The following is a 53,847-nucleotide window of genomic DNA, read 5'->3' on the forward strand; positions in this document are numbered from 1 at the left end:
GCCTGTGGCGCGACCCGGCCGCCATCATCCTGATCGTCTTCGCCTTCACCTTCGCGCTCTACAGCGTCTCCAAGGACATCAAGACCGAGGTCAACAACGCCCCGATCGGCGTGGTCGACAACGACCACTCGCCCCTGTCCCGGCGGCTGACCGACGCCCTGCAGCCGCCGCTGTTCCGCAAGCCCGTCGCCCTCACCGCCGAGACCGCCGACGCAGCGCTGGAGACGGGCGAGGTGATCTTCGTGCTGGAGATTCCGCCGGACTTCGAGGCCGACCTGCTGCGCGGACGCAAGCCCGGCCTGATGCTGCTGATCGACGCCACCGCCATGACCCAGGCCGGCCTGGGCGCCAGCTATATCGGCCAGATCGTCTCGAACGAGGCCGCACAGGCCCTGGGCTCGCCGGCCGCCGAGGCCTCGTTGCCCGTGCGCGTGGTCCCGCGCACCGCGTTCAATCCCAATCACCAGGCGGTGTGGTTCGTCTCGGTGATGCAGATCGTGCTGGACCTGACGATCCTGTCGATCCTGCTGGTGGGCGCGGCCTTCATGCGCGAGCGCGAGCGCGGCACCATCGAGCGGCTCTTGGTGATGCCGGTCACCCCGATCGAGGTGGCCCTGTCGAAGATCATCGCCAACGGCGTAGTGGTGGCCGGCGCGGCCTTCTTCTCGCTGGAGCTGATCGTCCGCGCGGGCCTCGGCGTGCCGGTCAACGGCTCCACCGCGCTCTTCATGGCCTGCGTCGCGCCCTACCTGTTCTCCACCGCCGCGATCGGCATCCTGCTGGCGACCTCGGCCGGCTCAATGCCCCAGTTCGCCCTGATGTCGATCCCGGTGTTCGTCATCCTCAACCTGCTGTCGGGCGCGGTCACCCCGATGGAGAGCATGCCGGCGGCGATGCGGGCGGTGATGGAGGCCTCGCCCACCACCCAGTTCGTCGCCCTGTCCAGCGCGATCCTGTTCCGCGGCGCCGGGCTGGCCGAGATCTGGCGCCCGCTCGCGGCCATCATCGCCATCGGCGCGATCGCGCTGACGGCTGCCCTGCTGCGCTTCCGCGCCCAGATGGCCAAGGCCGGCTAGGCCACGGCCACCAGCTTCGTCGGCCCCGCGCCCTCGCCCCAGAAGGCCACCGTTCCGCGGCCGCGGCTCTTGGCCTGGTAGAGGGCCGCGTCGGCCCGGGCGGCCAGCACGTCCAGGTCCTCGCCGTCCTGCGGCGCCAGCGCGATGCCGACGCTGACGCCGATGTGGATCTCCTGGCCCCGGACCATGTAGGGCGCGCTGATCACCCGCTGGATGCGGTAGGCCAGCAGGCGCGCCTCGTCCGCGTGCTTCACTCCGGACTGGACGACGACGAACTCGTCGCCGCCGAGCCTGGCCGCAGTGTCGCCGGTCCGCAGCATGCCCGCCAGCCGCCCGGCCACCGCCTGCAGCACCGCATCGCCCGTCGGGTGGCCGAAGGCGTCGTTGACCGGCTTGAAGCGGTCCAGGTCCAGGAAGTGCAGCGCCAGGAACGGCCCGCCGGGCTCGACGGCGGAGATCTCCTCCTCGAAGCGCTCGCGCAGCTCCACGCGGTTGGGCAGGCCCGTCAGCACGTCGTGCCGCGCCATGCTGGCCAGGTCGCGCCGGGTCATGAGCTGGCCGATCAGCTTGCGGTAGATGTGGCACATCGTCTCCAGCCCGCCGGCCGTGAAGGCCGCCGTCAGCAGCGTCAGGGCGGTGTAGGCCAGGCCCATGTGCACCTCGGCGCCGGGGATGTGCGCGGCCATGCCGACGGCGGTCGGCGCCACGGCGATGATCAGCGACGAGATCCCGATCATCGGGCGCACCACCAGCCGGGCGACCATGCCGGCCCCGTAGCCGAAGATCAGCGCGGCGATCAGCATGTGGTCGACGACGCCGCCCACGAGCATCACGTCCAGGCTCAGCACGCCCAGCAGCCCGGAGAAGATCAGGCTGCTCACCGCGTAGCGCCGCTCCCACAGCCGCGCCTCGGCGCGGGGCAGGCGCTCGGCGCCCTTGCGGCGGCGCCAATAGGCCAGAACGGTCGCGGTCCGCACGATCATGACCACGGCGGCCAAGCCGGTCAGCACGGCGAGCAGCGGGTCCTGCAGGCGGTGGGCGATCAACGCGCCCACGCCGGCCACGCTGACCCCCATGAGCACCACCGGGGTGATCGAGGCGTACATCAGGTCGACCAGCTCGGCGAACACCTCGTCGGGCAGGCGCCGTTCATGCGCTTTCAGGATTCGCACGCCAAACATCCGCTCGCGTTCCTCCCGCGGGATGGGCGGCCGGATTTTCGCTCCGGCCCACGCGGCGGACGATGCCGCATCAGGATTAAAAAGCGCTGTAGAGACGGGGGGTTGGCCTGCGACCGATCGTCCTGGGCGCCGCCCGTTCAGGCGTAGGCGGCCACGACCCGCGTGATCAGCCAGTAGGCCGAGGCGCAGCCGATCACATAGGCCGGCGCCAGCCTGGCCAGCGCCTGCGTGGGGAACGGCAGGCGCGCGCGCAGCGGCCGCAGCAGCGCCATCGCCGCCAGGGCCGCGCCGATGAACACGAGCTGGCCGATCTCCACGCCCACGTTGAACAGGAACAGCGCCTGGGGCGCGGCCTTGGGCGGCAGGCCCACCTGCGCCAGCGCCCCGGCGAAGGCCAGGCCGTGCAGCAGGCCGAAGGCGAAGGCGATCACCCACGGGTGCTGGCGCGTCAGCGTCGGCGGCGCGTCGGCCGGGACCAGCAGTTCGCGCGCGACGAACACGATGGACAGCGCCACCAGGGCCTCGATCGCCGCCGAGGGAAAGTGGATGTAGCCCAGCGCCGCCAGCCCGAGGGTCAGGCTGTGCGCCACGGTGAAGGCGCTCACCGCCTTCACGATCCGCCAGTTGGGACCGATCAGCAGCAGCAGGCCCAGCACGAACATCAGGTGGTCCGCGCCGGTCAGGATGTGCTCCACCCCCAGCGCCAGATAGGCCGGCACGGCCATGCCGCGCGGCGCGGCCAGGTGCAGGGTGAAGCTCGGCTCGGCCGGCCGCATCACCGCGCTCACCACCCGCCCGTCGGCGGCGGTCACCCGCAGCAGCACGTCCGTCACCGATTGCGACAGCCCCTCGATCTCCACGGTCTGGCCGTCCAGCGGCGCGCCGCCGGCCACGGTCCACACGCGGATCAGGAAGCCCGGCGCGCCGGACTGGCGGTCGGCCGGCCGGTCGATCGCCCCGCTGGACAGGTGCGGCGCCAGGTGCAGCGCCATGTCGCCCACCATCGGCTGCTTCCAGACCACCTCGTAGCGGCCGGGGGCGGATTCGGTGATCTGCAGCAGGGCCGGGCGCACCTCGTGGGCTTGGGCCGCCGGCCCGCACCCCAGCCAGGCCGCCAGCACCAGGGCCAGGCCGGCCAGCATGGCCGCCGCGAGACCGGATTCGAACCGCCGCCCCAAGTCCCGCCTCCCCGCCGGACATTCTTTGCTCTGCGGTTTTGACAGCGGCTCTGCCGCAGGGCAATGCTCCGGCGAGGTCCGCTCCGGACCAGCCGGCGTCGCAGAACCGCCGGGACCGGGGCGCGGGCGCTGGGAGGATGGACATGCAGGATCGGAAGCCGCCGCGCGGAGCGGCCGCGTTCAAGTCGCTCGCCGTGATCGGCGCGGCCGGGCTCACCGCCCTCTTGCTGAGCAGCGCCTCGCCGCTGGCCAGCCCGAAAGCCCCCGTCCAGCCCACGACCGCCGACGCCGCTCCGGCCCACGCCGCGCCCGCCTCGGCCGAGGCGCCGGCCGGCCATCTGCCCGGCTACAATCCGGACCGCAACGCCTACTTCGGCGACCTGCACGTCCACACCAAGCTGTCGTTCGACGCCTACATCTTCAACGTCCGCGGCACCCCCGACGACGCCTACCGCTTCGCCAAGGGCGAGGCGATCGGCCACGCCGCCGGCTTCGACATCCGCCTGGCCGGCCAGCCGCTGGACTTCGTCGCCGTCACCGACCACTCCGAGTACATCGGCGCCCTGGAGGAGGCGAACACGCCGGGCACGCCGATCTCCAAGCTCGACATCGTCAAGGGCCTGTTCAGCACCGACCCGGCGCAGATCCGCGCCGCCTTCACCCGCATGGTCGAGGGCTACGAGCACAACTCCCTGCCCGACGAGTTCAAGGACAAGAAGATCACCGACCGCGCTTGGCGCGAGGTCCAGGACGCGGCCGCCCGCAACAACGACCCGGGCCGCTTCACCACCCTGGTGGGCTACGAGTTCACCTCCGCCCCCGACGGGCGCAACCTGCACCGCAACGTCATCTTCAAGAGCGCCGACGTGCCGGCCCTGCCCTACACGGCGCTGGATTCGCGCGATCCGGAAGACCTGTGGCGCACCATGGACGGCTGGCGCGCCCGCGGCATCCAGGCGCTCGCCATCCCGCACAACTCCAACGGCAGCGACGGGCTGATGTTCCAGACCACGCGCCTGGACGGCCAGCCGATGGACAAGGCCTACGCCGACCTGCGCCGCCGCAACGAGCCGCTGGTGGAGATCACCCAGGTCAAGGGCACCTCCGACACCCATCCCTCGCTGTCGCCCAACGACGAGTGGGCCAACTTCGAGATCATGGACACCTACATCGGCTCCAACCGGCCGGTGACCAAGTTCAAGGGCGGCTACGTGCGCGAGGCCCTCAAGGACGGGATCCTCATGGAGGAGCAGAAGGGCTTCAATCCCTTCAAGTTCGGCTTCATCGGCTCCAGCGACACCCACAACGCCGCCCCCGGCTCGGTGGACGAGCGCAACTATTTCGGCAAGGTCGGCCGCGTCGACGGCAAGCCCGTGCAGCGCGGCTCGATCCCGCAGAACGGCGCCAAGGACTGGAGCGCGCCGGTCGACGATCCCGGCGGCAGCATCGCCCGCTTCCAGACCTGGAGCGCCTCGGGCCTGGCCGGCGTCTGGGCCGAGGAGAACTCGCGGCCGGCGATCTTCGCGGCCCTGCAGCGGCGCGAGACCTTCGCCACCTCCGGCCCGCGCATGCGCGTGCGCTTCTTCGCCAGCTTCGACTATCCGGACGACCTGGCCGGGCGCGCCGACCTCGTGCGCACCGCCTACGCCAGGGGCGTGCCGATGGGCGGCGACCTGTTGCCCGCCAAGGGCGCGCCGAAGTTCCTGATCTGGGCGATGCGCGATCCCAACGGCGGCTTCCTGCAGCGCGCCCAGATCGTGAAGGGCTGGATCGAGAACGGCCAGGCCAAGGAGCAGGTGTTCGACGTCGCCTGCTCGGACAACCTCAAGGTCGACCCGGCCGCCAACCGCTGTCCCGACAACGGCGCGAGCGTCGACCTGACCACCTGCGAGCCGTCCAGGTTCAAGGGCGCGTTGGAGCTGCGCACCCTGTGGACCGATCCCACCTTCGATCCCAAGCAGCGCGCCTTCTACTACGTGCGCGTGCTGGAGAACCCGTCGTGCCGCTGGTCCACCTGGGACGCCCTGCGCAACGGCGCCCCGCCCAACCCCAAGCTGCCCGTCACCATCAACGAGCGGGCCTGGTCCTCGCCCATCTGGTATGAGCCCCGCGCCTGACGCCGCCCCCGGCGGGCGGTTGCGTTCGATCCTCGCCCGCGTCGCGCGCGAGCCGCTGACGCATTTCCTGCTGGTCGGGGCGATCCTTTTCCTCGGCGCGACGGTGGGCAAGGCCGCCCACCGGCCGGTGATCCGCGTCGACACCCAGGAGCTGAACCAGCTCGCCGACTATTGGCAGTTGCAGATGCAGCGCCCGCCCACCAAGGCCGAGCTGGACGGGCTGATCCGCGAGCGGGTGGACGAGGAGATCCTGGCGCGCGAGGCCCGCCGCCTGGGGCTGGACCAGGACGACATCATCATCCGCCGGCGCCTGGCCCAGAAGATGGCCTTCGCCGGCGAGGACGCCGAGCCGATCGCCGAGCCCAGCGAGGCCGCGCTGCGCGCCTTCTACGAGCAGACCAAGGCCGACTACCGGGCCCCGGCCACCGTCGCCCTGCGCCACGTCTATTTCAGCGCCGACCGGCCCGGCCGAGACGCCGAGGCCGCCGCCCGCCGCGCCCTGGACGCCGCGAAGACCGGCGCGGCGCCGACGGGCGATCCCTTCGTCCTGCCGCTGTCCTACGCCGACGCGCGGATCGCCGACCTTGCCCGCGACTACGGGCCGGACTTCGCCAAGGCCGTCGCCGCCGCGCCGGTCGGCGTCTGGAGCGGGCCGGTGAAGTCGGCCTACGGCTGGCACCTGGTGCGCGTCGACCAGCGGACCGAGGCCGCCGTCGAGAGCTTCGAGCAGGCCCGCGGCGAGGTGCGCGACGCCTGGCTCGCCAAGGCCCGCCAGGCCGCCAACGCCGCGTTCCTGGGGCGCCTGCGCGCCCGCTACCGCGTGGTCGTGGCCGACGACGGCGGCGCCTGAGCGCCGCGCCTCAGCCCATCGGGTAGAGGATCTCCTTGGAGACCTTGTTGATCGCGTCCATCACGTCCTGGCCGAGGGTCAGCTCGCTGGCGGCGAGGATGTCGTCGAGCTGGTCCTCGTGGGTCGCGCCGACGATGGTCGAGGCCACGAAGTCGTGCTGCTTGCTCCAGGCCGTGGCCAGGGTCACCAGGCTCATGCCGGCCTCTTTGGCGATCTCGCCGAACTTCTCGGTGGCGGCCAGCGACTTGTCGTTGACGAAGCGCTTGGCCATCGCCGCCTGGCGCCCGCCCAGCTTCAGGTAGTTGGAGAAGCGCGCGCCCTCGGGCGTCGCCCCGCCGTTGTACTTGCCCGACAGCACCCCGCCGGCCAGCGGCGAATAGGGGATCAGGCTCACCCCCTCCTGGCGGCAGGCCTGGGCCAGCTCGTCCTCGAAGCGGCGGTTGTTCAGGCTGAAGTTGTTCTGGATCGTCTCGTAGCGGACCGTGCCCTCGCGCTCGGCCACGGCCACCGACTTGGTCAGGCCCCAGCAGGTCTCGTTGGAGCAGCCGATCACCCGCACCTTGCCCTCCTGCACCAGGTCGTCGAGGGCGCGCAGGGTCTCCTCGTAGCCCACGCCATGGTCCGGCCAGTGGGTCTGGTAGAGGTCGACGTAGTCGGTGCCCAGCCGCTTCAGGCTGGCCTCGATGGCGCGGGTGATGTTGTGCCGGTCCAGCGCCGTCATGCCGGCGCGCTGCGAGCTCTTGATCCAGCCGTGGCTGGGCCCGCTGACCTTGGTGGCCAGGATGATGGCGTCGCGGTCCTTGGTCTTCAGCCAGCGGCCGAAGATCTCCTCGGTGCGGCCCGCCCACTCCGGCCGGGGCGGCACCGGATAGTTCTCGGCCGTGTCGTAGAAGGTGATCCCGGCGTCGAACGAGCGGTCCAGGATGCGGAACGCCATGGCCTCGTCGGCCTGCGAGCCGAAGGTCATGGTGCCCATGCAGATGTCCGACACGACGATCGCGCTTCTTCCCAACCGCTTCTGGCCCATGTGATCCTCCGACTTTCCGCTGATTTGACGCGGGCGGCGGACCTCGTCCCCTCCCCGGCGCCGCTTTGGATAGCCGGGGAGGGCGGCGCTGGGAAGGGGCGCAGGCGAAAGCGCGGCTCTAGAAGCGCTTGGTCAGGGCGATTCCGTAGAGCCTGGGGTCGAGCAGGATGACGTTGCGCACCGCGCCCAGGTTCTCGTCGGCGATGTCGAAGCCGACGATGGTGTTCTTGTCCAACAGGTTCTTCACGAAGAGCTGGACGTTCAGCCCCTTGTCCGCCTGGTCGAAGATCAGCGAGGTGTTGATGTTCTCCCACGACTGGATGCGGTCGAAGGCGGCGTTGTTGTAGCGCATGTAGCTTTCGGACTGGCGGTAGTAGTCCCCGCGCAGCGTCGCGCTCCACCCGCCGGGCAGCAGCCACTTGTACTGGGCGCCGAGCGCCACGGTCCATTCGGGCGAGTTGGGCAGCTCGTTGCCCTTCAGGTCCTGGATCACCCCGTCGCCCGCCCCGTTCGACAGGCGCGAGACCTCAGGCCCGTAGTTGTAGGCGCCGGCCGCCAGCGCGGCGGCGTTGGCCGCCGTCTGCCCCGCAGCGATCAGGCTGGCGGTCAGCGTCGCCGTGCCCGAGCAGGCGCGGTTGGCCAGCACCGCCTGGCCGCCGGGCAGCGACAGGATCGCCGCCGTGCCCGTCACGTTCAGCACGCAGCCCCCGCTGGTGGAGTTGGCGTAGACGTAGCGGGAATCGCCCTGGGTGCGGTTGAACGAGTCGACCACCTGGCCTTCCTCGATCCGGGTCGACAGGTAGCCGATGTTGGCGTTGAATCGCAGGTTGTCGATCGGCTCCCAGACCGACTCCAGCTCCACCCCCTTGATCTTGGCGTCGATGTTCTCGTTGTAGACCGAGCGGTTCACGCTGCGGCCGATCTGATAGCCCTTGTAGTCGTAGTGGAAGGCCGTGAGGTTCAGCAGCAGCCGCCCGTCGAGCAGGGTGTTCTTCGTGCCGATCTCGATGGCGTTCACGAACTCCGGCGCGAATTCCTCGTTCAGCCCCAGGGCGACCACGCCGGGCGGGTTGAAGCCGCCGCCCTTGTAGCCCTTCGAATAGGATGCATAGACCAGCGTGCTGTCGGTGAACGCCAGGTCCGGCGACCAGTCCACGTTCAGCCGGCCGGTCGTCTCCTTGAACTCGACGGTCTGCGGCGTGGTGAAAATCGGCCCGCGCCCGGCGACGAACAGGGTCGAGCCGGACCCGCGCGTCCACTTCTTGTCGTCGGTGTAGCGCAGCCCCAGCGTGACCCGCAGGGTGTCCGTCGCCTGCCAGTAGGCTTCGCCGAACGCCGCGCGCGAGGTCAGCTCGTACTCGGTCAGGCTGATGAAGTAGTTGTGGCCGGTGAAGTCGGGGTCGCGCAGCGGGTCCACATAGGCCAGCGGATTGACCACCCGCACCGCCGCCGTGGCCGCGTTGGTCGCCACATAGACCAGGCTGTTGGACTTGTACTTCAGGTAGATGCCGCCGACGTTGAAGTTGAACCGCCCGTCGTAGGCCGACTGCAGCCGCACTTCCTGGGTCCACTGGGTGTTGTGGGCCGTCCCGCCGCTCTCGCTCATCAGCCGGTCGGTGGGGCCGAACTGCGGATCGTCGAGCACCCCGGTCGGGTTCAGCGGCGAGGCCGGGAACACCACCGAGGAATAGCCGCCCGTGGAGTCGCCCCGCGAGAAGCTTTCGTTCTCGTTGTAGCTGGTCAGCGACGTGAACATCAGCGCGTCGGTGACGTCCCAGTCGACGTTCAGCTCGTAGAGGTCGGTGCGCGGCCGATAGACCGGCGTGCCGTAGACCTCCACCTCGCGCAGATTGCGCGAGACCGTCTTGCCCAGGAAGGAATCCACCGGCTGCAGCCCCACCTGCCGGGCGATGATGCCCGAGAAGGTCGAGAGCTGGTTGGTCGTGCCGTAGACGTCGTCGCCGTAGACCGAGCGCGGCAGGCAGCCCTGGGTGAAGGCCACCTGGGCCGCGCCGGTCGCCACCCCGCCGATCGAGGTGAGGCCCACGTCCTTGGCGCATAGCTGCTTGCGCGCGCCGCGGTCGTCGTCCTCGGAAAAGCCGTCCCACATCAGATAGGCGCGCAGCCGGTCCGTCGGCTTGAAGCTCAGGGTCACGCGGCCGGCCCTGATGTCGCGCCCGTCGATGGACGCGCCGGTCAGGGTGTTGGTGCTGTAGCCGTCGCGCCGCAGCGAAAAGCCCGCCACGCGCAGCGCCAGGGCGTCGCCCAGCGGGATGTTGACGAAGCCCTGGAACTTCTGGCTGTCGTAGTTGCCGAACTCGGCCGTCAGCGAGGCGGCGAACTGGTCGCCCGGCTTGGCGGTGATCACGTTGACCACCCCGCCGGTGGCGTTGCGCCCGTAGAGCGTGCCCTGCGGGCCGCGCAGCACCTCCACCCGCTCCACGTCGTAGAACTCGGCGTCGGCGATGCGGTTGGACGTGAGCGGGGCGTTGTTCACGTGGATGCCGACGCCGTCGTCGCCGCTGGCGGAGATGAGCTGCGCGCCCACCCCGCGGATCTGGAAGTTCGTGCGCAGCGCCCGGCGCGTATAGGTCAGGTTCGGAATCGACTGGACGAGGTTGCCCGCCGTGTCGATCCCCTGGGCCTTCAACTGCTCGCCGCCGAAGGCCGAGACCGCGATCGGCACGTCCTGGATCGACTCCTCCCGTTTCTGGGCGGTGACGACCAGTTCCTCGATCACGGTGGTGGACGACGGGGGCTCTTGAGCCCATGCAGAACCAGCGCCGGCGCAAATAACCACCGACGCAGACAAGAGCAATCTTGCCCGCATTTCTTGATCCTCCCATGACGAAATGCGTCGGCTGTGCCTATGGGCCGCCGTTTTATTCATCTTCGTCAATTTTGACGCTAGGTGGCGAAATGGTGAATTGTCAATACCCGGGTTATTCGACGCGTTGAGGTCGGTGAAGGACTCGCGAACGCGATCCGAACATTGTTCAACTTGCGGCCCGAAGAAATCGCTTGCGAAACATTGTTCGGTTCGGCGTCATTTCCCCAACGACTATTGAGCGAGCCCGCGTCGCCTCCGGGCGGACGCGCGCCGCCGCGCCTGAAGGGAGGCGACACATGAGCGACGGAGCCATCGACATCCGGCACGAGGCCCACGCGCGGGCCTACGCCGAACCGCTGGAGACGTTCGACCCGGCGCGGCCGGACCTCTTCGCCCAGGACGCCATGTGGCCCTATTTCGAGCGCCTGCGCGCCGAGAGCCCGGTGCACTTCACGCCGGAAAGCGCCTATGGCCCGTTCTGGTCGGTCACCCGCTTCAACGACATCATGTCGGTGGACACCGACCACGAGGCCTTCTCCTCGGCCGACGGCATCACCCTGGTCAGCCTGGAGGCCAAGGCCGAGTCGGCCAACCGGCCCGCCCGCCCCAGCTTCATCTCCATGGACCCGCCCAAGCACGACGTGCAGCGCAAGACGGTCAGCCCCGTCGTCGCGCCGGCCAACCTGCACCGCATGGCCCCGGTGATCCGCGAGCGGGCGGCCAAGATCCTCGACAACCTGCCGGTCGGCGAGGAGTTCGATTGGGTCGACCTGGTGTCGAAGGAGCTGACGGCCATGACCCTGGCCACCCTCTTCGACTTCCCGCAGGAGGACCGCCGGCGCCTGACCCACTGGTCCGACGTCTTCACCAACGCCCCCGGCCACGGCCCGGTGACGAGCTGGGAGCAGAAGCGCCGCGAGATCTCCGAGTGCTTCACCGCCTTCACCGAGCTCTGGAACGCGCGGAGCAAGGCCGAGCCGGCCTTCGACCTGATCTCCATGCTGGCCCACGGCGCCGACACCCGCGACATGGACGAGCACGAGTTCCACGGCAACGTGGCGCTGCTGATCATCGGCGGCAACGACACCACCCGCAACACCATCTCCGGCTCGCTCTATGCGCTGAACCGCAATCCGGACCAGTACCAGAAGCTGCGCGACAATCCGGGCCTGATCACCTCGATGGTCTCCGAGACCATCCGCTGGCAGACCCCGCTGGCGCACATGGCCCGCACCGCCACCCGCGACGTCGAGCTGGGCGGCAAGACCATCAGGAAAGGCGACCGGGTGGCCATGTGGTACGTCTCGGGCAACCGCGACGAGAGCGTCATCGCCGACCCGGAAAGCTACATCATCGACCGCGAGCGGCCGCGCCAGCACCTGTCCTTCGGCTTCGGCGTGCACCGCTGCGTCGGCAACCGCCTGGCCGAGCTGCAGCTCACCATCATCTGGGAGGAGATCCTCAAGCGCTTCCCGGTGATCAACGTGGTGGCCGAGCCGCAGCGCACCTTCTCGGTGTTCGTGAAGGGCTACGAGACCCTGCCCGTGGTGATCCCCGAGCGCGTCGCCTGATCGCCTGGATCCCCTAGTAGGGAGCGGTCGTCTCCGGCGTGCGCAGGAGGTCGTCGATCGTCTGCTGCGGCGGCGCCGGCTCGGTCTGCGGCTGCGGCGGCGGTTCGACCACCGGCGGCGGCGGACCGGGCGGAATGGGCTTGGCGCCGGCCCGCTTCAGGGCCGAGCCCATGAAGGCCTTCCAGATGTCGGCCGGCGCCGAGCCGCCGGTCACCCCGCGCATGGCCGAGCCGTCGTCGCGCCCGGTCCAGACGACGGCGGTGAAGCCGCCGGTGTAGCCGGCGAACCATGCGTCCTTGTAGTCGCTGGTGGTGCCGGTCTTGCCGGCCAGGTCGTAGCCGGGAATGTTCGCCCGCGCCCCGGTGCCGAAGGCCACCACGCCCCGCAGCATCCCGTTGAGCTCGCTGAGCGGCGGATTGTCGATCACCTGCTGCGGCGCGCCCAGCCGGTGCTGATAGACGACCGCCCCGTTCGCGCCGCGGATGCGCTCGACGCCGAACGCCGACACCCGCTGCCCGCCGTTCGAGAACGCCGCGTAGGACTGGGCCATCTCCAGCGGCGAGACCAGCGTCGTGCCCAGCGCCATGGCCGGGTCGGTGTTCACCGGCGAGGCGATCCCCAGCCGGCGGGCCGTGGCCGCCACGTTGTCGCGTCCCACCTGGTCGGCCAGCCGCGCGGCCACCGTGTTCAGCGAATGGGCCAGGGCGATCCGCAGGGGGATCACGCCCTCGAAGGTGTTCTCGTAGTTCTGCGGCGACCAGCCGTCGATGGTGACCGGCGCGTCCAGCACCAGGTCGTTCGGGGTCCAGCCCTGCTCCAGCGCCGTCAGATAGACAAACGGCTTCCACGACGAGCCGGCCTGGCGCTTGGCCTGCACCGCGCGGTTGAACGGGCTCGTCGTATAGTCCAGCCCGCCGACCATGGCCCGCACCCGCCCCTGGCCGTCCAGGGCGACCACGGCGGCCTGTTCGATCCCCTGGCTCTTGCGCGCGGCCACGGTGGCGCGGGCGGCCTTCGAGGCGGCCGCCTCCATCGGCAGGTCCAGCGTCGTCTCCACCACCAGGTCCTGCTTGGGCTGGCCGACGATCTGGCGCGTGCGCCCGTCCAGCCAGTCGACGAAGTACTGGGCCGGCTCGTTGGCCGCCTCGCGCTGGGCCTTGGCCGGGTGCGCCAGGGCCTGCGCTCGCTGGGCCGAGGTGATCGCCCCGGTCTCCACCATCGCGTCCAGCACCAGCTTCGCGCGCTGGGCGGCGTTCTGCGGCTGCTCGGCCGGATTGTAGTTGGTCGGCGACTTCGGGATCCCCGCCAGGGTCGCCGCCTCCATCAGGGTCAGACGCGAGGCCGGCTTGCCGTAGTAGCGCTGCGCCGCCGCCTCCAGCCCGTAGGCGCCCGAGCCGAAGTAGATGCGGCTGAGGTACAGGCCCAGGATCTGCTGCTTCGAATAGGTCTGCTCCAGCTCGATCGCGTAGACGATCTCCTTGGCCTTGCGCTCGATGGTGCGGTCCGAGCTCAGGAACAGGTTGCGGGCGAGCTGCTGGGTGATGGTCGAGGCGCCCTGGGCCGCGCGCCCCTTGGAGATGTCGGCCACCACCGCCCGGGCGATGCCCAGGGCGTCCACGCCAGTGTGCGAATAGAAGCGCCGGTCCTCGATCGCCACGAACGCGGCCGGCACGTAGGCGGGCAGCCTGGCCAGGTCCACCGGCGGGGCGTAGCGGCCGCCGCGCACGCCGATGACGGCGCCGGAGCGGTCCACATAGGTGATCTGCGGATCACGGGTGATGGGCGGAAGCTGCGGCAGCTCCGGGGCGGCCACAAGCAGGGACGCCGCGGCGATGAGAGCGATCACGAAAATGGCTCCAGCACGGCCGGACTGATTCGCGCCGGCTCGTCAGGACGCTCTTCTGTCCCCTTCCGCGTCGCAGGCAACATAATTCGCGGTAACCTGCCGCGGCTTAACGTCCCCGTTTGTCCGCGTCGAAGCTCTGCGCCTCGATGAAGATCTGGCGCACGTCCGGGTAGGCCTGCTTGATCGCCTGCTCGATGCGCGTGACCGTCTGCTCCACCTGTGCGGCGGTCAGGCTGTCCTCGAAGTCCAGGCTGAGCGCCACGAACACCTCATGCGGGCCGAAGTGCATGGTCAGCGCCTGGTTCAGCCCAGACACGCCGGCCGCCCGGCGGGCGATCTCCGCTATGCCCTCCCGCGTCTCCCGGTCGGCCGCCTCGCCGGTCAGCAGGCTCTGGCTCTCGAAGGCCAGGAAGAAAGCCGTCACCGCCAGGATCGCGCCCACCATCACCGAGGCGATCCCGTCGATCACCGGCAGGCCGAGCTCCTCGCTGAAGAACACGCCCAGAAGGGCGACCAGCAGGCCCATCAGGGCGGCCGTGTCCTCGAACAGCACGGTGAACACCGTCGGGTCCTTGCTGGAGCGCACCGCCCGCAGCCAGCCGCGGCCGTTGCGCTCCTTGTCGAACGCCTTCAGCGCCACCAGCCACACGCCGCCCTCGAAGATCACGCCTATGCCCAGCACCACGTAGTTCACCCAGGCGTGCTCCACCGGATGCGGGTCGCGGATCTTGTCGATGCCGTGCAGGATCGAGACGACCGCCCCCACCCCGAAGATCAGCACCGCCACCACGAAGGTGTAGAAGTAGAGCTGCAGGCCGTAGCCGAACGGATGCTGCGCGTCCGCCGGCATGGCCGCCCGGCGCAGGCCGAACAGCAGCAGAAGCTGGTTGCCGGTGTCGACGAACGAGTGGATCGCCTCGCTCAGCATCGCGGCGCTGCCGGTGAACAGGGCCGCCGCCAGCTTGGTCAGGGCGATGGCGGTGTTGCCCGCCAGGGCGGCGTAGATGACTCGTTTCGACGTATGGGCGGCCATGGGCGGGCGATCCTAGCGTGAGCGCGCACGAGCGCCAGGGTGTCGATCACACATCGCTACAGACTCCCCTCCGGCCATTGCGGGCCGGGGGCCTCGAGCCTAATTTATTGCAATGCACAATACCGACAGTGCAGCGCAACACGACGCGCCGGGCCTGTCCCTCGCCCTGCAGGGCGGCGGCGCGCTCGGCGCCTTCACCTGGGGCGTCCTGGACGCCCTTCTCGAAGCCGGCGTGGACATCGCCGCGGCCAGCGGCGCCAGCGCCGGGGCGGTCAACGCCGTGGTCATGGCCCAGGGCCTGATGGACGGCGGCCCCGAGGGCGCGCGCAAGGCCCTGGCCCGCTTCTGGCGGCGGGTCAGCAACGCCTTTCCCCTGAGCGGGGCGCCGGTGAACGGCGCGGCCCTGGCCGCCCTGCAAGCGTCGCTGCAGTGGCTCTCACCCATGCAGATGAACCCGCTCCGCATCGACCCCCTGAAGGAGATCCTGGAGGACGAGATCGACTTCGCCGCCCTGCGCGAGCGCTCGCCCTTGGCCCTGCTGATCTCCGCCACGCGGGTGCGCGACGGCTCGGCCCGCATCTTCCGCACGCACGAGATCAGTGTCGAGGCGGTGCTGGCCTCGGCCTGCCTGCCGCTGCTGAACCACAGCGTCGAGGTGGACGGCGAATGGTGCTGGGACGGCGGCTACAGCGCCAATCCGCCCCTGCGCGAGCTGGCCTGGACCCGGCCCGGCGGCGACATCCTGCTGGTCGACCTCACCGTTCCCGCGCCGGGCCGCCCGCCCGCCCGGGTGCGCGACATCGAGCGGCGGGTGCACGAGCTCGCCCTGTCCTCCTCGATGCATCGCGAGGTCGAGGCTCTGGAGGACCTGAACCGCCTGGGCCGCCAGGGCGGCGGCCCCCTGGCCCGTCTGCACCGCATCAGCGCGCGCCAGACCGCCGACGGCGTCTCCTTCGCCGACGCGCTCAACGCCGACTGGACCGCGCTCAGCCGCCTGAAGGACGCCGGCGCGGCCGCCGGCCGCCGCTGGCTGGCGGGCCAGGACCAGGAGCCGCTCACCCCGGCCGGGGAGACGGCCGCCGACGGCCCGCTCAAGGCGTCGCTGCACCGGCTGCTGCCCCAGGCCCGGCGCGGCCGCCGCAAGGCCTGATCCGGCCTCATCGGGGCCGGCGATGCGCATTCGTCAGGGAACGAAGGTTCAATCCCGCGCCTGTCCTCGCTATCCAGAAGCGAGGAGAACGCCCAGCCGATGACAGCCAGTCCCGACGCCGCCGCCGATTCCGCGACCTGGTGGAAGCGCGCGGTCTTCTATCAGATCTATCCGCGCAGCTTTTTCGACACCAACGGCGACGGGATCGGCGACCTGCCCGGCGTGCGCGCCAAGCTGCCCTACATCGCCGACCTGGGGGTGGACGCCATCTGGCTGTCGCCGTTCTTCACCTCGCCGATGAAGGACTTCGGCTACGACGTCTCCGACTATCGCGGCGTCGATCCGACCTTCGGCTCGCTGGAGGATTTCGACGCCCTGGTGGCCGACGCCCACGCCCTGGGCCTGAAGGTGATCATCGACCAGGTCTGGTCGCATACCTCCGACCGCCATCCCTGGTTCCTGGAAAGCTCCGGCTCGTCCCGCTCGAAGAAGGCCGACTGGTACGTCTGGGCCGACGCCCACGCCGACGGCACGCCGCCCAACAACTGGCAGGCCTGTTTCGGCGGCCCGGCCTGGAGCTGGTCGCCGCGCCGGCGCCAGTACTATCTGCACAACTTCCTGGAGGGTCAGCCGGACCTCAACTTCTGGAACCGCCACGTGCAGGACGCGGTGCTGGACGTGGCCCGCTTCTGGCTGGACCGCGGCGTCGACGGCTTCCGCCTGGACGCGGTCAACTACCTGTTCCACGACGCGGGCCTCAGGGACAATCCGCCGGCCGCCTGGCGCTCCACGCCGCAGACGACCCACAAGTTCCAGCAGCACATCTACGAGCGCACCCGGCCCGAGACGCTCAGCTTCATCACCCGCCTGCGCGCGCTGATGGACACCTATGACGACCGCATGGCGGTGGGCGAGATCTTCGATTCCTCGCCCTTGAAGACCCAGCGGGCCTACACCGCCGATCCCACCCTGCTGCACTCGGCCTACAACTTCTATCTCCTGGACGCCAAGCGCGCCGACCCGGACCTGTTCGAGGCGGTGATCATGGGCTGGCGCCGGCGCAAGGGCTGGCCCTCCTGGTCGCTCAGCAACCACGACGTGCCGCGCTTTCCCAGCCGCCTCAGCCCCGCCGGCCCGCTCGACGAGCGGCGCACCCGCGTGCTGCTGGCGATCCTGCTCAGCCTGCCCGGCACGCCCTACCTCTACCAGGGCGACGAACTGGGCTTGCCCCAGGCGGAGATCCCGTTCGACAAGCTGCAGGACCCCTACGCCATCGCCGCCTACACCGGCTCGGCCGGCCGCGACGGCGCGCGCACGCCGATGCCCTGGTCGCACGCCGCCCCCAACGCCGGCTTCTCCAGCGCCAAGGATCCCTGGCTGCCGGTCGACCCGCGGCACCGCACCCTGGCCGTGGACCTGCAAGAGGGGCGCGAGGACTCCACCCTGGAGTTCGTCCGCCGGTTCCTGGCCCTGCGCAGGCGCCGCCCCGAGCTTCAGCTCGGCAAGGGCGACTTCCTGGACCGCGCCCGCCGCCCGCCGTCCAACGTCCTCGCCTTCGCCCGCCAGCACGAGGACCGGCGCACGGTCTGCCTCTTCGAGCTGGCCGGCCGGGAGACCCGCGTGCCGTTCGAGGGGGTCTGCGACCTGATCGACGCCGGCATGGGCGGCCGGCTGGAGGCCGGAGAGGTGGTCCTGCCGCCCTTCGGCGCGGCCTTCCTGTCCATGCGCGACCTGCCCACGGGCGAGTCCCCCCTGCGCGCCCTGGCCGAGGCCGAGGCCGATTGACGCGGCCCTGGCGACGGGTCCGGCCGCCGCCCGCCGGCGCCGCCGGAACGAAGTTCCGCCCAGGTGTTGGAACGCCTCTCGGACCTGGGAGTTAAACCACGCGGCGCAGCTTGCCTGCCGGCCGCAGGTCAAGAGCGCTCGTCGTCAAGATTCCGAGGGGCGGAGCCAGGAATTCGCGGGTCAGCGCCTCCCATCCTGTTGAGTGACCATCCAAGCTGATCAGAGAAAGGAAGCGGGAATGTTTCGGACGTCATTTCGTCTCAAGAATCTGGGTGTCGCCGCGGCGTTGGTCCTCGGCGGGCTGAGCCTCAGCGCCTGCGCCACCCAGAAGTACGTCGACGAGCAGATCGCCGGCGTGAACAGCCGCATCAGCGCCGTCGACGCCAAGGCCGACGCCGCCGCCCAGAAGGCCGCCGCCGCCGACAGCGCCGCCCAGTCCGCCGCGGCCAGCGCCCAGCAGGCCAACCAGCGCCTCGACCAGCTCACGCCGCGCGTGGACAGCCTCGAGCAGCAGATGGCGGCCAGCCGGCAGCCCCGGCACTGATCGTCGCGGATGCGGGGCGCGCCGGTGACGACGCCGGCGCGCTCCGCTATTCCTATTGAAATCAAGCAGGTCCGGCCTGCGGCGGATGGAGCGAACACCATGGGCGGTTCCGCAAGGACGGCGCTCGGCATGACGGCCGCGCTCCTCGCGCTCGCCATGGCCGTCCCCGGCCCGGCCGCCGCCCAGGCGTTCAGCTCGCTGGACGACTGGCTCACCGCCGAGCCTCCCGCCGAGGCCGAACCCCCGGCCGACACCGAACCCTACGTCGCGCCCGCCTCGCCTGTCGTCGAGGAGATGGCCGCCTGGGTGCGCGGCTCGGGCGACAACCACGGCCTGCCCTTCGTCATCGTCGACAAGGTCGCCGCCGAGGTCTTCGTCTACGCGCCCGACGGGCGCCTGCGCGGCGCGGCCCCGGCGCTGCTCGGCCTGGCGATCGGCGACGACTCGGTGCCGGGCATCGGCGACCAGCCGCTCTCCACCATCACCCCGGACGAGCGCACCACGCCGGCCGGCCGCTTCATCGCCCGCTTCGGCCCGTCCAAGGACGGCGAGGTGCTGTGGGTCGACTACGCCGACGCCATCTCCATGCACGTGGTCATCACCTCCAATCCCAGGGAGCAGCGCATGGAGCGGCTGATGTCGCCCACCCCGGACGACAACCGCATCAGCTTCGGCTGCATCAACCTGCCGGCCGGCTTCTACGAGGACGTGGTGCGCCGCAGCTTCACCGGCACCAACGGGGTGGTCTACATCCTGCCCGAGGTGAAGACCCTGGCCGAGGTCTTCCCCGCCTTCGGCGCCCGGATGGCGGCCGCCGAGGCCCGCGAGCCCGCGCCGCCGCGCGACATCGCCACCCTGCTGGACCGCCTGGACACCGGCGCCGGCGCCTCGCCCGTCGCGCGGTAGGCGCTCAGTCCCGCAGCGTCGCCGCCCGTCGACGCCGACGCCTCATTCGAAATCCTCCATCTCGTATAGCGGCCGGATCTCGATCTCGCTCGGCCCCGGCATGGGGTTGGGGCAGCGCTTCACCCAGGCCACCGCCTCGTCCATGTCCTTGACCTCCCACAGCCAGAAGCCGGCCACCAGCTCCTTGGTCTCGGCGAAGGGCCCGTCGATCACCGTGCGGCCGAGGCCGTCGAACGCGACGCGCTTGCCCGCCGAGGAGGGCTTCAGCCCGTCGGCGTCCTTCATGATCCCGGCCTTGACCAGCTCCTCGTTGAACTGGCCCATCGCCTCGAGCAGCTCGGCCGTGGGCATAAGGCCCCGCTCGCTGTCCTCGGTCGCCTTCACCAGCACCATCACGCGCATTGTCCGTCTCCTGTCCGCGCCGCCCGCTGCGGGCCGCTATCTGAACGACGAACGGGCGCGCCGGAAACCGACATCGCCTCGTGCGGGCCCGGTCCTACGGGCACGGCCCCATGCCTGACGGCGCCGCCTCGTCCGCGACCAGGTGCTGCAGCACGCGCTTTTCCAGCACCAGCAGCGCGCCGGCGTCGTTGGTGCGCATCACCAGCCCGTCGGCGAGCGGCCTGGCGGCCTCGCGCACGGCCCCGGCCAGGCGCAGGAACTCCGGCCGCGCCCGCCCGCCCGTGCCGTGCAGCGCGCAGAGCTGACGCCAGTCGGACACGAAGCTCTCCAGGAGCATGCTGAACCGCGCCACGCGCGCCCCGGCGTCGGCGGTCTCGGTTGCGGCCGCCAGTTCCGCGCGCAGGTCGTCGACCAGGAGCTGCACTTCGGCGGCGGGCATCACCGGCGAGGTCTGGTCGCATTCGGTAAGCGGTTGCGCGTCGATCGCGGGGTCGAAGGCCACCGTGCGCCATTGCCCGCGCGGCGGCGCCTGCCCGCAGGCGAACCGCCAGAACGCCGCCGTGCCGGAGGTGTCCGCGACCAGGTGGACGCGCGCGGCGTCGGCCTTGTTCTCCACGTGGTGCCGGCGCCAGTTGTCGAAGATCCAGGCTTCGCCCTCGGCCATGTGCACCGACTGCCCGTCGCAGTGGAAGCGCACCTGCGGCCGCGTGAAGACCGGGATGTGCAGCCGCACCCGCGTGTGCCAGTGGTAGTTGATGTCGGCGTGCTCGGGCACGCCCGCGCCGGGCGCCAGGCGCATCAGCCGCGAGCGGCTCCACACCACCCCGAATCCCGCGAGCGTCTGGCGCAGGTAGGGCATGGCCTCCAGCCAGCGCGTCGGCAGCATCCGTCCGTGGACGGAATCGGTCTCGCCGCCGCCGGCGCTGATCAGCCGCGCGGCGCTGTTGCCGGGCACGCGGTCCGGGTGCGCCGTCCAGGCCTCCGCCGGCAAGGCCGCGACCTCGGCCTGCAGACGCGCCGGATCGAAGAGCACGGGCAGTTGGAAGAACGGGCGCGACAGCCGCATGGTCAGCTCCTGTAGCCGCTCGGCGCATCGCCCAGCGCGTCCCGCAGCGGACCGAGCCAGGCCGCGTAGCGCCGCCATTGCTCCAGCCCCTCCCGGCCGATGGGCTGGCGCACCTGTTCGGAGCTGGGCGTGCGCACGCTGCGCCGGGTCTCGTGGAAGGCCAGGCAGGCCGGCTCGTAGGCCAGTCTGCAGTGCGCCAACATGCGTCGCACGCCGCCTTCGAGGTCCTCGACCACGTCCTCGTAGCGCACCCGCAGCACCCGTCCCGGCAGCACCTCGTCCCAATGCCGCATGAGGTCCAGATAGGTGCGGTAGTGGCCGGCGACGTGGTCGGCGCCGTAGGTGAATTCCTGGTTGGTCGTGCCGAACAGTTGCTTGAGGTTGCTGAAGCAGCAGGCCATCGGCTCGCGCCGCACGTCGATGATCGTCGCGCCGGGCAGCATCAGGTGGATCAGGCCGATGTGCCAGAAGTTGTTCGGCATTTTGTCGATGAAGAACGGCCGCCCCAGCCGGCGATAAGCGCCGGTCTCGGCCAGGAAGCGCTCGCCCAGCGCTCGCGCGTCCCGGGCGGTCAGGCGCTCCAGCGCCTCGGGCGCCAGCGGCAGGCCGCAATCCGGATCGCGGCCGCAGAGCTCGGCCGCGTATCGGTCGATCTCGGTCAGCTCCTGCGTGCCCTCCACCGCCGAATGGGAGGCCAGGATCTGCTCGATCAGGGTCGAGCCCGAACGCGGCAGGCCCAGGACGAAGACGGGCGCCGGATCGGCCGCGCCCCAGCCGGCGCGCGCCGCGAAGAACTCGGCGGTGAACACCTGCTTCAATCGCTGGGCGCAGGCTTGCGCGACCTCCGGGCGATAGCGGCTGGTGAGCCGCCGCGCCGCGTTGCCGCGCTCGTAGTATCGCCACGAGGCTTCGTAGTCGCCCCGATCCTCCAGCGCCTTGCCCAGGGCGAAACACAGATAGACGCGGTCCATGTCCTGGACACCGGCGCCGGCTTCGGCGGCGCGCATGCGCGCGATCTCGTCGTCGGTGAAGCGATAGGTCTTCAGGTTGGCCAGGCTGAACCAGGCCACGCCGTAGTCCGGCCGCGCCGCCAGCGAGGCGCGATAGTCCGCGATCGCCTCCTCGCGCCGGCCCGTCGCCTTCAGGGCGTTCGCCCGCCACAGGCGCAGGTCGGCGGCCTCCGCCCCCCGTTGCGGCTGGTCGGCCAGCAGCCGCGCATAGAGATCGACCACCGGCTCGTAGTCGCCTAGGCCGATGCAGGCCGCGCCGTACTGCTTCAGGTACTCGCGGTTGTCCGGCTCGTGCTCCAGCAGGCGCTCGGCCTGCCGCCGCGCCTGCAGGTGCTTCTGCTGCTGCAGGAGCGCCATGGCGTAGTCGAGGCGCGCGGCGTGGTAGTCCGGCGCGCGCTCGAGCGCGGCCTCCAGCAACGCCTCGGCCTCTTCGGGTGCGTCGCGCTCCTTGCGGATGCGCGCCAGGAGCCGCAGGGCGCCCACGTTGCCGCCGTCCTTGCGCAGGTATTCGCGGATGATCTCCTCGGCCGGCGACAGGTCGCCGTCGGCGAACAGGCTGTTGGCCACCACCACCTCGGCGGGCAACTGTCGCAGGGTCGCCAGGTTCTGCGCCGCCGCGGCCGCCTGGGCGGTGTCGCCCAGCATGCGGTGAAGCTGCTCCAGCATGTCCCAGCTCGCCGGCAGCGTCGGGTTCAGGCTTACCGCCTGCCGCAGCGCCTCGACGGCCGCCGGCGCGTCGCCGAGCAGCACGTGGCAGTGGCCGCGCTCCTGGAAGAGGCGGCTGAACCGGGGATGCTGCGCCTCCAGCCGTTCCAGGACGGCCAGCGCCTCCGGCGCGCGCCGGCTGGCGCGCAGCTCCCTGGCCTCCTGCAGGAGGACGTCGCGCTCGCCGCCGTTCACCGCGCCCCGCCGGCGGCCAGCAGCGGCTCCAGCCAGCCCGGCTCCGGCTGGTCGGCGTCGTAGTATTCGAAGATCAGATGGATGCGGTCGGCGTCGCCGCTGTTGCGCACCCAATGCGGGTCCAGGTTGTTGACCTCCACCGCCTCGCCCGGCGGGAAATGGTGCTCGCCGCCGCCGAAGAAGCACGTCACCGCCGCGTTGGTCGACAGCGGCACGTGGATCTTGTGCGGCCACTTCGCCGCCGGGTTGTTGTCGATGTGCGGGTGGATCACCCCGCCTGGCGGCAGCCTGGCGAACATCACCCGCGGGAACACCCCGCGGGCGTAGCCGTAGTCGCGCACGGCCTGCGCCAGCACCGGCTCCAGCAGGGCGCGCCATCGCGGCCAGGCCGGGCGGTCGTGCGAGCCGCGCCAGTCGCGGGGATTGTCGACGAAGCGGAAGACGATGTGGCGCGTCTCGTCCAGCACGCCGAACTTGTTCGGCTTGCCGGCGTCCTCGGCGGCCCACACCGCCTCGGGGATCGCCAGCACCGCCGCCCGCAGCGCGGCGATGTCGACCGGGCCGAGCCTGCGCACGGTCACGGTCTTGCGCGGATTGGCGACGGGCGTCGGACGGGCGGCGGTCATCGCACGCCCTCGAAGCTGTAGCCGAACAGCTCCAGGTCCTGGGCGTAGCGCGCGGCCACGCCGTCGATCAGCGCCTGGTCGTAGTAGACGCGATAGTCGCCGCGCCGGCTGCCGTTGACGCGGTCGAGCGGGCGGGTGGGAATGCCGATGCGCGCGCAGATCGCGTCGTAGGAGCCCTGCATGTCCTCGACGCGGCCGATGGCGTCGGTCAGCAGCGTCCGGCCGTCCTCGCCCGTCAGCAGCGAGGCCTGCGGCCGGAACAGGATGTGCTGCTCCGGCGGGTCGGCGAACAGGAAGTGGCGCATCACCTCGCGCGGCCGCTCTTGGAACACCTCGCCGCCGCGCAGCATGAAGGCGCAGTACGAGACGAAGCGGTCGAACGGATTGCGCACGAAGGCGAACTTGAAATAGCCGTCGAAGGCCTCCTCGCCGAGGTGCGGGCGCACCTGGCGCAGGGACAGGTGGCCGTGCTGGATCGCCGCCAGATCCTCCCACGGGAAGCGCTTGTTGACGAACAGGCCCACCTGCTCGACGTCCTCGTCGCCCAGTTGCTCGCGCAGCGCCTGCCGCACCGAATGGGTGCCCGTCTTGGGCACCGCCGCGAAGATGAAGCGGTGGCGATGGGAGACGATCATGTTTCGCAACACGCGGAAAAGGCGCGCCCCTCCCGGAACAGGCGGGGCGCGCGATTTATCCGATGCGGTCGTGTCAGAATTTGTAGCTCAGGCCGACCATGTACGTCGCCCCGCTCTGGTTCTGGTTATAGAGGTAGCGGTTCTGGCCCCAGAACTGGGTGTCCTTCTCGTTCGTCAGGTTGATCCCGTCCAGCGAGAGCTGGAGCTGATCGGTGATGTTCCAGAAGGCCGAGGCGTCCACATAGGTGGAGCCCTCGAAACCCCGCGTGCTCGCGCTCATCACGGAGTCGCTGTAGCCGGTGTACCAGATGCTGCGGTGGCTCATTGAGCCGCGCACGCCCCAGCGGTCCGTCTCGTAGTAGAGCGTGAGGTTGTAGCTGGTCTTCGACACGCCGGTGATCATCTTGTTGGCGTCGACGTGCGTGTAGTTCGCCACCGCGCCCAGGTTGTCGAAGGGCGCCGGCAGGAACGTGAACTGGCTCTGCGCTGCGATTTCCACGCCCGTCAGCCTCGTCGTGCCCGCGATGTTCACCGGCATGGTGAACTCGGTGACGATGGTGCTGTCGGTCGCCCCCGGGATCGTGCTCGAGGGAACGCCCGTCTCGCTGAAGGGGATGTTCTCCAGGGTTTCCGAGCCGATGTAGTTCTTGATGTTCTTGCGGAACACGCCGGCCGAAAGCAGGCCCACCTTGCCGAAGTAGTACTCGACCGACAGGTCCAGCGTGGTGTCCTTGTAGGGCTTCAGGTTGGGGTTGCCGCGAGAGGCGGTGATCTCGCCGTTGTCCTGGTCCTGGAACGCGGTGCCCTCGGCCGCCATCGAACCCAGCCCCGGACGGTTCAGGTTCTGCGTGGCGGAGAAGCGCACCAGCACGTCCGGCGTCAGCTCCAGCACCGAGTTCATCGCCGGCAGCGCGCCCGAGTAGCTGCCCTTCACGTCCGTGGTGCCGAGGTAGGCGTAGCTGTCGCCCTGGATCCAGCCGGTGCTGCTGGTGTCGGTGCTGTAGCCGCGCACGCCCACGTTGCCGCGGAAGCGCTTGCCGAACAGCTCGCTGTCCCAGTCCATCTGAACGTACTCGGACACGGTCTTTTCCGAGGTCTTGTAGACGTTCTCGATGTCCTGGATCGTGCCGCCGGTGCCATCGGCGTTCTGCCCGAGCCGGTGGTACTCGTTGTACTTGGCGAAGGCCTTGGCGTAGTCGCCGATCAGCCACGAGCCGAAGCTGTTCGAGAACACCGTGGCGATGTCGGCGACCGAGGTGCCGCGGGTCTTGGCGTTGGTGCCGTTGACGTTGGCGTCATAGAATAGGTCCATGCCGCTCTGCGTGAAGTGGTGGTAGGCCACACCCGCCCGCAGCGCCAAGGTGTCGTTCAGCTCGTAGCGCAGGTTGAGCACGCCCTCCTGCAGCTCCGATTCATTGTTGAAGGCGCGATAGTAGAAGTCGTCCATCGCGTAGTTGGCCGGGTCGGTCGGATCCCAGCCCGGATACTGGAAGCTCGCCGACTGGCCGTTGGCGCCGTAGTCGGCGACCAGGTTGCCCTTGGCGCGCATGTACAGCTTGTCGTCGTAGGGCGTGTCGTAGGTCGACTTCTCCCAGCCGACGTGGCCGTCGACCTTCAGGCGGTCGGACACGTCCCACGAGCCGGTCAGCGCGATCTGGTTGAAGCGGTTCTTGTTCAGCTCGCGGCGATGCTCGCTGCCGAAGGTCGCGCCGGTGACGTCGATGTTGGTGACGTAGCCGTCGGCGTCCCAGGCCAGGTCGTTGATGACCGACGGCGTCTGGAAGATCGCCGGCCAGGCCCCGCCGGCGGCGGTGTCGAACGCGACCGAGCCCGTGGAGGCCAGCGGCCGCGTGGCCAGGTGCAGTTCGTCGCGGTGGGTGGTGAACTGGCCGTGCAGCGCATCGAGCGTCAGCAGCACGTTGTCCACCGGCCGCCACTGCACCGCCGCCGTCACGCCCAGGCGCTCCATCTTCGCGTCCCACGAGGAGATGCGGTTGCCGTCCGCGTAGTAGAGGTCGCCGGACAGGAACTTGGCCTGCTGCTCGGCGCTCAGGCCGGAGATGTCCAGGCCCTTGTCCACCAGCGCCTGCGCGGTCGCCGCGCTCGGATGGGTGTAGTTGTAGGTGTTGTGGCCCTGCTCGGTGGTCTGGCGCTTGGCGTAGGCGACCGAGACCAGCACGCCGAACTTGTCGTCCCAGTTCTTGCTGAACAGCGCGGCGATGCGCGGCTGGGTGTCCTTGGTGTACTCGTTGGTGCCCACCTTCAGCGACACCGCGCCCTTGGCGCCCGGCCCGTAGTCGAACGGCTTGCCGGTGAACAGGCCGACCGTGCCGGCCATGCCGCCCTCGTTCTGGGCCGCCTGGAAGGTCTTCTCGACCTCCACCTTGGAGAACAGCTCGGAGGCGAAGATGTTGAAGTCGAAGGCGCGGTCGCGCGAGCGCTGGCCGCGGCTGTCCTGGGCGGAGTCGACGTTGCCCAGCACTTCCATGCCGTTGAGCTGCACGCGGGCGAAATCCGGGCCCAGGCCGCGCAGCGAGATGCGCCGGCCTTCGCCCGCCTCGCGGCTGATCTGCACGCCGGGCAGGCGCTGCAGGGATTCGGCCAGGTTCAGTTCCGGGAACTTCGCCATGTCCTCGGCGACGATCACGTCCTTCTGGATGACCGCCTCTTTCTTGATGTTCCGCGCCTCGCTCAGCGACTTGCGGTAGCCGGGCACGACCACCTCGTCGACCGAAGTACCCGAGGCCTGGTCGCCGGTGGCCTGCTGCGCGAAAGCGGCCCGCGAGCTGGCGCTGGCGACGAGCGCCACCGTAGCCAGCAAAAAGGTCTTGAGGTTCGGGTGCACGGCCCGAACCGGATAGTGCTTCGACATGAGTGTAGCCCGCCCAAATTGGTATGAACCAGATGGCTTAAAGCAGCCTGCGGCAACACCTGCGTGACAGTTCACGCCCTCGGAGCAGGAATTTGTCTATCGCGCGTCAGACGCCAGCAACGATTCGAGCAGCGGGCGGTGGCCGGCCAGGTCGGGCGCCTGCCGGTCGGGCCGCTTGCCGGCGTCGTCGAACCGCCGCAGCGTGACGGCGTCCTCGAAGAACGGCTCGGCCTCGAAGGCCCTGACCTCGTCCGCCGACATCGGTCCGCCCTGCAGCTTCAGGCTCAGCGCCGAGGCGCGGCTGAGGCCGTCCGCATAGCTCCGGTCCACCGCGCACAGGTAGCGCTTGGCGGCGACATGCAGGCGCACGGGCTCGCACACCGCGGGCGGAAAATGCTTGCTGAGAAAGAGCGCGCCGCCGATCTCGTGGCGCGCGTCGACGCCGAACAGCTCGGCCGCCTCGCCGGCGTCGTCCATCAGTTGGCCGATGTCGTGCAGCAGCGCGGCGGCCACCAGCGTGTCCGCGCAGCCGGCGCCGCGCGCCAGCTCGGCGGTCTGCAACGCGTGCTGCAGCTGCGTGGCGTCCTCGCCGTAGTGCTGCGCGCCGAAGCGCTCGAAAAGCTCGAAGATCCGCCCGATGACATCCACGCTCATGCTTCCCCGCCGATGACGCTGCAGCCGTGGCTCGGGACCGGCGGCCCGTCGTGGCAAGGCGGCGAACTGAGGCGTCATCCGGTCCATGCCCGGCGACGCCATCTGGTGTATACCAAAATGACTCCCCCCGGACAAACCGGCGCCGGCGCGGGCGCCGATCGACCCGCAATCCCCACATCCCTGATCCGTGTCGCTAGCGCCGAAACGGGAGCTCACGCCACCAGCCCCGCAGCGTCGCGGCGGCCTCGACGTCTGCGTAGTCATGCGTATCGCCCGGGAGTTCGAGGAGCACGGCGTCGGTCGCCCCCGCAACTTCATGGGCGAGTTCTGCGAACGATCCCGTCGGGTCGCCGCGTCGTTGGATGATCAAGGTCGGCGTACGGCGGCAGTGGTCGAGCAGAAGGTCCATCCGCCGCTCATGTCGGAGCCGATTGACGGGAACCCCCAGGAAAAGGGCGGCGCGCAGGTCCCACTCGCAATCGCGCCGCGCCAACATGGTGATCAAGGAACCGATCGACTTGGCGATCACATACCTCGGAGACTTCCGAGCCAGGGCCGATACGGCGGCCGAGAGGTCCGGGTCGCCATGGTCGCCGGCCCAGAAGGAATACGCAGCGACCTCGGCCTTTAGGCCCGCCAAGCGGACGAGCGTCGCCATTTCATCGGCGGTGGAGCGGTCTCGACCAGGCAAGACGACCAGATCATCGGTGAGCCCAGGGTCCATACGTGGAACCTAGCCGCGCGCCTGCCGCAACACGGCGGCTGCCCCAGCGTCCTCATCCGGATACACACTTGTCAGCCAGTTGCGGAAGGCCTGCATCGCCGGGGAAGGCGTGCGGGACTTGAGCCATGTCAACCAGTAGGCGCCGACATCGGCATCGATCGGAAACGGTCGCACAAGCTGGCCGGCGTCGAGTTCGCGTCGAAACAGGCCGTGTGGGACGAGCGCGACACCTTCGGCCCGCATCGCCGCCTGGACCATAATCAGCGAGGAATCGAACAGTGGGCCGCGCAGGTTCACAGCGTCCAATCCCGCCGACTTGAACCAAGCGAGCCAGTCCTGCGGCCTGTAGGAACGCAGCAGCGGCAGGCGCAGCAGGTCAGCCGGTTCGCGAAGCCACTCCGCCAACTGCGGCGCGCAGAGTGGCGACATTGGCGCTTCGCAGATCAACTCGGCCTCGCAGCCGTGCCAGGCCCCGTCGCCGAAACGGATCGCATAGTCCAAACCCTCGGCGACCACGTCGACTTTGTTGTTGTTGGTCAAGATGCGCAGATCGATGAGGGGATGGGCGGCGCGGAAGGCGGGCAGGCGCTCGAGCAGCGCGCCTACGACGAAAGTGCCTACGGCGCTGACCGTGAGCACCTCGCGCACGCCGCCAGCTTCAAACTGCTCAAATAGCCGGTCGATGGCGCCAAAGGCCTCAAATAAGGTCGGCGCAAGCCCCAGGCCTTCATCGGTCAGCGTCAGCCCGCGGTTCGAGCGGCGGAAAAGGGGCATGCCGAGCCTCTGTTCGAGGCCCTTCACCTGATGGCTGATCGCCGTCTGCGTCACGCACAGCTCATCGGCCGCGCGGGTGAACGACAGGTGGCGCGCGGCGGCCTCGAAGGCGCGCAACGCATTCAGGGGGATCGTGGCGCGCATCGACTCAGCCCCAACTTTTCCTCATGCCTTGGCTGCGTTCTTATCCTTTGCCACGTGGGGCTGAAGCAGTCGACCGTCGCTCCAGCTCATCCTTGGGGAGCGCGCACATGAGTGAATTCGAGGGACGCCGCCGTTCTCGCCGGGTGGGCTGCCGCGAGATGTTTGCGGCTTACCTGATCGCGTTCACCAGCCCCGCTGCCGCAATCGCGGCCGCCGCGCCTGCTGCCGTCTGGCAGCCCTCGCCAGGGCATGTCCAGGTGCCGATCTGGCCGGGGACGCCTCCGGACTTTGTCCGTGATCCGAGGCCGGAGTCGGGCGCGTCGACCCACGTCAGCCGGCCGACTATGACCGTGTACGCGCCCAAGGGGCGCAATACCGGCGTCGCCGTGGTGGTGTTCCCCGGCGGCGGCTACCAGGTCCTGGCCATGGACCTCGAAGGCACGGAGATCTGCGACTGGCTGACCTCGCGCGGCATCACCTGCGTGTTGCTGAAATACCGCGTGCCGAACTCCGGTCCCACAATGCTCCAGGGGGTTCGCTATTACCCGAAGGTCCAGACGGCGGTGCAAGACGCGCAGCGAACACTGCGGCTTGTTCGCCAGCAGGCGGCTCAGTTGCATGTCGATCCGCACAAGATCGGCGTGATCGGCTTTTCCGCAGGCGGACACCTCGTGGCGGCGGTCAGCACACGCTTTGCACAGCGGACCTACTCGCCGGTCGACGCCGCCGACGCGCTGAGCTGTCGCCCGGACTTCGCCATCGCGGTTTATCCAGGCCACCTCTGGGTTCACGAAGATGAGGACCGCGCGACCCGCAAAGATGAAGACCTGAGCCTTCGTCCGGATATCCGCGTGCGCGCCGATACGCCGCCAACCTTCCTGCTTCAGGCGCAGAATGATCCTGTCGACAACGTCAGGCAGTCGCTCGCCTACTACGTCGCCCTGCAAAAAGCTGGCGTTCCAACGGAATTGCACCTCTATGCTCAGGGCGGCCACGCCTTCGGCCTGCGGCCGACCAACCTTCCGATCGGCCGCTGGCCACAACTGGTGGAGCAGTGGCTGCACACGATCGGCATGCTCGGCCGTCCATAAGGCCGCTCAGATCGGGAGGTCCGCATTCGGGTGTCGGGCCAATGACGGTGTTCCACCCCTCTCAGACCTCCGCAAGGTCCGCTCGCTGGCGATCCCCGAGGTGGAAGGGAACCCTGGTAGCTGGGGGCGAGTACCGACAGGCTCATACATCGCGCCGCTTGGTCATCGTACTCCGTCTCGGCCGCGCTGCGTGACCTCCAAGTCGTTGTCAAAGCGCCATTTTTGACAATCGTTTTGCTGTCGCTCTCACGCTGTGACGGCACGCGCGGCGCTAGCTGCCAAAGCATGCCGCCGGCAAGCATGCATTCAGAATGGTCCTGCAGAGTCAGGACAAATCGCCCGACCAAACGCGCTGGGACTCCTCTGGCAAGTCACATGTGCAACGACTACCTTAGCCGCATGTCGGATGCACGCCGCCACCATTACGTTCCTGAACTTCTTCTTTCGGGATTTGCCGTCAAAGGAAAAGGGAAAGAACTACAATCCACGGTCCTCGACAAAGTGACCGGCCGAACGTTTGTATCGGCGATCAACAACATTATGGTCGAGCGCGACTTCAATGCCGTGAAATTTAAGGGCGAACGCCTTTCCCTTGAGAATTATATAACGACTTTTGAGACCGAAGCGGCACCGGTATTCAAAAAGCTAATCGAAAAGGAGACTACAAATTTTCTCTCTGATGACGAAAAGGGGGTAATATCCGAATTTGTTGCACTTCAGCTAATTCGAGGCACGGGCCATCGCGCGATATTCCAGCAGTTGGTTGTAGATTTTCGAGCCGAGATGGATCGTCGAGGCATTCCGATTACCGACGACGATGTGCCAATACCGGACAAGGAAGATGCCAAAATGGCAGTCCTCCGAGTCATTGCAAAATCTATACCCGAATATGCGGCACATATTGTCGGAAAGGAGTTTATGATTTGGAAGGCCCCTGACGATGCGCCCTTTATCATCGGCGACAATCCTGTCGTTCTCGACAACTCACAGCCCGCGGGGGCGTTCGGAAACATTGGTCTTGCCGTGAAGGGAATTGAAATTTACATGCCCCTCACCAGCGAATACTTGCTTGGCATGTGGTGCAACACTGTGCGCGCAGATGGACAGTCAAAGCTCGCCGATATAGAAGAAAAGCATAGACAAATCCGCACTCTTGCGACTGTGGGCAACACCCGCCTCGCTGAGGCTGCAACTGAGGTACTCAAGCATCAAGGCGAAGTCGACCGCTTGCGAGGGGTATTTTCTGACGTTGAGAAGGGTGGCCCCGTCAGAACTACTCGGGAACTAGCTCTCCGATTCAATTCGATGCAGGTAGTGTTTGCGGAGCGCTATCTAGCTTCGAAAACAGGCACCTTTGAACCCGCGCCAGAAATGTTCGCGGCAAACCCCTCCCTAAGACAGGGGGGGCCGCGTTCCACAGTCCGCTAGCGGCGATTTTGTGGACAGCGCGGAGCGCGCGGGAACGAGACGTCAGTCCAAACGGACCAACTCTAGAACCTCAACTCCAAGCGCTTTTGCCAGCCTGACCATCACGAGAAGCGTCGGATTCCGACGTCCGCGCTCAATCCCGCCGACATAGGTTAGATCGAGTTGCGCCTCGAACGCGAGTTGCTCCTGCGTCAGGCCTCGCTCCAGACGCAGTCGCCGCACATTCCCGCCGAAGGCCGCCCGCCAGTCCATGCGCGATGGGGCGCGATGATGACTATAGTCACCAGGGACTATAGTCCTTATAGGGTGAGGCGGTGCTCCATCACCGGATGGAAATGGAATGACCGACTCCGACGCCACTCTCAATGACGGCGGTCACCAGGCGCGCCTCAAGGCGCTGGCATGGGAAAAGCTCCTCACCGTCATTCATGCACTGGCGGATTGGGTGGAAGCTGAAGACTGGAGGCGGATGCACAACGAAGGTTCTGCAAACGTTCCCGAGAAGCGCATTTCTCGTATGAACCTGGACGTAGCTGCGGGAGCTACCAACGCGAACCGCGAAGTTCCCTAGTACGCATCGGTTTTATAAAGGAAATTTTTGGCAGCAGTCCTGACATCAAAGGCCGGCAGACCTGCAAATCTCGCAGCTGCATTACTGCTTTCCGCTACATCCGCGCAAACTGACGCTCAATGTATGAGCCTGGATGTAGCTGGCTCAAAATTCACCCAACTTATTGATTTTAAAAGAGAAAAACAGGAATGGTAGCTGGGGGCCGCTACAAGCGGATACCCCCTCTCGTTCCCTATGTGATCGCGGCCTAAGCGACCGAAATCGGAGGACATCATGAAACGCCCGCGCCAACCCCAAAGCCGCAAGCCCGCGCCCGCCGCCGGCGTCGCCTCGTCCGCGAACACCAGGGATGGTGGCGACGGTGCGATCTTTGTGCGCGCCCTTCAGGGCGGTGACTGGACGCAACTCCAGGGTCGGGGCGAATTCTGCATTCCGATCGGCGTCCAGGAACTCAAGGTCCAGTTGGGCGGCGGCGGCCAGGGCGCGCAGGGCCGCGATGGGGGCCGGCCTGGCGAGATGCTGCAGACCCTGACCATTCGGGTTCAGCCCGGTCAGCGCATCCCCTACGAGGTCGGGCGCGGCGGAAAGGACGGCGAAGACGGGCACGACACCATGTTCCATGGCGTCGTCGCCCATGGCGGCGGACGCTACTAGCCCATGCCCCTGTCGCCGCAAAACGAGGCCCTGATCCAGCGCGAGCTGGGGCCGCTGGCCTTGCCGGGGACAGCGGCCGGCGGGCTGCCCGTCGGGGTAATTTCACTCAACCTCGACGGCCTAGACCAGCTCCTTGACGCCGCGCGGGAGGAAGGCTTCAGCGCCGCGTTGCAGGCGTCACGGCCACCATGGACCATCGGCGCGATCGAGGTCGAGCCCGGCCACGTGTTCAACATTAAAGTCGGATATGCCGATGGACCGACGACGACGCCGTTGCCTGCGGGGGGCGGCGGCAGCGGACGCTATGACCAGCAATCGCGCGGCGGCGGCGGCTGGGGAACCAGCGGCGCCGATCCCGGCGACGACGCCGGCGCTGCGAGCGGATCGTCACCTCCATTTCCAGGCGGCGCAGGGAGCGGGGGCGGGGCGCGCGGCGCCGAGTAAGGTTGATTTCGGCACGGTTATTGCCACCAAGCGGCGCTGCTCGGGGCGATTGCTACCCACGCGGCACATGCACAACGTTGCGTTTGGGAGGCATACATGTCCCGCACTTCGACCCGCGCGCCGCGCAGCTGTCCGACCCGGCCCCGCGAATTCCGCCGCCTGCGCCGCCAGGTGCGCGCCCTGCGTCGCGCCGGCGTCGACTACGACGACCCGGCGGCTGAGGCGGCTTACTACGCCCGCGCCAAGCCGGTGATCGAGGCGGTGATCTCCGCGACGGCCGGCGGCATGCGCGGGTTGAAGGTCAAGATCGAGGCGCTGGTCTGGTGCGCCGCCGGCGTCGACTTCGGCTTGGGCGAGACCCTGGGCGAGCGGGTGATCGGCTCGATCCTCGACGACCTGGTGCGCGAAGCCGGCCTCGAGCCGTGAGAACATAGGCGGAACATTTTCCGTTGCGAGCGGCGCTCGCACGGCCTAGGAGTCGCCGCCATGGCGCTTCCCGTCGGCCCCGTCCATCGCAGCGAGCTCGAGCACACCGTCGCCATGTGCCTGGCCAAGCATTGGCAGGCGCATATCCGGTGCCTGTCCTGCGATCGCAAGGTCGTCTGGCGGGCCGCCGAGCTCGCGCGCCTGCCGGGCCGGCTGACGCTCAACGCCCTGGCCCGAGCCGCGTGCTGCAACGCGTGCGGCGGCGTCGGCGCCGACATCGCCCTGACCCAGGATCATGACGCCACGCGCGCGGCCGACATGGCGCGGATCGCCGCGAAGGCCGCCGCCAACCCGCCGTGGACGCCGCCGAAGCCGGCCGGGTGATCGCGCACGAAAAAAGCCCCCGGCCGAAGCCGGGGGCGAGGTCTACAGCGACAGAAGGGAAGAAGGGCTCGCCGCTGGATCAGAACCGCTTGCGCCAGAGCGTCACCGTCGGCACGTCGGGCGCGCGCATGCCTTCGGAGGGCTCAGGCCGGACCATGCCGGCGCAGGCCGCCAGGAGGCCCGCCAGGAGCCCCAGGACGGCCGCGGCGAGGGCGCGGGCCCTCACCGGCCGGCCGGCGGCTTGGCGGGCGCGGCGGGCGCGCCCTGGGGCGCGGCGCAGGCCTTGCGGGCGTCGGCGATGAGCTGGTCGAGGGCGTCCTCGCGGGCGAAGCGGGCTCCGGCGTAGCCGAGGCCGTATTCGTCGCCCACCAGGGTCGCGCCGGCCGGCAGCGCCGGCTTGTTCGGCGCGGCGGCCTCCAGCTCCACGGGGCAGACGATGCGCGTCTCAGTGCGGACCTGGACGGTCGGCTCCAGCAGGCGCGGGTCGATCTTCGGCTTCGTCGAGGCCTGCAAGTGTCCGCAGGCAGACACCGCGACAGACGATAAGGCCAGCAGCGTCGCGAGGCGCAGCCGCGATGGCAGCTTGGACATGGGCTTTTCTCCGGGCTAGCAGGGCGCCGCGCGCCTCGGCGCGGGCGATGGCGGCGGCCTGGCTCGCGCGCAGGCCGTGGATCTCGCTGTCGCGCGCGTCGACGGCGTCCAACGCGGCGTTGTTCGAGGCGGCGAGGGTCTGGACCTTGGCGCCGCAGGCCGCCGGGGTGATCCAGCGGCCGGGCCGCGTCGGGTCCGGATCGGCGCGCAGGCCGAAGTCGCAGGCCCGCGCGCGGAAGGCGTCGACCAGCGCCTCGGCGATCGGCTTGGCGCAGGCCGCCTCGGGCGCCTTGGCCCCGGCCTTCTGGGCGGCGGCGGCCTGGCATTCGCCATAGGCCCGCGCCTGGACGTGGTCGCGGCCGGCGCGATCGAGGAAGATCTTGGCGCCGAAGCCGGCGGCCAGCAGCGCGAGAAGGCCGGCGATCGCGCCGGCCAGCTTCGGATTGAGCATGACGAACCTCTAGGAGCGGGGCGGAACGGCCGGACGCAGGGCGGCGAGGCCCTGTTCGCAGAGCGCGCGCTCTGCGGCGCGGCGGTTGTCGAGACCCTTGCTGACCACCAGGCAGTCCTTGCCCGGCGCCGGCGTGTAGGGACAGCGCGCGCGGGACACCTTCACCTTGTTCCACCGCGGAATCGCCGCGCAGGCGCCGGCGAAGTCGCGCGCCCGCGCCCGGCGGGCCGTGATCGAGCCGCAGAAGTTGGCGACGCCGATGTTGTAGCCCATCGAGGCGAAGGCCACCTGCGCCATCAGCGGCGTGTCGGCGGGGATGCACGCGCGGATCGGCCGCGCATGGCGCTCCACCGCCTTGACCAGCATGGCGTCGCACTCGGCCTTGCTGTAGCGGCGCTCCTCCACGCCCTGGGTCTCGCCGTAGCAGACCGTGCGGACATGGGCGAGGTCGTCGTAGGGATCGAGGCGCAGCCCCTCCCACTCGGCGATGAACGGCACGGCCGCGGCGACCACGGCCGCCAGGCTGACGCCGCCGGCGACGCGCGTGGCGGTGCTCACGGCGCGTCCGGCGGCGAGGCGTGATGCACGCCGGCCCAGCGCCTGGCCCAGCCCCACACGGTTTGCGGGATCTTCATCTGCCAGGCTTTCTGGACGATCAGCAGCACCGTGTAGACCAGCGTGGCGATCATCACCCACTGCTGCAGGCTCAGATTGCTCCACGCGGCCATCGCGCCGAGGACCGATGCGCGGATCCCGTCCCAGACGGTCTCGCGCACGATGGAATGCTGGTGGGCGGCCATCAGGACATCCTCTCGATGACCCAGCACACCGCGACGCCGAAGGCCGCGCCCCTGGCCAGCTCGACGTAGGTGTTGAACCCTTCGTCGCCGCGCTTGACGCGCATGGCGTAGAGACGGGCCAGGATCGAGGCGACGGCGGCGTAGCTCAGGAACGGGCCGACGAGCTCGCCGATCGGCCGGCGCAGCCACAGCGCCAGCGGAATCGCCGCGAGCGCCGCCAGGCTGTGGCGCACGAAGGTGGCCGCGGCGCGCGAGGGCGGCGGGTCGATCGAGGCGCCGAACAGGTTGGAATCGAGCGACCGCTGGACGGCCCAGATCAGCCCCAGGACCGCGCCGAGCACGCCGCCGGCGGCCCAGCCCAGGGCGATCAGCGCCAAGGCCGCCCAGAACACGCTGCGGCCCGGCAGGGCGTCGTCGAGCTTGGGCCAGCCGCCGCCGACGAAGCGGTCGGCGAGCGCATAGGCGCAGATCAGGATGACGCCCAGCCAGAGCGGCAGGGCGGCGTCGGCGAACATGCCGGCCTCCTTTCACGGGGGTGCGAGCGCCGCGCGCTCAGCGCTCGCGGCAGCGGATGATGAAGCTGCGGTCGTCCTTGTCGCCGGCCTCGGTCTCGACGTGGTTGGTGACCGTGTAGTCGACGCCGGCCTGGCCGCCGGAGATCCACACCATGGCGACGGTCCCGACGACGCGGGTCTTGGTCGGATCGTCGCTGAGCGTGAGCCCGTCGGGGCTCGCCGACCAGGTCGACGTGACGATCGTGTCGCCGGCCGCCGTCGTCAGCCAGTCGGCCCACTGGCAGCCATAGCCGAGGTCAGCGTTGGGATCCTTGTAGATCCACCAGCCGGCGGGGGAGTAGTCGAAGCCCGTCTTCATCTGACCTCCAGGACCCGATCCTCGGCGGCCACCGCGAGCACCCGATCCTCGCCGGGAACCCAGAGGATCCGTTCGGGCGGGGCCAGGTGCGAAATCGTCGTGACGATCGCCGAGGCGACGCCGGCGCCGGCCGCGGCGCCCGCGATCGGAACCCTTCGGCCGAGGCCGCCGGACGCGGCGCCGAGGCCCTGGGCGAGCGCCTGCAGCGACACCCGTCGATTGATCGCGCCGGCCGCCCCGCCGGCCCCCTGAGCCGAGCCCTGAAGCTCCCTGCCGAGCCCGAGCGCGGCGCTGGCGGCGCCCAGGCCCGGCGCCAGGCCGGCGAGCGGGCGCGCGGCGAACACGGCGGCGTCGGCCGTTCCGGACCCCGCCGCAGCGCCCGCCAGGGGATGGGCGACGGACAGATCGCCCTGCGCCGAGCCCACGCCCTCCGCCTCGCCGGCCACGCCGGACGAGGCGAGGGCGGCGACGGCCGCGCCAACGCCTTGGGCCAGGCCGGCGATCGGCCGGTCGGCGAGCACGGCGGCGCCGGCCACGCCGGATCCCGCCGCGCCGCCCGCCAGGGGATGGTTGACGGTCAGGGCGCCGGCGGCGACGCCGGCGCCCGTCACGCCGCCGGCGAGAGGTCGATCGACGCCCAGCGCGCCGGAAGCGATCCCCCCGCCAACGGCGGCCCCTGCCAGGGGACGCGTCGCGGCGAGCGCCGCAGAAGCCTCCCCCGCGCCGCTCAGGGCGCCCGCGAGCGGCCGAGCCGCCGCGACCAGGGCGGACGCCGATCCCGCGCCGGCCGCGGCGCCGGCGATCTCATAGTCGTGGCCCAGCGCGCCGGCCGCCACGCCGACGCCCGCGGCGGCGCCCGCCAGGGGCCGATCCGCACCCAGCTCGGCGCTCGCCGCGCCCACCCCGGCGGCCGAGGCCGCCATGGCGTGGAGGACGCCCAGATCGCCCGAGGCCGCCGCCGAGCCGGCCGAAGCGCCGGCGAGGGGCCGGGTCGCGCTGATCGCCGCCGTCGACGTGCCCGCACCGGAGCCGGCGCCCGCCACCGGGCGACGCGCCAGCATGGCGCCCGTCGCCGAGCCGCCGCCGTCCGCGCCGCCGGCCAGGGCGTAGCTCGCGCCGGAAACGGTGGGAGCCGCCGCCTTGTACGCATGGCCGCTGGGAAGCGAGCCCTCCAGCCCCCATTTCCAGGCCAGATATCCCTCGAACACCTCGATGTCCGCGTCCGACGGCGAGCCGTCGAGGATAATCACCTCGCCGAAGTCGATGTCGGAGGTGCGCGACCAGTCCGAGGAGCGGTTGCCGAGCGTGAACTCGTCGTTACGCGCCTCGTAGATGCGGCCGTAGTCGGTGCTCTGCCCCTGCGACTTGATGCGCCCGCAGAAGAAGACGGTGAATGACGTGGTCGGGTCGGTGGCGCCGTCGTCGTAGTAGACGGCCTTGGCGTCGCCGTTGACCTTGAACATGCCGGTCGTCGAGATGTCGATGCCGGTGCTCGGCACGCGCATGGCCGCTATCAGCTTGACCGGGAAGTCCGATGGCGTGGCCGCGATGTCCACGTAGACGCCGTGGTAGTTCAGGAGCGGCTTGTTGCCGGAGTAGCCGTCGTAGTCGCAGGCGAAGGCGTCCAACAGGGTGGACGTGCCATAGTGGCCGGAGGCGACCATGCCGCCACCGCTCGGAAACGCGATGGTCGGCATGCTTTGGAAGTTCGCGTTGGACGCCGTGCGCGTTCCCTGCTTGCCGGCCGTCGCCTGCGAGAGGTCGTAGCTGTTCGCGGACTTGTCGGCCCAGGCGGTGACCGTGCCGGCGCTCTCCGTGACGGTCGAGGCGTCGGCCGCGTCGTACCAGTGGCGGACGGCGGCGCCGTAGTCTGCGGGCGTCCACAGGGTCATGGCTTAACCCTTGGGCTAGTCCTCGCTGCAGACGATCGCCCCGGCCGCCACCGTGCCGCTCTCGCCGTCGGCGATCGTGCGCGAGGTGGTCAGGGCGCCCGTGTAGAGGCAGTTGCCCGAGGTCGACGCATCCCAGATCGAGAAGTGCGACACCGTTCCCCAGTCGCCGCCCGAGGCGGTGAAGGTGTGGGTCGAGCTGTTCGCCGCCGAGCCGCCGGAAGCCGCGTCGAAGGTGATCGCCTGGCGCGCATAGCCGTTGCCCGCCAGCTCGCCGGTCGTGCCGGCGTCGGTCGGATCGGCGGTGTGCAGGGCGAGATAGCGGCCGGTCGGCCGGGTCGGCGTCGCGCCGCCCAGCAGCCAGTCGAGGACGGCTGTTTCGGCGTAGTCGGCTTTCGACATGGAAGGATCCTTTGCGGAAGGGCGAAGTGTCGGAAATGCGAGCGGCGCTCGCGCCGTCAGGCGGCGGGAGGCGCGTCGACGAAGGTGGCGGAGACGCTGATCACACCGTCGGTCACCACCAAGGCGCGGGTGTCGAGCACCTGGCCCTCGGGGGCGACCGGCTCGGCGGCGACCTGGATGCGGAAGCGCGCCAGGTCGGCGGCGCTGTAGCGCGAGAGCGCGTTCGGGGCGTGGCGGAAGGCGCGGTCGATCACCGCGCCGGCCTCGGCCTCGTAGATGTCGGTCTCGTCCGCGCCGACGACGAGCTGCGCGGTGGCGAAGGGCTCGCCCGGCGTCAGCTCCACCGCCGCGCCGTCGACCAGGATCGCATAGGCCATGATGGGTCCTCAGAACTGCAGGGTGTGCGTGCCGACCACGTCGAAGGTGTGGATGGTCCAGCCCCCCACCTGCGTGATCGTGCCGCCCGTGGCGCGGGGCAGGCCGGGATAGGAGACGATGACGACGCCCTGCTTGCCGTCGCCGGCGGTGGCGCCCGTCGAGGCCGCGCCGCCGTCCCCGTAGTGGACGCCGTTGGCGCCGCCGCTGGCGGCGCCGCCCTTCGCATAGGTGATGCTCGCGCCGCTGATGTCGCTGGCGAGGCCTACGCCGGCGGATCCGACGCCGCCCGGACCGCCGGCGCCGCCGCCGCCGCCCGCGGTCGATAGCCCTCCCGGCGAGCCGCCGGCGTGGCCCTGCCCGGCGACGCCAGCGCCGCCGGGACTGGTCGACTGGCCGCCGGCGCCGCTGCCGGACCCGCCCGCAAAACCGCCACCCGTGGGCGTCGTGCCACGGCCGCCGCCGTAGCAGATCGCGAAGCCCTCCAGCGAGGAATCGCCGCCCTGCTGACCGTTCGCGGTCAGGCTCTTGCCGCCAAGGCCCCCGGCGCCGACGACGACCGTGAAGGACTGGCCGGCGGTCGCGGCGAACGCGCCTTCAAGCATGCCGCCGGCGCCGCCGCCGCCCCCGGCGAGCGTCGTATTGCCCGCGCCGCCGCCGCCGCCGCCGGCGATGACGAGGAAGCGGCCCAGCACGCCGTGCGACGTGCTGGCCAGCATGGCGTTGGTGTGCGGGCGCATCAGGCCGAGGCGCGGAAGCTGGCCTCGATCACCGGCGTCACGGCGTCGACGACCTCGTAGTAGATCTTATCCTTGGCCCCGGCGCCGGTGCTGAGCGTGGGCGCTCCGTCGGCCATGAAGTCCCAGCAGGAGGCGTAGGTCAGCAGCCGGCCGCCCGTGCCGTCCTGGTTGACCTGGAGCGAGCCGGTCGCGCCCTCCTGCAGATTGGTCGGCTGGCCGAGGATGCGGTTTCCGCCGAGAGTGACCTTGGCGCGGAAGCCGCTGTTCATGTCCCAGGCGATCGTCGCCGCGTCGGTCAGGGTCTGCGCCGCCATGGCGCTCTTCAGACCCAGGGCGGTGATGTAGTGGCTATCATCGGACCCGGCGAGGATCTGCGCCACCGTCGCCTTGGTCAGGCCTCCCGCGGTGAGCATCGCCAGCAGGGCCGTGAGCAGTTGCGTGTTGTCCGTCTTGTCCGGGGCGATTTCGGCGTAGGCGAGCACGCCGAGAATCTCTTCCTGGATCGAGTTTAGCCAGTCGGCGGTGACGACCGTCGGCGTGACGCCCGAGCCCGGCAAGGCGTGGGAGAAGAAGCCCGGTTCGCCGGCGGCGTAGGGCTCGGGCAGCGACGCTGCCGCCGTCGCATGGTCGATGCGATGCATGCGTGATCCTTGGAGCTGGAAAGAGGCGCGCTCAGGCGGTGGCGAAGCCGGCCAGCGTGTGCGCGGGTTTCAGCGCGTCGAAGACGCAGATGATGACGTCGTTCTCGACCGTCAGCAGGGCCTCGCCGGCGGTGGATACATCGGCCGAAAAGTAGAAGGCGCGAAGACCGGGGACGGTGACCAGCCAGTAGTGCGCCCAGTCGTCGCCGTAGGCGGGTTGATCGCCGCCATCGATGTCCGCGCGGAACGGCGCGTAGGTCTCGATCGTCACGCCCGAGTAGCCCAGCCGCGCGGCGATCCGCAGGAAATAGGCGACCGACTGGCCGCCGCCGTCGGCGAACTTGGCCAGCACCTGGCCCCGCCGCTGCGCCAGCGTCTGGTCCGTGCCTTCGCAAGGATCCGGCAGGCCGAGTGTGGCCTCCCATTCGGTCAGAAGGGCGTCGACCGTGCCGGGGAACGCGCCGATGAGGAGCCCAACGGCGGCGGCGTCATGGTCGGCGAAGGCCTGCGCCAGGCCGCGAAGGACGCGGGTCTGCACCGCGTCGGGATCGGTCGGCCAGACCGCGCCGCGCGGCATGAGCGCCTGCAGCGCGGCCAGGTAGTCGGCGGCGCCATGCGCGCGGATCGTCATGGCCTAGGCCCAGGTGATCGCGCCGAGCACCGGCAGATAGCCAAGGTCGCTGGCGAGGTCGCCGGCCGAACCCGGCGTGACCGACCCATGGTCGGGCGAGATCCCGGTGAGGATGAAGCCGAGCGAGCCGGCCACCGCGCCGATCGCGGTCTCCAGGCGCGAGACCTCGATCGTCCCGCCTGGCTTGCCGGCGTCCAGGAACACCGCCGTTATCGCCGCGGCGATGGCCGCCTTGACCGAGGCGCTGGCGGCGCTGAGCCCGGCGATAGTGAAGTCGACGGTGTTGGCCGAGGGGGCGGCCAGATAGACCAGGGCGGTGACCGGCTGAAGGGGGAAGATCGCGTCGGCCACGGCGAGCTGGTCGCCCGTCGCGGCCGTGTCGCGCGTTTCGCCGGCGGCGACGCCGTTGGTCCCCTGCGGGAAGCCGTCGTGAGCCGCCTGGACGTCGTCCATCATGAAGCGGACGAGGACCGTCCCGGTCCCCATCTCCAGCGGATAGGCCCAGGCGCGGGTGACGCCGGCGACCTGGAGCGCCCACTCCTCATAGTCGGCCTTGGCGCCGCCCTGCGGCGGATCGGCGTAGACCTTGAGCATGCGCGCGCGCAGCTCGTCGTCGGTCTCGATGTCGGTCCCGCCGGTGAAGGCGGTCGAGACCGCGCCGCTGGAGTTCACGCCGGATACGGCGCTGATCAGGGTCACCGTCAGGCCGGCGTCGGCGTTCCAGGCCGAACCTTCGGGCTCGCCGAGGTCCATCACCGCCTGCGCCGCGACGGTGAGGGCGCCAGACCCGTCCACGGTCGCCTCGGCCGTCGTCGCGTAGACCCGGCCGTCGTCGCGCACGAACTGCGAGCCGGCGGGCAGGACCGCCGTCGGCGTGCCCGTGAAGCCCGCCGCGCCGGTGGCCGCAGCCGAGGCCTTGCGGGTGACGCCCTTCAGCGCCGCCCAGGCTTCCAGCGCTTCGCCCGTCGCGGTATAGGGGACCGCCTGCAGCGCGATCCAGTCGAGATAGCCGTATTGGCCGTTGAGGGCGCCGGCGAGCACCTGGGCGAGGATCCGCAGGTTGGAATAGCGCAGCAGGGTCTGCGCGCCGGGAAGCGCGGCGTCGATGTCGGCGGCGACGTTCTGACGAAGCTGCGTGAGGGTCGGACGATCGAACGGCACGTCAGATCACTCCATTCCAGACCCAGCGGAAGTTCAGCGCCAGGGGCGCGGCGCCGTCGCGATGCAGCACGACCCGAGCCCCCAGCTCGCCCGGACGCGTCCATTCGGTGGCCACGTCGATGCTCGCCACGACGCCGTCGTCGATCAGCCATTGCAGCGCATCGACGATATCGCCCCTGACGAGCCGCAGCGTCGCGGCCGAGGCCTTGGCGCGGAACCGCAGCCAAAGACGCGAGCCGATCCGCGTCGTCGATCCCTGGTCGCCCCACCAGCCGCGCGGGTCGCGGGCGCCCACGTCGACCAGCTCCGGGTCCGACGCGCGGCCATCCGTGAACAGGCTGATCAGGACGGCCGTGGTCAGGTCGTCGCCGGCGGCGAGGAGCGGGCCGGCCAGCGCCCAGTCGCCGACGGCGGCGCCGGCGTCCCACGTCGTGGTGATGTCGGTCATGGTCTACTCGGCCAGGAGGTCGGGGAGATCGCTGGTCCCGTGGCGGTGTCCGTTGTGGGCGGCGCGCAGGACCTTGACGGAGACGTTGTCGCTGTCGCAGCGGTCGACGATGTCGCCGGTCACCTCCAGGCGGTCGGTTTCGAAACGCACCGTGCCGCTGGCCTTGACGGTGACCGTCGTGGCGTTCTCCAGCAGGACGGGCAGGCCGGCCGCGCTGACGTGCAGGCCGTCCTCGCCGAACCACAGATAGGCGCCGCGCTGATCGTAGACCGCCGCGTCGCCGGGCTTCAGGCCTGTCAGCCGATAGACCTGGTGGCCGTGGGCGACGCCGACGCCGTTGGAGCGCTCGCCGCCGGGGAAGATCACCACCACGTCGGAGCCGGGCGGCGGATTGGAGGCGAAACCGAACAGGCCCAGCAGCGGCGTGCGGTCCCGAAGACCCCGGCTTCCGTCGGTTCCCTTCGGCCCCAGGTCGACCTGGGCGCGCTGGACCGGACCGGCGTCGTCGACGACGGTCACCCGGCCGCGGCCGATGGCGAACATCAGCCGGTCGACGATGCCGCGCATCAGTCCACCCCCGCCAGCACCGGAACCAGCAGGATGGGTTCCGGCGAATAGGCCTCGGGCGGCATGAGCACGACCTGGGCCGTCGTGCCGGTGTCCTTCGCGCGGCGAAAGGTGACCTGGCCGATGATCCAGGCGGCCTCGTCCAGATGGTGCTCGGGCAGCTTGACCGGCGCCAGGGTGTTCGGCCGCCAGAGCGCGCCGGCCTCGTCGCGCCAGCTATCGCAGGTGATCACGGCCTGACGGCTGCGGCCCATGCGGCGGGAGGCCTCCCACGCCGCGCGCTTCTTGGCGATGTCCTGGCCGCCGGACGGCGCCTCGGCGATCATGGATTTGCGGCGATGGCGCTTGACCTGGGGATCACGGGCGCTGCCGATCAGGTTGCCGCCCTCGCCCAGGTCGCCCAGCACGTCCATGGACAGGAGGAAGGCGTCATACTCCGAATAGCGCTGGTCCATCGTGCGGCTGACGGCGGCGTCCTGCACGTTGACGCCCTCGGTGAAGCCGCTGGCGGCGCGTTCGGTCCCGACCTGGCCGAGCACCAGGGCGCCGGCGGCGTCCTCGTAGGCCAGGAGGGCGGCGTAGCGGCAGACCTGTTCGATCACGTCGAACGCGGTCTCGGTGAGGGTGAGGTTGAACTGCGGGATCGTCGGCCCGGCCGCGCCCGTGCTGGAGACCGAGATCCCGTAGGGCTGGGCGAGCTTGCGGGCGATTTCGACGGCGTTCGCGCCCGAGATCTGGCCGGTCGGCCACTCGGCGCTGCAGTCGACCAGGTCCTGGCACTTGCCCCGCCCGATGATGCGCACCGAATGGCCCTTGGGCGAGGTGCGCGACATGTAGCGGTCGACGTAGCCGGTGATCACCGTGTCGCCGCCGATGGCGACGGTGCAGGCCTGTCCCGGCTCGACCACCAGCCTGGCCGCGTCGCCGGGATAAAGTTCGGTCACGCCGATGTCGAACGACCGCGGCACGCTCTCGGCGCCGCAGGTCACGGCGATTTCGGTCCAGCCGCTGATCCGCTTGCCGCCGACGGTGAGGCTGAGGTCGTCGGCCATCAGGAGGACAGCGCCTTGAAGCTCACCGGCATGAACAGCGGATGGGCCGGGTCGGCCTGGCGCGCCAGCTCGTCGGCGCGCGAGGCGTCATCATAGAGGCGGTCGGCCAGGGTCAGCGCCGGCAGGGGCGCGCCAAACACGAACGCCCGCAGACCGGCCAGGCGCGCGCCGCGGACGGCCAGATCGCGGGCCACCGCCGAGCGCAACGCCGACAGGGCGGTGAAGGCGGCGTCGTCGCCGACGTCGCCGGCGGCGTCGATCACGGACTCCAGGGCGTCGACGACCAGCTTGCGAGCGGCGCTCGCATCGTCGGCGCTGGACGGCTGGTAGTCGGCCGCCGCGCGGGCCAGCTCGATCGCCGCCGCGCGGCGCACCAGGCGGATGAAGGCGGCGTCGGCCTCGACGTCCATCCGGACCTCCCTACCCCGCGAACGTGGTCAGGCCCCGCAACAGGCGCAGGGCGTCGGCGGGATCGGCGCTCGCCTGGCGCACGGACGAGGCCAGGGCCTGGGCCTTCGCCGCCAGATCCTGCGGCCCCGAAGTCGAGGCGACCAGGCCCGCGGCGCTGGTCAGGTCGTCGCCGGCGTCGGCGACCAGGCCGCGCAGTCCCGAGGCGCGGGCGACCAGGCTCGACAGATCGCCGACCGCGCCCAGCGCCCCCGAGCGGCCGAAGCCGCCCAGGTTGCCGCCGTTGAAGTAGCGTCCGAACGAGCCCTGGAGCTGGCTGGCGACATGGAACAGACTCGTCGCGTCGCTGGCGGCCGACAGGGCCGCGCCGGCCGCCTGGCGCGCCCGATCGACCAGGCCGAGGGCGACGGTCTCGCCACGGCCGACCAGCGGGCCGATCGCGCCGGCGAAGTCGTCGGAGACGGCGGCCTCGGCGGCGTCGGCGGCGATCCCCACCGCGTCGCCCGTGCTCGAGTCGGTGCTCGGGAACTCCCGCGCGCCGCTTTCCACGAAGCTGAAGGCCAGCTCGAAATAGCGGCCGGCGTCCCAACGCTCGACCACGGACAGGTCGTCGACGCTGACCTCGAGGCGGCCATAGGTCGGATGCACCAGCGCGCCGGAGCCCTCGGTCTCGGCCGCGGCCACCATGCGCTCGCGCTGGGCGATGACGTCGCCGCCGCCGTAGATCAGCGAGTCCGAGACCAGGAAGCCGGTGACGCGCTGGCGCCGCGTCTTGCGGCCGAGGTCCTCGGGCCAGGGCTTGTCGCGGAACGGATACTCGTGGACGGCCAGGCGCCGGCCGAAGCGGCTCTCCCCGCTCAGCACGCCGAACGGCACGCCGCGGAAAGAGGCCGGCTGCAGCGCCGCGATCCAGTCGCTGGCCACGGTCAGCCCGCCATGGCGTGGGAGACGCGCACGTCCATGCGCGCATCCGGCGAGGCGGACGATTCGACCACCAGGCCCGGCGGCGCGTTACGGAAGCTCACCTGGATCTCCGCGCGCGTCGCTGGCGGCGCGGAGCCGCGATTGTCGTTGTCGCCGCTCGCCATGACCGTGGGCGACGCGCCGCCAGGGAAGGCGCCGCGATAGAACTGGTGGCCGCCGCGGGCGAGGGTCATGTCCTGGTCGCGCGCCCAGCTCGGCATGCGCCGTCCCATGGCGGCCTGTCCGGCGGGCGAGACGAAGTTCACCGCGCCCTTGGTCGGATCGACGTAAGGGTGCTGGGCGATCGCCGCCAGAACGGCGGCCTTGGCGTCCTGGTAGGTCTTGGAGCCGACGGCCAGGCTGTTGAGATAGGCGCGGCGGGCGGGGTTCATCCACGGTTCGAACTGGCCGCGCTGGTGGACGATGTCGCTGGCGGCCTTGCCGCTGGCGGCCATGCGGTTGAGGATCACGTGGGCCACGTCGCCCTGGCCGCGCGCGTCGCCCGGCAGCGCCTCGCCGACGACCGTGCGGACCATGGCGTCCAGATCCTTCGCGCTCATGCCGGTGCGGGTGACCGGACGGCTGGTGAAGCGGCTTGAGGCGGCCGGGGCTTCGACCTTCGACTCGGGATCGCCCTTCACGGCCGCCACGAAGCGCTGGGCCTCGCGAACGATGGGCTTCGGAATGCGATCCTTCACCCATTTCACCGCCGCCTCGATGCGCTTCACGAACGGCTCGATCCGCGCCCAGGCCGCGTCGAAGATCGCAACGACGCGGTCCCACAGCGGGCGGAAAAACAGCTCCAGTCCGCGCCAGGCCGCCTTCACGCCGCGAACGTCTTCGCTGGCGACAAACGCCACGCCCCGGAAAGTTCCCCGCAGGAAGCCGATCGACGCACTGAGACCCTGAACGCTCAGCCGTCCGAAGCCCATCACGAACGGCGAATTGATCACATCCTTGGCGAGGCCCGACCAGCGCTGCGAAAGCTCGGTCGTGGCCTGCTTCATCCTCGTCGCCCGCTCGATCTGCTTATCGCTCAGCACCGCGCCGGAGCGATCGAAACGGTCCATTTCCGTGCGCAGCTTGGCCGAGCCGTCGAGCAGCGCCGGCAGGGCCGAACCGACGCCGAAGGTGTCGGCGATGAGCTGGCGGGATTGGGCGGACTTCTGGCGGGCGAGGATATCGGAGAGATCCAGCATCGCCTGCTTGACATCGAGCGTGCCGTCCTTGGCGTAGCGCAGCTTGAGGCCGAGCTGGTTCATGGCGGCCAGGGCGGTGGCGTTGCGGCCCCAACGCGCGTCGTTCAGCGTGCGGCCGAGACCGTTGAGGCCGGCGTCCATGGCCGAGGCGTCGACGCCGAACATCTTGCCCGCGCCGCGGAAGTCCTGAAGGTCGCGGGTGGAGACGCCGATCACGCGACCCGTGTTGCGGATGTTGAAGCCGAGGTCGGCCCACTTCTGCGAGACCTTGGCCGCGATCACGCCGGCGGCGGCCAACCCCGCCGCGGCGACGCCGATCCCGGCGCCGGCAAGGATGGCGGCCGAGCCCAGGGCCTCCCCGGCCGCGGCCGTGCCGGTCAGCGCTTCGCCCGCCGCGCCGGCGTCGGCGGCAAGGCCCTTGCCGGCCTTGGAGGCCGCGCCGAAGCCCTTGCCCATGTCGGCCGCCGCGCGGCCGAGCGCGTGGCTGTTGGCGACGGCCTTGGCGAACTTGGAGCCGGCTTCGGTCAGCGCCCGCGGCACGCCGAACCGCTCCAGCGCGCGGGCGGTCTTGTCGATCGAGGCGCCAAGGCGCTTGGTGCGCGCGTCGACCGCGCCGAACGTGGCGCTGGCGCGGTCGCGGGCGTCGATGAAGATCTGGAAGCGATTGGCCATCAGTCCCTCCCTCCCCGCTTGAACGCCACGGCCTGGTCACGCCAGAAAAGCAGGCGCGACCAGGGATAGGCCATCAGCTCCTCGGGGAACTTGCCGAAGGTCAGGGCCAGGTCGATCAGGACGCCGGGCCAGTCGGCAGGGCGTCTTCCATAAAACCCAGCAGATAGGCCTCGGCCTTCTTGAACTCGCGGGCCGGGAGCTGGCGGACAACCTGTTCGGGCACGCCGCTGATCAGGCTGACGGCGAAGATGCCGCTTGCCTTGGCGGCGAACGCCTCGATCTCTCCGGCGGTCGGTTCGCGCAGGCTGAGACGTTCCAGCAGGGAGCCGTCGGGCTGTTCCAACGGCTTGCGCAGCGGCACGTCCAGGGTGTCCGGCAGGGCGTCGAGCTGGGCCTGGGTCAGAGCCACGGTCAGGCCTCCGTCACGTCGGCGGAGGACCATTGCACGTCGAAGGCGCCCTCGGAGCCGTCGACCGCCGGCGGTTCCTCGGAGGTGAAGGCGTTGCGGGCGATCACCGTCTTGCCGTTGGCCAGCTCGACCATCGTCGTGACGTTCGTCATGTCGACGAGGTCTTGAATCCTGGTCTTGTTGGAGTCGCGCAGCTTGGCCTTGATCCAGCCGAATTGCGGCGTCTCCTTGTAGCCGTGCGGGCCGTCCATGCCGGAGAGGCCTTCCCGCTTCACCGTCGACACGGAATAGGAGAAGTCGCCGACCAGGGCGTAGGACCGGCCGTCGACGTTCAGATAGGCGACGCCGGCCAGGCGGTTGGTGTTGTCAGCCATGGAGGCCGCTCCTCGTTTGGGGGTCTAGGGACGCCGGGCGGGCCCGTCAGCTCCGGAACTGGGCCAGTAGGGCGAAGACGCGCAGGCCGTTGATCAGGTCGGCGGGCCAGAGCACGTCGACCCGATTGCGGTTGGCGGCGTTGCGCTCGACGATCAGCGCGTCGGCGAAGGCGTCGGCGTTCTCCACCAGGTCCCCCTCGACCGCGCGGTACTGGGCGATCAGCTCGGCGCGGATCATGTTCGGCGTGACGACGGCTGAGCCGGGCGGGACGCGCGTGCCGTTGTCGGCCAGCTTCACGCGGGAATACTTGCTGGTGATCGCGCCCTTCAGGGCGCGCAGCAGGGCCGCCAGGGTGAACAGGGTCTCCACCTGCAGATAGCTGTCGTCGGGCTGGCCGAAGGCGTTGGTCTGGTAGGTGGTGATCAGGTTCTCGATCCGGCAGGTCCCGTCGGGGCCGACCGTGTAGGTGGAGATCCCGTCGAACAGCAGGGTGTTGCGCTGGGCGAGCGTGTCGCGCGAGGCGATCGGCGGGGCCAGGACGTCCAGCTCCAGGGTCTGCAGCGGCCGGGCCGGGTCGGCCTTGAGGCTGACGAAGGCCGCGCCGGCGACGTTGGCCGCCCAGAGCCAGGCCGGCGTCGGGCTGTCGTAGAAGCCCATGACCGCGGCGTGCTGGTCATTGCGCGCATTGCCGAAGGTGGTGCGCGCCGCGACCGTGCCGCGATAGGCGGCGAACACGTGGCCGTAAACCTGGGATTCCCACGACCAGCGGCCGGCGGCGTCGCCGAGCAGGGCTTTCAGCGCGTCGAGCGAGGTCGTGTCGGTGTAGGCCGAGACGATGCAGTCGAAGCGCTCGTCGCCGAGGGCCGCCAGGCCCGTGGTCAGGGTGGGGTTGGTGGCCCCGCCGGACATGGCGGTGATCGTCAGCGTGATCCCGGCCGGGACCGCCTGGCCGTTGCGCGCTCCCAGGTAGTTGACGCGCAGATCGATGTCGTCGCCCGCCAGGCCCTTGTTGCGGGCGGTGATGTCGACCTCGTAGGCGTTCACGCCGTTGACGGCCGCCGTGACCGGCAAGTCGCTGGCGGCGGTGATCGCGGCTGCCGCCGCCGCCGCGAGCTGGGCGGCGGTCATGCCCGAGGTGACGGCCACGGACACCAGCTCGCCGCCCACGTAGAGGCTAAGCACGCCGGCGGCCGTGGCCGTGCCGGTGAAGGACAGCTTGCCCGTGGCGGCGACCGCGGCGTCGTCGTCGGCCAGCGGCAGCACCCACAGCTCGCCGGCGACGTCGCGCTTGCGATACCAGGCGACCATCAGGGCGGCGAGCGAGCCGACGCCGAAGCGCGTCTTGGCCTCGTCGGCCCCGGCGACCTGGATCGGCGTGTCGGCGTCCGCGTCGCCGGCGGCGAGCATCTGGGCGACGATCAGCGCGCGCGGATTATCGACGGAGTCGCCGGCCTTGGAGTTGTCCACCTCGGCGTAGAACAGCGGAACCCGCAGCGCCTGGGGGATGGTGTTGAAAGAGATCGACATGGACGGCGCTCCTTAGGAAGCGGGCTGAGCGGGCGGGGCGGCCTTGACGGCCTTCATTCCGCGGACCTCGACCACGTCGCCGTCGCGCAGGGCGCGGCTCCAGTAGAGGTCGGTGGGCGAGACCTCGACGCCCTCGGCGGGGATGAGCTGCAGGGTGCGGGGATCGCGCACGAGAAGTCCCGGCGCAGGCTTGACGAGCATGGCGGCGTTCCTAGGTGGGCAGGTCGATTTTGAGGGACGGCCCGGTGATCGTGGCGGGCGGCGTCGGCGGATCGGTGAGCCGGGTCGTCACCTGGACCTCGGCGAGGTCATCGTCGGGCGCGGGATAGAAATCGTCGGCGTCCTGGTAGAACTCCAGGCCGAAGACCATGGAGAGCTCGCCGACATACTGGCGGCCGTCCTCGGACACCTTCACGCGCGAACGGACATAGGCGTATTGCTGGATCACGCTCATGACGCAGGGCGCGTTGATGACCGCGATCTCGATCTGGGTGCGCAGGGCGCCGAGCTGGTCCCAGCAGACGCCGGCGCCGACGTCGCCGGTCTCCAGCGGCGCGGTGACCCGCGCGGTCACCGGGACGGCGGCGGTGACCGTGAAGGACGGTGCGCCGATCGCGCCCTGCGAGACCTTGTCGTCGTCGGGCAAGCCGACCAGCACCAGAGGCATGTCCTCGACATTGCTGGGCCACTTGCGGAAGCCGAACACGTTGCCGCCGGCGACGTTGGCCTCGGCCAGGGCCTGGTTGACCCGCTCGGCGAGCTCGTCAGCGCGCATGCTCAGGCGGGACCGACGAAGCCGAGCATCAACAGGATATGGCCGTGGCCGTCGGGCTGGGTGTCGCGGACCATGTAGATTTCGCCCTTCCGCTCGATCAGGGCCTTGTCGCCAAGGGCCGGATCGCGTGCGAGCGCCGCTCGCCTCACGCCCAGGACCGGCATGGTCGTGTTGACCGGCGGCGCGCCTTCGGTGTCCTGCATCACGGCCAGATAGGCCTCGTCGAAAACGGCGTCCGTGAGCGTCACCTGTTCACCCGTCACGTGGGTGTAGACGACGTCCCCCGTCGCGCCGTTCTCGCCGAAGACCCGCATGACCGGCGCGAGCACCTTGGCGTCCCAATCGATGGCCACGGGGATCAGCCCAGGCTCACGCTCGGGCCGGTCACCGCGACAGGCGCGGCGGCGGGATCCTTGAGCACGCCCCTGGCGCGCAGCGCCGCCACCTCGGCGGGCGGCAGGCGCACCGTGGCGCCTGGACCGGCATGCTCGCCATCACCCCAGACGACGGTGCCGCGAGCCACCTCGGCCGCCTCCAACTCGTCGGCGCCCTCGTCGGTCAGGGTCACGGCCTTGCCGGCGGACTTCTTGGGCGCGGCCTTGGGCGCGGCCTTGGGCGCCGCTGCGGCCGTGGCGGTCTCGGCAGGCGCGGCCGCAGCGGCTTGCGCTGCGGCGGTTTCAGCGGCCGACGCCGTTTCGGCGGGCGTGTTCGTGTCTTCGGGCATGGAAGGTCCCTCTCAAGTGAGAAAGTTGGATCGTGGTCGCGCCTGGCGGGGTGATCTCCGCCAGGCGCCGGCGGTCAGATGACGGTCGCCGCCAGGCAGGCGTTGACGCGGCTGGGGATCACGATGGGCGCGGACTGCATCATGATCAGCCGCTGCGCCGGGTCTTCCTGGATCCAGGTCTTCGGCGCATAGGCCATCGGCCCATAGGCGAACTGCGGATCGAGGATCGCCCCGAACGCGCGCGTGCCCATCATGTCGGGACCGCACATGACCACCATGCCGTCCGGCAGCATGGGCTGTTCGACATCATTATCGTCGACGTACCAGTCGTTGTAGAGCCACAGGTCATATTGGCCCCAATGACCCTTGTAGACCGCGCCCTTGGTGATCTGGGCGCCCGGATTGATGCTGTTCGGCGCGTCGCCGAGCTTGGGATAGTAGATCGCCCCCTGGACGCCTTCGGCGTTGAGGAACTTGCTCCACGGGCCGTTGGTGAAGACGATGTCGGTCATCTGCGCGCCGGACTTCTTCAGCACTTGCTGCTGCCAGGTCTCGATATTGGCCGTCGGCACCGGATCGCGGCCGTTCGCCAAGAGGTTGCCGGCGACGCCCCACTTGTTCGAGCCGGTCAGGGTGACGGTGAGGCCAGCGTCGCGCCCGAAGTCCACGACCGTGGTCGGAAAGCCGTCGCCGGCGATCGTCACCGTGCCGCCCATGAGCACGCTGGCGGCCATCCATTCCAGACGGCGGTTCAGCATGTCGATCTGGTCGGTCATCTCGAAGGCGAGGTTGGCCATTTCGCGCTCGGCGGCCGACATCGCTCCGCCGAGCTGTTCACCGATCATCCGGCGGACGGGCTTGCGCAGGTCGGGCGCGCGCTTGTCCTTGATGTAGGCCGGCTTGAACTCGTTGGTCTGGTAGCGCCGTTGCTCGACCAGCTTGCCCTCGACCAGGGGCGAGACGAACGGCGACATGCGGCGCTTGCCGACGTCGACGTCGATCGCCACCGTCTCGCGGTCGGAGGTGATTTCGTTGGGGAAGAACCTGTCCAACAGGAAGTTCTGCGAGGTCTTCAGGTTGGGCACGACCTGAACGAGGGTCGCGGTGTCGTAGGCGAGATTGCCGGTCATGGCGGGCTCCAGATGAAGGGCCGGGGCCGGCGCGCCGGCCCTCAGGGATGGTCAGGGGGTGGGGTTCAGCTCGGGTCGGCGGCGGAGACCGACGACTTGACGAAGATCCCGAGCTGGGCGAGCTGGGCCTTGGCGTCGGCCGTGGTGTGGCCCGTCCCGAGGGTGAGGGCGTTGGCGTTGAACTCGCCCATGCGGTAGACGCCGGCCTGGACGTCGCCGCCGGAGGGATCGGCGTCGTCGGCGAGGATGCAGGTCATGATCTGCGAGCCGTCGCCCGCGTCCTTATCGGACAGCTTGTGCTTCACCACGGCCGAGGAGACGGCGATGGTGAACTTGTCGCCAACCGCGAAGTCGGTCGCCCCGTCCGCCAGGGTGAAGGCCAGGCCGCCGGCGTCGAAGGCGACGGCGACGGCGCCGACGCCGACCACGTGGCCGGCCGGGTCGATCACCTCGAAGTCGCCGGCGTTGGCGGCGGCCTTGGTGATCTGCAGCACATAGACGCCGTCCTGCGCGCCGGCGCCGACGGTCACCGCGCCCATGGCGCCGTCGCCGGTGTTGCCGCCGTCGGCGGCGGCGACGGCGGCGGCCGAGGCCAACACCGCCCCCAGCACCGAACCGCGCTTGAGCGCGGCGGCGCCTGTCAGGGTGACGGTGTCGCTGACGATCTTGAGATCGCCGGCGATGAGCTGGTCGGGAATGTAGGCGTCGGAGGTCATCCCCGGCGCGAAGGCGTTATCGCGATAGTTGGTCATGTGGATCGTCCTTCAGGGTCTGCGGCCGGGGAGGCCGAAGGGGGGCGACGGCTCAGGCCTTGTGGCCGCGGGCCTTGTTCAGGGCGCCGATGATCGCCTTGGCCTTGGCCGCAGGCGCGTTGGCCGGCGTGATGTCGTCGTCGCGGTCGTCCGACCCGAGGGCGGGGACCTGGATGCGCGACATGCGCTGGTGGAGACGGCTGGGCGCCTGGGCCTCGGACGCCTGACCGCCGCCGGCGGCGACGTTCAGCAACGCGATCGCCTCGGCGCTGGTCAGGTCCGTGCCGAAGGCGAGCTGGGCGGCCATGTCCGGACGGACGCCGGCGGCCTTCGCCTGGAAGATCCGGCGGCAGCGGGCGCGCTCGGCGCGACGGCCCGCGCGAGCGGCGCTCG

61 protein-coding genes (1 of these 61 only partly in view) are annotated in these 53,847 nt (G+C 70.0%); 15 read left to right on the forward strand and 46 right to left on the reverse strand.

The window, feature by feature from the left end; genetic code table 11:
- Positions 1-1,076 (forward strand): ABC transporter permease (locus ACE3TA_RS08190; RefSeq protein WP_374572421.1); only part of this gene is annotated, 1,076 nt, incomplete at its 5' end.
- Here ACE3TA_RS08190 and ACE3TA_RS08195 read toward each other — a convergent pair.
- Together ACE3TA_RS08195 and ACE3TA_RS08200 are read right to left on the reverse strand one after the other, a co-directional pair.
- Positions 1,073-2,248, reverse strand: coding sequence for a diguanylate cyclase domain-containing protein (locus tag ACE3TA_RS08195; RefSeq protein ID WP_374572423.1), 1,176 nt, complete (start codon positions 2,246-2,248; stop codon positions 1,073-1,075). The genes ACE3TA_RS08190 and ACE3TA_RS08195 overlap by 4 nt on opposite strands.
- A 146-nt stretch (positions 2,249-2,394) precedes the next feature.
- On the reverse strand, positions 2,395-3,435 hold the full coding sequence (locus ACE3TA_RS08200) for a HupE/UreJ family protein (protein ID WP_374572425.1): 1,041 nt from the start codon (positions 3,433-3,435) through the stop codon (positions 2,395-2,397).
- Positions 3,436-3,578: 143 nt separating this feature from the next.
- On the opposite strand from ACE3TA_RS08200, the gene ACE3TA_RS08205 reads away from it, so the two are divergent.
- Together ACE3TA_RS08205 and ACE3TA_RS08210 are read left to right on the forward strand one after the other, a co-directional pair.
- The gene (locus tag ACE3TA_RS08205) at positions 3,579-5,552 is read left to right on the forward strand and encodes a DUF3604 domain-containing protein (RefSeq protein WP_374572427.1); all 1,974 of its coding nucleotides are present in this window, start codon (positions 3,579-3,581) and stop codon (positions 5,550-5,552) included.
- Positions 5,553-5,571: 19 nt separating this feature from the next.
- Complete coding sequence (locus ACE3TA_RS08210) at positions 5,572-6,402, forward strand: peptidyl-prolyl cis-trans isomerase (protein WP_374572429.1); 831 nt, start codon at positions 5,572-5,574, stop codon at positions 6,400-6,402.
- A gap of 10 nt (positions 6,403-6,412) precedes the next feature.
- Here the strand turns inward: ACE3TA_RS08210 and ACE3TA_RS08215 are convergent, their stop codons facing one another.
- Positions 6,413-7,429, reverse strand: coding sequence for an aldo/keto reductase (locus ACE3TA_RS08215; RefSeq protein ID WP_374572431.1), 1,017 nt, complete (start codon positions 7,427-7,429; stop codon positions 6,413-6,415).
- Positions 7,430-7,547: 118 nt separating this feature from the next.
- The gene (locus tag ACE3TA_RS08220) at positions 7,548-10,169 is read right to left on the reverse strand and encodes a TonB-dependent receptor (RefSeq protein ID WP_374572433.1); all 2,622 of its coding nucleotides are present in this window, start codon (positions 10,167-10,169) and stop codon (positions 7,548-7,550) included.
- A gap of 386 nt (positions 10,170-10,555) precedes the next feature.
- On the opposite strand from ACE3TA_RS08220, the gene ACE3TA_RS08225 reads away from it, so the two are divergent.
- On the forward strand, positions 10,556-11,830 hold the full coding sequence (locus tag ACE3TA_RS08225; protein WP_374572435.1) for a cytochrome P450: 1,275 nt from the start codon (positions 10,556-10,558) through the stop codon (positions 11,828-11,830).
- Positions 11,831-11,843: 13 nt separating this feature from the next.
- Here ACE3TA_RS08225 and ACE3TA_RS08230 read toward each other — a convergent pair whose 3' ends face one another.
- Positions 11,844-13,676 carry a transglycosylase domain-containing protein gene (locus ACE3TA_RS08230; protein ID WP_374572437.1) on the reverse strand — a complete coding sequence of 611 codons (1,833 nt, stop codon included), beginning with the start codon at positions 13,674-13,676 and terminating at the stop codon, positions 11,844-11,846.
- A gap of 106 nt (positions 13,677-13,782) precedes the next feature.
- A complete protein-coding gene (locus tag ACE3TA_RS08235; protein ID WP_374572439.1) occupies positions 13,783-14,709 on the reverse strand; it encodes a cation diffusion facilitator family transporter in 927 nt (308 codons plus the stop codon).
- Positions 14,710-14,821: 112 nt separating this feature from the next.
- Here ACE3TA_RS08235 and ACE3TA_RS08240 point away from each other — a divergent pair, with 112 nt between their 5' ends.
- The 4 genes from ACE3TA_RS08240 (at position 14,822) to ACE3TA_RS08255 (ending at position 19,094) form a co-directional block, all read left to right on the forward strand.
- Positions 14,822-15,859: a patatin-like phospholipase family protein gene (locus ACE3TA_RS08240; RefSeq protein ID WP_374572441.1), complete on the forward strand. Its 1,038-nt coding sequence runs from the start codon at positions 14,822-14,824 to the stop codon at positions 15,857-15,859.
- Positions 15,860-15,958: 99 nt separating this feature from the next.
- Positions 15,959-17,644, forward strand: a complete 1,686-nt coding sequence (locus ACE3TA_RS08245) for an alpha-amylase family glycosyl hydrolase (RefSeq protein ID WP_374572443.1) — start codon at positions 15,959-15,961, stop codon at positions 17,642-17,644.
- Between the two features lie 238 nt (positions 17,645-17,882).
- Positions 17,883-18,188, forward strand: a complete 306-nt coding sequence (locus ACE3TA_RS08250; RefSeq protein ID WP_374572445.1) for a hypothetical protein — start codon at positions 17,883-17,885, stop codon at positions 18,186-18,188.
- A 99-nt stretch (positions 18,189-18,287) separates the two neighbouring features.
- Positions 18,288-19,094, forward strand: a complete 807-nt coding sequence (locus ACE3TA_RS08255) for a L,D-transpeptidase (RefSeq protein ID WP_374572447.1) — start codon at positions 18,288-18,290, stop codon at positions 19,092-19,094.
- 42 nt (positions 19,095-19,136) lie between these two features.
- Here the strand turns inward: ACE3TA_RS08255 and ACE3TA_RS08260 are convergent, their stop codons facing one another.
- The 9 genes from ACE3TA_RS08260 to ACE3TA_RS08300 form a co-directional block, all read right to left on the reverse strand.
- A complete protein-coding gene (locus ACE3TA_RS08260; protein ID WP_374572449.1) occupies positions 19,137-19,496 on the reverse strand; it encodes a YciI family protein in 360 nt (119 codons plus the stop codon).
- A gap of 94 nt (positions 19,497-19,590) precedes the next feature.
- Complete coding sequence (locus ACE3TA_RS08265) at positions 19,591-20,562, reverse strand: aspartyl/asparaginyl beta-hydroxylase domain-containing protein (protein WP_374572451.1); 972 nt, start codon at positions 20,560-20,562, stop codon at positions 19,591-19,593.
- Positions 20,563-20,564: 2 nt separating this feature from the next.
- On the reverse strand, positions 20,565-22,472 hold the full coding sequence (locus tag ACE3TA_RS08270; protein WP_374572453.1) for a sulfotransferase: 1,908 nt from the start codon (positions 22,470-22,472) through the stop codon (positions 20,565-20,567).
- Complete coding sequence (locus ACE3TA_RS08275) at positions 22,469-23,098, reverse strand: aspartyl/asparaginyl beta-hydroxylase domain-containing protein (protein WP_374572455.1); 630 nt, start codon at positions 23,096-23,098, stop codon at positions 22,469-22,471. The genes ACE3TA_RS08270 and ACE3TA_RS08275 overlap by 4 nt, the downstream gene beginning before the upstream one ends.
- Entirely contained in the window at positions 23,095-23,733 is a 639-nt protein-coding gene (locus ACE3TA_RS08280; RefSeq protein WP_374572457.1) for a sulfotransferase family 2 domain-containing protein, read from the reverse strand. Before ACE3TA_RS08280 ends, ACE3TA_RS08275 begins: the two co-directional genes overlap by 4 nt.
- Positions 23,734-23,806: 73 nt before the next feature.
- The gene (locus tag ACE3TA_RS08285) at positions 23,807-26,605 is read right to left on the reverse strand and encodes a TonB-dependent receptor (protein ID WP_374572459.1); all 2,799 of its coding nucleotides are present in this window, start codon (positions 26,603-26,605) and stop codon (positions 23,807-23,809) included.
- A 96-nt stretch (positions 26,606-26,701) separates the two neighbouring features.
- Positions 26,702-27,259 carry an HD domain-containing protein gene (locus ACE3TA_RS08290; protein ID WP_374572461.1) on the reverse strand — a complete coding sequence of 186 codons (558 nt, stop codon included), beginning with the start codon at positions 27,257-27,259 and terminating at the stop codon, positions 26,702-26,704.
- A 193-nt stretch (positions 27,260-27,452) separates the two neighbouring features.
- A complete protein-coding gene (locus tag ACE3TA_RS08295; RefSeq protein ID WP_374572463.1) occupies positions 27,453-27,983 on the reverse strand; it encodes a hypothetical protein in 531 nt (176 codons plus the stop codon).
- Positions 27,984-27,992: 9 nt separating this feature from the next.
- On the reverse strand, positions 27,993-28,901 hold the full coding sequence (locus tag ACE3TA_RS08300) for a LysR substrate-binding domain-containing protein (protein ID WP_374572465.1): 909 nt from the start codon (positions 28,899-28,901) through the stop codon (positions 27,993-27,995).
- Positions 28,902-29,008: 107 nt separating this feature from the next.
- Here ACE3TA_RS08300 and ACE3TA_RS08305 point away from each other — a divergent pair, with 107 nt between their 5' ends.
- The gene (locus ACE3TA_RS08305) at positions 29,009-29,992 is read left to right on the forward strand and encodes an alpha/beta hydrolase (RefSeq protein ID WP_374572467.1); all 984 of its coding nucleotides are present in this window, start codon (positions 29,009-29,011) and stop codon (positions 29,990-29,992) included.
- A gap of 375 nt (positions 29,993-30,367) precedes the next feature.
- The gene (locus ACE3TA_RS08310) at positions 30,368-31,420 is read left to right on the forward strand and encodes a DUF4238 domain-containing protein (RefSeq protein ID WP_374572469.1); all 1,053 of its coding nucleotides are present in this window, start codon (positions 30,368-30,370) and stop codon (positions 31,418-31,420) included.
- Between the two features lie 42 nt (positions 31,421-31,462).
- On the opposite strand, the gene ACE3TA_RS08315 is transcribed toward ACE3TA_RS08310, so the two are convergent.
- Positions 31,463-31,672: a helix-turn-helix domain-containing protein gene (locus ACE3TA_RS08315; protein WP_374572471.1), complete on the reverse strand. Its 210-nt coding sequence runs from the start codon at positions 31,670-31,672 to the stop codon at positions 31,463-31,465.
- Between the two features lie 88 nt (positions 31,673-31,760).
- Here ACE3TA_RS08315 and ACE3TA_RS08320 point away from each other — a divergent pair, with 88 nt between their 5' ends.
- From ACE3TA_RS08320 to ACE3TA_RS08340, 5 genes are all read left to right on the forward strand, one after another.
- A complete protein-coding gene (locus tag ACE3TA_RS08320) occupies positions 31,761-31,991 on the forward strand; it encodes a hypothetical protein (RefSeq protein ID WP_374572473.1) in 231 nt (76 codons plus the stop codon).
- 273 nt (positions 31,992-32,264) lie between these two features.
- Positions 32,265-32,645 carry a glycine-rich domain-containing protein gene (locus tag ACE3TA_RS08325; RefSeq protein ID WP_374572475.1) on the forward strand — a complete coding sequence of 127 codons (381 nt, stop codon included), beginning with the start codon at positions 32,265-32,267 and terminating at the stop codon, positions 32,643-32,645.
- 3 nt (positions 32,646-32,648) lie between these two features.
- The gene (locus ACE3TA_RS08330; protein ID WP_374572477.1) at positions 32,649-33,089 is read left to right on the forward strand and encodes a hypothetical protein; all 441 of its coding nucleotides are present in this window, start codon (positions 32,649-32,651) and stop codon (positions 33,087-33,089) included.
- Positions 33,090-33,185: 96 nt separating this feature from the next.
- Positions 33,186-33,515: a hypothetical protein gene (locus ACE3TA_RS08335; protein WP_374572479.1), complete on the forward strand. Its 330-nt coding sequence runs from the start codon at positions 33,186-33,188 to the stop codon at positions 33,513-33,515.
- 60 nt (positions 33,516-33,575) lie between these two features.
- Entirely contained in the window at positions 33,576-33,899 is a 324-nt protein-coding gene (locus tag ACE3TA_RS08340; protein WP_374572481.1) for a hypothetical protein, read from the forward strand.
- A gap of 79 nt (positions 33,900-33,978) precedes the next feature.
- Here ACE3TA_RS08340 and ACE3TA_RS08345 read toward each other — a convergent pair whose 3' ends face one another.
- From ACE3TA_RS08345 to ACE3TA_RS08490, 30 genes are all read right to left on the reverse strand, one after another.
- Complete coding sequence (locus tag ACE3TA_RS08345; protein ID WP_374572483.1) at positions 33,979-34,125, reverse strand: hypothetical protein; 147 nt, start codon at positions 34,123-34,125, stop codon at positions 33,979-33,981.
- Entirely contained in the window at positions 34,122-34,412 is a 291-nt protein-coding gene (locus ACE3TA_RS08350) for a hypothetical protein (RefSeq protein ID WP_374572485.1), read from the reverse strand. Before ACE3TA_RS08350 ends, ACE3TA_RS08345 begins: the two co-directional genes overlap by 4 nt.
- Positions 34,345-34,941, reverse strand: coding sequence for a hypothetical protein (locus ACE3TA_RS08355; protein WP_374572487.1), 597 nt, complete (start codon positions 34,939-34,941; stop codon positions 34,345-34,347). The genes ACE3TA_RS08350 and ACE3TA_RS08355 overlap by 68 nt, the downstream gene beginning before the upstream one ends.
- A 9-nt stretch (positions 34,942-34,950) precedes the next feature.
- On the reverse strand, positions 34,951-35,499 hold the full coding sequence (locus ACE3TA_RS08360) for a lysozyme (protein ID WP_374572488.1): 549 nt from the start codon (positions 35,497-35,499) through the stop codon (positions 34,951-34,953).
- Complete coding sequence (locus ACE3TA_RS08365; protein WP_374572490.1) at positions 35,496-35,741, reverse strand: hypothetical protein; 246 nt, start codon at positions 35,739-35,741, stop codon at positions 35,496-35,498. The genes ACE3TA_RS08360 and ACE3TA_RS08365 overlap by 4 nt, the downstream gene beginning before the upstream one ends.
- A complete protein-coding gene (locus ACE3TA_RS08370; protein ID WP_374572491.1) occupies positions 35,741-36,256 on the reverse strand; it encodes a hypothetical protein in 516 nt (171 codons plus the stop codon). The genes ACE3TA_RS08365 and ACE3TA_RS08370 overlap by 1 nt, the downstream gene beginning before the upstream one ends.
- Before the next feature lie 37 nt (positions 36,257-36,293).
- Positions 36,294-36,614: a hypothetical protein gene (locus ACE3TA_RS08375; protein ID WP_374572493.1), complete on the reverse strand. Its 321-nt coding sequence runs from the start codon at positions 36,612-36,614 to the stop codon at positions 36,294-36,296.
- Positions 36,611-38,506, reverse strand: a complete 1,896-nt coding sequence (locus ACE3TA_RS08380) for a hypothetical protein (protein ID WP_374572495.1) — start codon at positions 38,504-38,506, stop codon at positions 36,611-36,613. The genes ACE3TA_RS08375 and ACE3TA_RS08380 overlap by 4 nt, the downstream gene beginning before the upstream one ends.
- A gap of 15 nt (positions 38,507-38,521) precedes the next feature.
- A complete protein-coding gene (locus tag ACE3TA_RS08385) occupies positions 38,522-38,905 on the reverse strand; it encodes a hypothetical protein (RefSeq protein WP_374572497.1) in 384 nt (127 codons plus the stop codon).
- Between the two features lie 56 nt (positions 38,906-38,961).
- Positions 38,962-39,282 (reverse strand): hypothetical protein, encoded by a 321-nt coding sequence (locus ACE3TA_RS08390; protein WP_374572499.1) that lies wholly within the window; start codon positions 39,280-39,282, stop codon positions 38,962-38,964.
- 9 nt (positions 39,283-39,291) lie between these two features.
- Positions 39,292-40,020: a glycine-rich domain-containing protein gene (locus ACE3TA_RS08395; protein WP_374572501.1), complete on the reverse strand. Its 729-nt coding sequence runs from the start codon at positions 40,018-40,020 to the stop codon at positions 39,292-39,294.
- Positions 40,020-40,661: a hypothetical protein gene (locus tag ACE3TA_RS08400; protein ID WP_374572503.1), complete on the reverse strand. Its 642-nt coding sequence runs from the start codon at positions 40,659-40,661 to the stop codon at positions 40,020-40,022. Before ACE3TA_RS08400 ends, ACE3TA_RS08395 begins: the two co-directional genes overlap by 1 nt.
- Positions 40,662-40,692: 31 nt before the next feature.
- Positions 40,693-41,292 carry a YmfQ family protein gene (locus tag ACE3TA_RS08405; protein ID WP_374572505.1) on the reverse strand — a complete coding sequence of 200 codons (600 nt, stop codon included), beginning with the start codon at positions 41,290-41,292 and terminating at the stop codon, positions 40,693-40,695.
- A gap of 3 nt (positions 41,293-41,295) precedes the next feature.
- A complete protein-coding gene (locus ACE3TA_RS08410) occupies positions 41,296-42,453 on the reverse strand; it encodes a baseplate J/gp47 family protein (RefSeq protein ID WP_374572507.1) in 1,158 nt (385 codons plus the stop codon).
- Between the two features lies 1 nt (position 42,454).
- Positions 42,455-42,901 (reverse strand): phage GP46 family protein, encoded by a 447-nt coding sequence (locus ACE3TA_RS08415; RefSeq protein WP_374572509.1) that lies wholly within the window; start codon positions 42,899-42,901, stop codon positions 42,455-42,457.
- 3 nt (positions 42,902-42,904) lie between these two features.
- Positions 42,905-43,468: a phage baseplate assembly protein V gene (locus ACE3TA_RS08420; protein WP_374572511.1), complete on the reverse strand. Its 564-nt coding sequence runs from the start codon at positions 43,466-43,468 to the stop codon at positions 42,905-42,907.
- Positions 43,468-44,520 carry a phage baseplate assembly protein gene (locus tag ACE3TA_RS08425; RefSeq protein ID WP_374572513.1) on the reverse strand — a complete coding sequence of 351 codons (1,053 nt, stop codon included), beginning with the start codon at positions 44,518-44,520 and terminating at the stop codon, positions 43,468-43,470. The genes ACE3TA_RS08420 and ACE3TA_RS08425 overlap by 1 nt, the downstream gene beginning before the upstream one ends.
- The gene (locus ACE3TA_RS08430) at positions 44,520-44,930 is read right to left on the reverse strand and encodes a hypothetical protein (RefSeq protein WP_374572515.1); all 411 of its coding nucleotides are present in this window, start codon (positions 44,928-44,930) and stop codon (positions 44,520-44,522) included. The genes ACE3TA_RS08425 and ACE3TA_RS08430 overlap by 1 nt, the downstream gene beginning before the upstream one ends.
- Before the next feature lie 10 nt (positions 44,931-44,940).
- The gene (locus tag ACE3TA_RS08435) at positions 44,941-45,852 is read right to left on the reverse strand and encodes a DNA circularization N-terminal domain-containing protein (RefSeq protein ID WP_374572517.1); all 912 of its coding nucleotides are present in this window, start codon (positions 45,850-45,852) and stop codon (positions 44,941-44,943) included.
- A gap of 2 nt (positions 45,853-45,854) precedes the next feature.
- Positions 45,855-47,762, reverse strand: a complete 1,908-nt coding sequence (locus ACE3TA_RS08440) for a cell wall hydrolase (protein WP_374572519.1) — start codon at positions 47,760-47,762, stop codon at positions 45,855-45,857.
- A 115-nt stretch (positions 47,763-47,877) separates the two neighbouring features.
- Positions 47,878-48,171: a phage tail assembly protein gene (locus ACE3TA_RS08445; RefSeq protein WP_374572521.1), complete on the reverse strand. Its 294-nt coding sequence runs from the start codon at positions 48,169-48,171 to the stop codon at positions 47,878-47,880.
- 2 nt (positions 48,172-48,173) lie between these two features.
- Positions 48,174-48,545, reverse strand: coding sequence for a phage tail tube protein (locus ACE3TA_RS08450; RefSeq protein WP_374572523.1), 372 nt, complete (start codon positions 48,543-48,545; stop codon positions 48,174-48,176).
- A 46-nt stretch (positions 48,546-48,591) separates the two neighbouring features.
- On the reverse strand, positions 48,592-50,073 hold the full coding sequence (locus ACE3TA_RS08455; RefSeq protein ID WP_374572526.1) for a phage tail sheath subtilisin-like domain-containing protein: 1,482 nt from the start codon (positions 50,071-50,073) through the stop codon (positions 48,592-48,594).
- A gap of 12 nt (positions 50,074-50,085) precedes the next feature.
- Positions 50,086-50,274: a DUF2635 domain-containing protein gene (locus ACE3TA_RS08460; RefSeq protein ID WP_374572528.1), complete on the reverse strand. Its 189-nt coding sequence runs from the start codon at positions 50,272-50,274 to the stop codon at positions 50,086-50,088.
- A gap of 10 nt (positions 50,275-50,284) precedes the next feature.
- On the reverse strand, positions 50,285-50,848 hold the full coding sequence (locus tag ACE3TA_RS08465) for a hypothetical protein (RefSeq protein WP_374572530.1): 564 nt from the start codon (positions 50,846-50,848) through the stop codon (positions 50,285-50,287).
- Between the two features lie 2 nt (positions 50,849-50,850).
- Positions 50,851-51,201 carry a hypothetical protein gene (locus ACE3TA_RS08470; RefSeq protein WP_374572532.1) on the reverse strand — a complete coding sequence of 117 codons (351 nt, stop codon included), beginning with the start codon at positions 51,199-51,201 and terminating at the stop codon, positions 50,851-50,853.
- Positions 51,202-51,206: 5 nt separating this feature from the next.
- The gene (locus ACE3TA_RS08475; RefSeq protein WP_374572534.1) at positions 51,207-51,572 is read right to left on the reverse strand and encodes a hypothetical protein; all 366 of its coding nucleotides are present in this window, start codon (positions 51,570-51,572) and stop codon (positions 51,207-51,209) included.
- Positions 51,573-51,646: 74 nt separating this feature from the next.
- Positions 51,647-52,702, reverse strand: coding sequence for a major capsid protein (locus ACE3TA_RS08480; protein ID WP_374572537.1), 1,056 nt, complete (start codon positions 52,700-52,702; stop codon positions 51,647-51,649).
- 65 nt (positions 52,703-52,767) lie between these two features.
- Entirely contained in the window at positions 52,768-53,454 is a 687-nt protein-coding gene (locus ACE3TA_RS08485; protein WP_374572539.1) for a head decoration protein, read from the reverse strand.
- Between the two features lie 52 nt (positions 53,455-53,506).
- On the reverse strand, positions 53,507-53,847 hold the 3' portion of the coding sequence (locus ACE3TA_RS08490) for a hypothetical protein (RefSeq protein WP_374572542.1). 361 nt of this gene lie beyond the right edge of the window; the window shows 341 of its 702 coding nt (coding positions 362-702); its start codon lies beyond the right edge, outside the window — the gene reads right to left on this strand; the stop codon is at positions 53,507-53,509.

It is taken from the genome of Phenylobacterium sp. (genome assembly GCF_041916435.1).
Taxonomy (GTDB): domain Bacteria; phylum Pseudomonadota; class Alphaproteobacteria; order Caulobacterales; family Caulobacteraceae; genus Phenylobacterium.

What these genes read in the sequence shown, in the direction of transcription:
- ACE3TA_RS08290 (WP_374572461.1), bottom strand. Translation starts at nt 27,259, where the DNA reads ATGAGCGTGGATGTCATCGGGCGGATCTTCGAGCTTTTCGAGCGCTTC.
- ACE3TA_RS08330 (WP_374572477.1), top strand. Translation starts at nt 32,649, where the DNA reads ATGCCCCTGTCGCCGCAAAACGAGGCCCTGATCCAGCGCGAGCTGGGG.
- ACE3TA_RS08265 (WP_374572451.1), bottom strand. Translation starts at nt 20,562, where the DNA reads ATGCGGCTGTCGCGCCCGTTCTTCCAACTGCCCGTGCTCTTCGATCCG.
- ACE3TA_RS08400 (WP_374572503.1), bottom strand. Translation starts at nt 40,661, where the DNA reads ATGCATCGCATCGACCATGCGACGGCGGCAGCGTCGCTGCCCGAGCCC.
- ACE3TA_RS08260 (WP_374572449.1), bottom strand. Translation starts at nt 19,496, where the DNA reads ATGCGCGTGATGGTGCTGGTGAAGGCGACCGAGGACAGCGAGCGGGGC.
- ACE3TA_RS08355 (WP_374572487.1), bottom strand. Translation starts at nt 34,941, where the DNA reads ATGCTCAATCCGAAGCTGGCCGGCGCGATCGCCGGCCTTCTCGCGCTG.
- ACE3TA_RS08315 (WP_374572471.1), bottom strand. Translation starts at nt 31,672, where the DNA reads ATGGACTGGCGGGCGGCCTTCGGCGGGAATGTGCGGCGACTGCGTCTG.
- ACE3TA_RS08450 (WP_374572523.1), bottom strand. Translation starts at nt 48,545, where the DNA reads ATGGCTGACAACACCAACCGCCTGGCCGGCGTCGCCTATCTGAACGTC.
- ACE3TA_RS08455 (WP_374572526.1), bottom strand. Translation starts at nt 50,073, where the DNA reads ATGTCGATCTCTTTCAACACCATCCCCCAGGCGCTGCGGGTTCCGCTG.
- ACE3TA_RS08415 (WP_374572509.1), bottom strand. Translation starts at nt 42,901, where the DNA reads ATGACCGACATCACCACGACGTGGGACGCCGGCGCCGCCGTCGGCGAC.
- ACE3TA_RS08405 (WP_374572505.1), bottom strand. Translation starts at nt 41,292, where the DNA reads ATGACGATCCGCGCGCATGGCGCCGCCGACTACCTGGCCGCGCTGCAG.
- ACE3TA_RS08480 (WP_374572537.1), bottom strand. Translation starts at nt 52,702, where the DNA reads ATGACCGGCAATCTCGCCTACGACACCGCGACCCTCGTTCAGGTCGTG.
- ACE3TA_RS08280 (WP_374572457.1), bottom strand. Translation starts at nt 23,733, where the DNA reads ATGATCGTCTCCCATCGCCACCGCTTCATCTTCGCGGCGGTGCCCAAG.
- ACE3TA_RS08485 (WP_374572539.1), bottom strand. Translation starts at nt 53,454, where the DNA reads ATGACCAACTATCGCGATAACGCCTTCGCGCCGGGGATGACCTCCGAC.
- ACE3TA_RS08320 (WP_374572473.1), top strand. Translation starts at nt 31,761, where the DNA reads ATGACCGACTCCGACGCCACTCTCAATGACGGCGGTCACCAGGCGCGC.
- ACE3TA_RS08395 (WP_374572501.1), bottom strand. Translation starts at nt 40,020, where the DNA reads ATGCGCCCGCACACCAACGCCATGCTGGCCAGCACGTCGCACGGCGTG.
- ACE3TA_RS08385 (WP_374572497.1), bottom strand. Translation starts at nt 38,905, where the DNA reads ATGTCGAAAGCCGACTACGCCGAAACAGCCGTCCTCGACTGGCTGCTG.
- ACE3TA_RS08335 (WP_374572479.1), top strand. Translation starts at nt 33,186, where the DNA reads ATGTCCCGCACTTCGACCCGCGCGCCGCGCAGCTGTCCGACCCGGCCC.
- ACE3TA_RS08420 (WP_374572511.1), bottom strand. Translation starts at nt 43,468, where the DNA reads ATGCGCGGCATCGTCGACCGGCTGATGTTCGCCATCGGCCGCGGCCGG.
- ACE3TA_RS08365 (WP_374572490.1), bottom strand. Translation starts at nt 35,741, where the DNA reads ATGGCCGCCCACCAGCATTCCATCGTGCGCGAGACCGTCTGGGACGGG.
- ACE3TA_RS08240 (WP_374572441.1), top strand. Translation starts at nt 14,822, where the DNA reads ATGCACAATACCGACAGTGCAGCGCAACACGACGCGCCGGGCCTGTCC.
- ACE3TA_RS08205 (WP_374572427.1), top strand. Translation starts at nt 3,579, where the DNA reads ATGCAGGATCGGAAGCCGCCGCGCGGAGCGGCCGCGTTCAAGTCGCTC.
- ACE3TA_RS08295 (WP_374572463.1), bottom strand. Translation starts at nt 27,983, where the DNA reads ATGGACCCTGGGCTCACCGATGATCTGGTCGTCTTGCCTGGTCGAGAC.
- ACE3TA_RS08245 (WP_374572443.1), top strand. Translation starts at nt 15,959, where the DNA reads ATGACAGCCAGTCCCGACGCCGCCGCCGATTCCGCGACCTGGTGGAAG.
- ACE3TA_RS08250 (WP_374572445.1), top strand. Translation starts at nt 17,883, where the DNA reads ATGTTTCGGACGTCATTTCGTCTCAAGAATCTGGGTGTCGCCGCGGCG.
- ACE3TA_RS08305 (WP_374572467.1), top strand. Translation starts at nt 29,009, where the DNA reads ATGAGTGAATTCGAGGGACGCCGCCGTTCTCGCCGGGTGGGCTGCCGC.
- ACE3TA_RS08300 (WP_374572465.1), bottom strand. Translation starts at nt 28,901, where the DNA reads ATGCGCGCCACGATCCCCCTGAATGCGTTGCGCGCCTTCGAGGCCGCC.
- ACE3TA_RS08235 (WP_374572439.1), bottom strand. Translation starts at nt 14,709, where the DNA reads ATGGCCGCCCATACGTCGAAACGAGTCATCTACGCCGCCCTGGCGGGC.
- ACE3TA_RS08370 (WP_374572491.1), bottom strand. Translation starts at nt 36,256, where the DNA reads ATGTTCGCCGACGCCGCCCTGCCGCTCTGGCTGGGCGTCATCCTGATC.
- ACE3TA_RS08475 (WP_374572534.1), bottom strand. Translation starts at nt 51,572, where the DNA reads ATGCCCGAAGACACGAACACGCCCGCCGAAACGGCGTCGGCCGCTGAA.
- ACE3TA_RS08375 (WP_374572493.1), bottom strand. Translation starts at nt 36,614, where the DNA reads ATGAAGACGGGCTTCGACTACTCCCCCGCCGGCTGGTGGATCTACAAG.
- ACE3TA_RS08255 (WP_374572447.1), top strand. Translation starts at nt 18,288, where the DNA reads ATGGGCGGTTCCGCAAGGACGGCGCTCGGCATGACGGCCGCGCTCCTC.
- ACE3TA_RS08390 (WP_374572499.1), bottom strand. Translation starts at nt 39,282, where the DNA reads ATGGCCTATGCGATCCTGGTCGACGGCGCGGCGGTGGAGCTGACGCCG.
- ACE3TA_RS08325 (WP_374572475.1), top strand. Translation starts at nt 32,265, where the DNA reads ATGAAACGCCCGCGCCAACCCCAAAGCCGCAAGCCCGCGCCCGCCGCC.
- ACE3TA_RS08425 (WP_374572513.1), bottom strand. Translation starts at nt 44,520, where the DNA reads ATGGCCGACGACCTCAGCCTCACCGTCGGCGGCAAGCGGATCAGCGGC.
- ACE3TA_RS08465 (WP_374572530.1), bottom strand. Translation starts at nt 50,848, where the DNA reads ATGCGCGCTGACGAGCTCGCCGAGCGGGTCAACCAGGCCCTGGCCGAG.
- ACE3TA_RS08340 (WP_374572481.1), top strand. Translation starts at nt 33,576, where the DNA reads ATGGCGCTTCCCGTCGGCCCCGTCCATCGCAGCGAGCTCGAGCACACC.
- ACE3TA_RS08285 (WP_374572459.1), bottom strand. Translation starts at nt 26,605, where the DNA reads ATGTCGAAGCACTATCCGGTTCGGGCCGTGCACCCGAACCTCAAGACC.
- ACE3TA_RS08460 (WP_374572528.1), bottom strand. Translation starts at nt 50,274, where the DNA reads ATGCTCGTCAAGCCTGCGCCGGGACTTCTCGTGCGCGATCCCCGCACC.
- ACE3TA_RS08225 (WP_374572435.1), top strand. Translation starts at nt 10,556, where the DNA reads ATGAGCGACGGAGCCATCGACATCCGGCACGAGGCCCACGCGCGGGCC.
- ACE3TA_RS08275 (WP_374572455.1), bottom strand. Translation starts at nt 23,098, where the DNA reads ATGACCGCCGCCCGTCCGACGCCCGTCGCCAATCCGCGCAAGACCGTG.
- ACE3TA_RS08430 (WP_374572515.1), bottom strand. Translation starts at nt 44,930, where the DNA reads ATGGACGTCGAGGCCGACGCCGCCTTCATCCGCCTGGTGCGCCGCGCG.
- ACE3TA_RS08440 (WP_374572519.1), bottom strand. Translation starts at nt 47,762, where the DNA reads ATGGCCAATCGCTTCCAGATCTTCATCGACGCCCGCGACCGCGCCAGC.
- ACE3TA_RS08310 (WP_374572469.1), top strand. Translation starts at nt 30,368, where the DNA reads ATGTGCAACGACTACCTTAGCCGCATGTCGGATGCACGCCGCCACCAT.
- ACE3TA_RS08215 (WP_374572431.1), bottom strand. Translation starts at nt 7,429, where the DNA reads ATGGGCCAGAAGCGGTTGGGAAGAAGCGCGATCGTCGTGTCGGACATC.
- ACE3TA_RS08380 (WP_374572495.1), bottom strand. Translation starts at nt 38,506, where the DNA reads ATGACCCTGTGGACGCCCGCAGACTACGGCGCCGCCGTCCGCCACTGG.